The organism is Thalassotalea sp. PP2-459 (genome assembly GCF_001913705.1).
GTDB lineage: Bacteria > Pseudomonadota > Gammaproteobacteria > Enterobacterales > Alteromonadaceae > Thalassotalea_C > Thalassotalea_C hakodatensis.
Genome location: NZ_MKQD01000015.1, coordinates 57,672 through 103,940 on the forward strand (window position 1 = coordinate 57,672; position 46,269 = coordinate 103,940).

General features: G+C 39.1%; 40 protein-coding genes (1 of these 40 cut by a window edge). 15 read left to right on the forward strand and 25 right to left on the reverse strand.

Going from position 1 to position 46,269, the window contains the following annotated elements:
• Positions 1 to 1,938 carry the 3' portion of a M13 family metallopeptidase gene (locus tag BI291_RS02125; RefSeq protein WP_074496008.1) on the forward strand. 150 nt of this gene lie to the left of the window's left edge, so only the last 1,938 of its 2,088 coding nucleotides appear in the window; its start codon lies beyond the left edge, outside the window; its stop codon occupies positions 1,936 to 1,938.
• A gap of 91 nt (positions 1,939 to 2,029) precedes the next feature.
• On the opposite strand, the gene metH is transcribed toward BI291_RS02125, so the two are convergent.
• The 4 genes from metH to BI291_RS02145 form a co-directional block, all read right to left on the reverse strand.
• Positions 2,030 to 5,722 carry a methionine synthase gene (metH, locus tag BI291_RS02130; protein ID WP_074496011.1) on the reverse strand — a complete coding sequence of 1,231 codons (3,693 nt, stop codon included), beginning with the start codon at positions 5,720 to 5,722 and terminating at the stop codon, positions 2,030 to 2,032.
• A gap of 14 nt (positions 5,723 to 5,736) precedes the next feature.
• Complete coding sequence (gene metA, locus BI291_RS02135; RefSeq protein WP_074496013.1) at positions 5,737 to 6,684, reverse strand: homoserine O-succinyltransferase; 948 nt, start codon at positions 6,682 to 6,684, stop codon at positions 5,737 to 5,739.
• 280 nt (positions 6,685 to 6,964) lie between these two features.
• On the reverse strand, positions 6,965 to 7,993 hold the full coding sequence (gene recA / locus BI291_RS02140) for a recombinase RecA (protein WP_074496015.1): 1,029 nt from the start codon (positions 7,991 to 7,993) through the stop codon (positions 6,965 to 6,967).
• A 223-nt stretch (positions 7,994 to 8,216) separates the two neighbouring features.
• Positions 8,217 to 8,927, reverse strand: coding sequence for a PEP-CTERM sorting domain-containing protein (locus BI291_RS02145; RefSeq protein WP_074496017.1), 711 nt, complete (start codon positions 8,925 to 8,927; stop codon positions 8,217 to 8,219).
• Positions 8,928 to 9,161: 234 nt separating this feature from the next.
• On the opposite strand from BI291_RS02145, the gene mutS reads away from it, so the two are divergent.
• A complete protein-coding gene (gene mutS, locus BI291_RS02150) occupies positions 9,162 to 11,726 on the forward strand; it encodes a DNA mismatch repair protein MutS (protein ID WP_074496019.1) in 2,565 nt (854 codons plus the stop codon).
• Positions 11,727 to 11,916: 190 nt separating this feature from the next.
• Here mutS and rpoS read toward each other — a convergent pair whose 3' ends face one another.
• The 10 genes from rpoS to BI291_RS02200 form a co-directional block, all read right to left on the reverse strand.
• The gene (gene rpoS, locus BI291_RS02155; RefSeq protein WP_175573061.1) at positions 11,917 to 12,849 is read right to left on the reverse strand and encodes an RNA polymerase sigma factor RpoS; all 933 of its coding nucleotides are present in this window, start codon (positions 12,847 to 12,849) and stop codon (positions 11,917 to 11,919) included.
• A gap of 77 nt (positions 12,850 to 12,926) precedes the next feature.
• On the reverse strand, positions 12,927 to 13,748 hold the full coding sequence (locus BI291_RS02160) for a peptidoglycan DD-metalloendopeptidase family protein (protein WP_254849505.1): 822 nt from the start codon (positions 13,746 to 13,748) through the stop codon (positions 12,927 to 12,929).
• Positions 13,749 to 13,778: 30 nt separating this feature from the next.
• A complete protein-coding gene (locus tag BI291_RS02165) occupies positions 13,779 to 14,357 on the reverse strand; it encodes a YqaA family protein (RefSeq protein WP_074496024.1) in 579 nt (192 codons plus the stop codon).
• On the reverse strand, positions 14,354 to 15,016 hold the full coding sequence (locus tag BI291_RS02170; protein ID WP_074496026.1) for a protein-L-isoaspartate(D-aspartate) O-methyltransferase: 663 nt from the start codon (positions 15,014 to 15,016) through the stop codon (positions 14,354 to 14,356). The genes BI291_RS02165 and BI291_RS02170 overlap by 4 nt, the downstream gene beginning before the upstream one ends.
• Before the next feature lie 4 nt (positions 15,017 to 15,020).
• Positions 15,021 to 15,779, reverse strand: a complete 759-nt coding sequence (surE, locus tag BI291_RS02175; RefSeq protein WP_074496028.1) for a 5'/3'-nucleotidase SurE — start codon at positions 15,777 to 15,779, stop codon at positions 15,021 to 15,023.
• A gap of 11 nt (positions 15,780 to 15,790) precedes the next feature.
• Positions 15,791 to 16,834 (reverse strand): tRNA pseudouridine(13) synthase TruD, encoded by a 1,044-nt coding sequence (gene truD / locus BI291_RS02180; protein WP_254849506.1) that lies wholly within the window; start codon positions 16,832 to 16,834, stop codon positions 15,791 to 15,793.
• Positions 16,824 to 17,303: a 2-C-methyl-D-erythritol 2,4-cyclodiphosphate synthase gene (gene ispF / locus BI291_RS02185; protein ID WP_074496030.1), complete on the reverse strand. Its 480-nt coding sequence runs from the start codon at positions 17,301 to 17,303 to the stop codon at positions 16,824 to 16,826. Before ispF ends, truD begins: the two co-directional genes overlap by 11 nt.
• Positions 17,294 to 18,013 (reverse strand): 2-C-methyl-D-erythritol 4-phosphate cytidylyltransferase, encoded by a 720-nt coding sequence (ispD, locus tag BI291_RS02190; RefSeq protein WP_074496032.1) that lies wholly within the window; start codon positions 18,011 to 18,013, stop codon positions 17,294 to 17,296. The genes ispF and ispD overlap by 10 nt, the downstream gene beginning before the upstream one ends.
• 8 nt (positions 18,014 to 18,021) lie before the next feature.
• Complete coding sequence (ftsB, locus tag BI291_RS02195; protein ID WP_074496035.1) at positions 18,022 to 18,309, reverse strand: cell division protein FtsB; 288 nt, start codon at positions 18,307 to 18,309, stop codon at positions 18,022 to 18,024.
• Between the two features lie 75 nt (positions 18,310 to 18,384).
• Positions 18,385 to 19,002, reverse strand: coding sequence for a hypothetical protein (locus tag BI291_RS02200; protein ID WP_074496037.1), 618 nt, complete (start codon positions 19,000 to 19,002; stop codon positions 18,385 to 18,387).
• Between the two features lie 184 nt (positions 19,003 to 19,186).
• On the opposite strand from BI291_RS02200, the gene BI291_RS02205 reads away from it, so the two are divergent.
• Positions 19,187 to 20,074: a mechanosensitive ion channel family protein gene (locus BI291_RS02205; RefSeq protein ID WP_074496039.1), complete on the forward strand. Its 888-nt coding sequence runs from the start codon at positions 19,187 to 19,189 to the stop codon at positions 20,072 to 20,074.
• Between the two features lie 147 nt (positions 20,075 to 20,221).
• Here BI291_RS02205 and eno read toward each other — a convergent pair whose 3' ends face one another.
• Both eno and BI291_RS02215 read right to left on the reverse strand, forming a co-directional pair.
• Positions 20,222 to 21,520 (reverse strand): phosphopyruvate hydratase, encoded by a 1,299-nt coding sequence (gene eno, locus BI291_RS02210; RefSeq protein WP_074496041.1) that lies wholly within the window; start codon positions 21,518 to 21,520, stop codon positions 20,222 to 20,224.
• Between the two features lie 132 nt (positions 21,521 to 21,652).
• Complete coding sequence (locus BI291_RS02215; protein ID WP_074496043.1) at positions 21,653 to 23,296, reverse strand: CTP synthase; 1,644 nt, start codon at positions 23,294 to 23,296, stop codon at positions 21,653 to 21,655.
• A 253-nt stretch (positions 23,297 to 23,549) separates the two neighbouring features.
• Here BI291_RS02215 and BI291_RS02220 point away from each other — a divergent pair, with 253 nt between their 5' ends.
• Positions 23,550 to 24,134: a DUF4202 domain-containing protein gene (locus BI291_RS02220; protein ID WP_074496045.1), complete on the forward strand. Its 585-nt coding sequence runs from the start codon at positions 23,550 to 23,552 to the stop codon at positions 24,132 to 24,134.
• Between the two features lie 111 nt (positions 24,135 to 24,245).
• Here the strand turns inward: BI291_RS02220 and BI291_RS02225 are convergent, their stop codons facing one another.
• From BI291_RS02225 to BI291_RS02235, 3 genes are all read right to left on the reverse strand, one after another.
• The gene (locus BI291_RS02225; protein WP_254849507.1) at positions 24,246 to 24,614 is read right to left on the reverse strand and encodes a YbaN family protein; all 369 of its coding nucleotides are present in this window, start codon (positions 24,612 to 24,614) and stop codon (positions 24,246 to 24,248) included.
• Between the two features lie 132 nt (positions 24,615 to 24,746).
• Complete coding sequence (locus BI291_RS02230; RefSeq protein ID WP_074496049.1) at positions 24,747 to 25,835, reverse strand: metallophosphoesterase; 1,089 nt, start codon at positions 25,833 to 25,835, stop codon at positions 24,747 to 24,749.
• A 122-nt stretch (positions 25,836 to 25,957) separates the two neighbouring features.
• Positions 25,958 to 29,023, reverse strand: coding sequence for a TonB-dependent siderophore receptor (locus BI291_RS02235; RefSeq protein ID WP_083601839.1), 3,066 nt, complete (start codon positions 29,021 to 29,023; stop codon positions 25,958 to 25,960).
• 378 nt (positions 29,024 to 29,401) lie between these two features.
• Here BI291_RS02235 and BI291_RS02240 point away from each other — a divergent pair, with 378 nt between their 5' ends.
• Positions 29,402 to 31,534, forward strand: coding sequence for a winged helix-turn-helix domain-containing protein (locus tag BI291_RS02240; RefSeq protein WP_074496051.1), 2,133 nt, complete (start codon positions 29,402 to 29,404; stop codon positions 31,532 to 31,534).
• Here BI291_RS02240 and BI291_RS02245 read toward each other — a convergent pair.
• Both BI291_RS02245 and BI291_RS02250 read right to left on the reverse strand, forming a co-directional pair.
• On the reverse strand, positions 31,531 to 32,535 hold the full coding sequence (locus tag BI291_RS02245) for an ABC transporter permease (RefSeq protein ID WP_074496054.1): 1,005 nt from the start codon (positions 32,533 to 32,535) through the stop codon (positions 31,531 to 31,533). The two genes, BI291_RS02240 and BI291_RS02245, sit on opposite strands and share 4 nt — an antisense overlap.
• A 1-nt stretch (position 32,536) precedes the next feature.
• Entirely contained in the window at positions 32,537 to 33,418 is an 882-nt protein-coding gene (locus BI291_RS02250; protein ID WP_074496056.1) for an ABC transporter ATP-binding protein, read from the reverse strand.
• Positions 33,419 to 33,572: 154 nt separating this feature from the next.
• On the opposite strand from BI291_RS02250, the gene BI291_RS02255 reads away from it, so the two are divergent.
• Entirely contained in the window at positions 33,573 to 33,761 is a 189-nt protein-coding gene (locus tag BI291_RS02255) for a hypothetical protein (protein WP_074496059.1), read from the forward strand.
• Between the two features lie 2 nt (positions 33,762 to 33,763).
• Complete coding sequence (locus BI291_RS02260) at positions 33,764 to 33,985, forward strand: hypothetical protein (RefSeq protein ID WP_074496060.1); 222 nt, start codon at positions 33,764 to 33,766, stop codon at positions 33,983 to 33,985.
• Positions 33,986 to 33,992: 7 nt separating this feature from the next.
• On the opposite strand, the gene BI291_RS02265 is transcribed toward BI291_RS02260, so the two are convergent.
• Positions 33,993 to 36,122 carry a GNAT family N-acetyltransferase gene (locus tag BI291_RS02265; RefSeq protein ID WP_074496062.1) on the reverse strand — a complete coding sequence of 710 codons (2,130 nt, stop codon included), beginning with the start codon at positions 36,120 to 36,122 and terminating at the stop codon, positions 33,993 to 33,995.
• A 178-nt stretch (positions 36,123 to 36,300) separates the two neighbouring features.
• Between BI291_RS02265 and napE the strand changes: the two genes are divergently transcribed.
• From napE to BI291_RS02300, 8 genes are all read left to right on the forward strand, one after another.
• Positions 36,301 to 36,462, forward strand: a complete 162-nt coding sequence (napE, locus tag BI291_RS02270; protein ID WP_074496065.1) for a periplasmic nitrate reductase, NapE protein — start codon at positions 36,301 to 36,303, stop codon at positions 36,460 to 36,462.
• A 179-nt stretch (positions 36,463 to 36,641) separates the two neighbouring features.
• Positions 36,642 to 36,932, forward strand: coding sequence for a chaperone NapD (locus BI291_RS02275; protein WP_074496067.1), 291 nt, complete (start codon positions 36,642 to 36,644; stop codon positions 36,930 to 36,932).
• 9 nt (positions 36,933 to 36,941) lie between these two features.
• Positions 36,942 to 39,440, forward strand: a complete 2,499-nt coding sequence (napA, locus tag BI291_RS02280) for a nitrate reductase catalytic subunit NapA (protein WP_074496069.1) — start codon at positions 36,942 to 36,944, stop codon at positions 39,438 to 39,440.
• Between the two features lie 9 nt (positions 39,441 to 39,449).
• Entirely contained in the window at positions 39,450 to 39,920 is a 471-nt protein-coding gene (locus BI291_RS02285; protein WP_074496071.1) for a nitrate reductase cytochrome c-type subunit, read from the forward strand.
• 6 nt (positions 39,921 to 39,926) lie between these two features.
• A complete protein-coding gene (locus BI291_RS02290) occupies positions 39,927 to 40,517 on the forward strand; it encodes a cytochrome c3 family protein (protein WP_217693804.1) in 591 nt (196 codons plus the stop codon).
• A 207-nt stretch (positions 40,518 to 40,724) separates the two neighbouring features.
• Positions 40,725 to 40,895 carry a PA3496 family putative envelope integrity protein gene (locus BI291_RS18380; protein WP_175573062.1) on the forward strand — a complete coding sequence of 57 codons (171 nt, stop codon included), beginning with the start codon at positions 40,725 to 40,727 and terminating at the stop codon, positions 40,893 to 40,895.
• 159 nt (positions 40,896 to 41,054) lie between these two features.
• Positions 41,055 to 41,708 (forward strand): pyridoxamine 5'-phosphate oxidase, encoded by a 654-nt coding sequence (gene pdxH / locus BI291_RS02295; protein ID WP_074496075.1) that lies wholly within the window; start codon positions 41,055 to 41,057, stop codon positions 41,706 to 41,708.
• 66 nt (positions 41,709 to 41,774) lie between these two features.
• The gene (locus BI291_RS02300) at positions 41,775 to 42,524 is read left to right on the forward strand and encodes a hypothetical protein (RefSeq protein ID WP_074496077.1); all 750 of its coding nucleotides are present in this window, start codon (positions 41,775 to 41,777) and stop codon (positions 42,522 to 42,524) included.
• A 46-nt stretch (positions 42,525 to 42,570) separates the two neighbouring features.
• Here the strand turns inward: BI291_RS02300 and BI291_RS02305 are convergent, their stop codons facing one another.
• Genes BI291_RS02305 through BI291_RS02315 form a run of 3 tightly spaced genes read right to left on the reverse strand, consistent with a single transcriptional unit; the run spans position 42,571 to position 45,770 of the window.
• On the reverse strand, positions 42,571 to 43,704 hold the full coding sequence (locus BI291_RS02305; protein WP_074496079.1) for a sodium ion-translocating decarboxylase subunit beta: 1,134 nt from the start codon (positions 43,702 to 43,704) through the stop codon (positions 42,571 to 42,573).
• A gap of 8 nt (positions 43,705 to 43,712) precedes the next feature.
• On the reverse strand, positions 43,713 to 45,485 hold the full coding sequence (gene oadA, locus BI291_RS02310) for a sodium-extruding oxaloacetate decarboxylase subunit alpha (protein WP_074496081.1): 1,773 nt from the start codon (positions 45,483 to 45,485) through the stop codon (positions 43,713 to 43,715).
• Positions 45,486 to 45,497: 12 nt separating this feature from the next.
• Positions 45,498 to 45,770, reverse strand: coding sequence for an OadG family protein (locus BI291_RS02315; protein WP_074496083.1), 273 nt, complete (start codon positions 45,768 to 45,770; stop codon positions 45,498 to 45,500).
• Between the last annotated feature and the right edge of the window lie 499 nt (positions 45,771 to 46,269).

Consider the following 46,269-nt stretch of genomic DNA (forward strand, 5'->3'; position numbering starts at 1 on the left):
GGTGTAGATTTAACGGCTCGTAACCTTACCGTTAAACCAGGCGACGACTTCTTCATGTACGCTAGTGGCAACTGGTACGATAATTACGAAATGCCAGCAGATAAAACCCGCTATGGTGCATTTAACGCGTTAGCAGAGCGCAGCGAAAAACAAGTTAAAGAAATAATTGATGATGTAACTTCACGCGATAACTTAAATGCTGAAGAACAAAAGGTAGCTGATTTTTATCACAGCTACATGGATGTTGAAACCATCAACAAACTTGGACTATCCCCTATTCAATCGACTCTTGATGACATTGCAGCCGTTGATTCTGTTGATGATTTAACAAAAATGTTTGGTCAAGCATGGTTAACCGGTACGACAAGTCCATTAAGTGGTGGTATGTGGTTTAACCGTTTAGACCCTGACAAGTATGAAATGTCTATCGGTGCAAGCGGATTAGGTATGCCAGATCGCTCATATTATTTAGTAGACAGCGAACGATTTGAAAAAACGCGCGCTGCTTATGTCGCTCACATTGCTGAAATGCTTGCGTTCGCTGGCGTTGAAAACGGTGAAGAAAAAGCAAAAGCCATTTTAGCATTAGAAACGAAAATTGCCGAAGGCCACTGGCCGAGAGAAAAACGACGTAACCGCGACTTAACGTTAAACCAGATTGAACGTGCTAATTTATCAAAAGAATACCCTGGTTTTAACTGGGATCTATACTTTGCTCAAACAGAATATAAAGTTCCCCAATTAAATATTTCACAGCCTGAGCCTGTTAAGGCGATGATCAGCTTAATTAATGATGAAGAGCTAAGTGTGTGGAAAGACTATATGACTTACCATACCATCTCTAATAACTCATCATTACTAGCTGAAGATATTTACGCGGCTAACTTCAAGTTTTACGGTACTGAATTACGCGGCCAACAAGAACCTCGTCCTCGTTGGAAACGTGCTGTAGCTCAAATGTCTGGTACACAATCTCTTGGTTTTGCCATTGGTAAAGTGTACGTAGATAAATACTTTCCTGAGTCATCTAAACAGCAAATGTCTGAGTTAGTTGAAAATTTACGAAAAGCCATGGGCGAGCGTATTGATGGATTAGATTGGATGGGCAAAGAAACAAAAGTAAACGCTCATGAAAAACTAACCGCTTTCAATCCAAAAATTGGTTACCCTGATGTTTGGCAGTCATTTGACGGTCTTGAAATCTCAAGTAAAGATTTACTTGGCAATATTAAAAACATTCGCCAATTCTTCCGTGCTGACAGTGCGGCCAAAGAATTAGAAAAAACTGATCGTAATCGTTGGGGTATGACACCACAACAAGTTAACGCCTATTACAACAGTTCATTTAATGAAATTGTATTCCCAGCAGCAATATTACAACCACCATTTTTCGATCCAAACGCAGATCCTGCGGTAAACTACGGCGGAATCGGTGCAGTAATTGGTCACGAAATGGGCCATGGATTTGATGATCAAGGGTCAAAATCAGATGCTAACGGTATTCAACGTAATTGGTGGACAGACGAAGATCGTGCCGCATTCGATGCAAAAGCTGATCAACTTGCAGCACAATATAACAAGTACGAACCTATTCCAGAAAACTTTGTAAATGGCCGAAACAGCCTAGGTGAAAACATTGGTGATGTTGGCGGTATCGCGATGGCATACCATGCTTATAAACTAAGCTTAAACGGTAAAGAGGCGCCTATCATTGATGGCTTAACCGGTGATCAACGTTTCTTCCTCGCATGGGCACAAGTATGGAAAGAGAAACGCACTGAGAAAAGTATGTTGAGCCAACTTCGTGCAGGTACACACGCACCAGGACGTTTCCGTGCCCTTGCACCAAGAAATCACGACGCTTGGTATAAGGCATTTGATGTTAAAGAAGGTGATGAACTTTATTTAGCCCCAGAAGATCGTGTACGTATTTGGTAACACACAAAGAGTAAGCAAACAAAAACCGGCTTCAAATTTGCCGGTTTTTTTTATTCTAAAAATATAGAAATTATATCAAACGGTATAACCTTTAATCGGGTTCGTAATCTAAGTTCGCAGACAACCAACGCTCAGCTTGTTCAAGGGTCAACTCCTTACGCGCAGCGTAGTCTAATACTTGGTCTTTTGCCACCTTAGCAACAGCGAAGTATTTACTGTCAGGGTGAGCAAAGTACCAACCACTAACGGCAGCGCCAGGCCACATTGCATAACTTGAAGTAAGTTCCATACCGATATTTTCTTCAACATTAAGTAAACTCCATAACATGCCCTTTTCCGTATGATCAGGACAAGCAGGATAACCAGGTGCAGGGCGTATACCTTGATATTTTTCACGAATTAAGTCTTCATTCGCTAACGACTCATCCGCTGCATAGCCCCAATATTCTGTACGAATTTTTTCATGAAGATATTCAGCTGAAGCCTCAGCTAAACGATCGGCAACCGCTTTTATTAAAATGCTATTATAATCGTCATGCTCAGCATCAAATGCTTTAGTAAGCGCTTCAATACCAAAACCCGCTGAAACAGCAAATGCTCCCATATAATCAGCAACGCCACTGTCCTTATCCGCCACATAATCAGCTAAGCAACGATTAAATTGTCCTGAAGGCTTCTTACTTTGCTGCCTTAACTGATGTAAACGCATCAATGGGGTTTGTTTTGCTTCATCTTCAAAGACCCACAGATCGTCTTGCTCACGATAAGCGGGAAATAATCCAAAGACGGCTTTAGCTTGTAATTTGTTATTAGCAATCACATCATCAATCATCGCATTAGCATCATTGAATAATTTAGTTGCCTCTTCACCTACCACTTCATGCTTTAATATCAGTGGATACTTACCCGATAACTGCCAAGTCATGAAAAATGGTGTCCAATCGATATAGTTACGCACAATGTTTAAATCAAGAGAATCAAGCACTGTGACCCCTAGATGGTTTGGCTTTTTCGGTATGTAATTGTCAAAACTAATCGGTGCAGGATTACTTCGCGCTTGATCTAAGGTGATCAAACTTGAACGAGGTCCTTTTTTATAGTGGCGTTCACGTACTTTTTCATATTCTTTATCTTGTCTTGCGATAAAGTCTGTACGTAGCTCTGCCGATAATAAATTACTCACGACGGAAACTGATCGAGAAGCATTAGGAACGTAAACCACTGGCTCTTTATATTGATGTTCAATTTTTACCGCTGTGTGCGCTTTCGACGTGGTAGCGCCCCCTATAAGTAAAGGTAAATTGAAGCCTTGACGTTCCATTTCTTTTGCTACATGCACCATCTCATCTAACGATGGCGTGATCAAACCCGATAAGCCAATTACATCAACATTTTCTTCTTTTGCTACACGCAAAATGTCATCACATGAAACCATCACGCCTAAATCAATAATATCAAAATTATTACACTGTAACACTACACCGACAATATTTTTGCCTATATCGTGAACGTCACCTTTTACCGTCGCTAAAAGTACTTTACCATTTGAACGCGCTTCAGTTTTTTCGGCTTCAATATAAGGATTTAAATGAGCAACCGCCTGTTTCATTACTCGTGCAGATTTCACCACTTGCGGCAAAAACATTTCACCTGCGCCAAATAAATCACCGACAACATTCATGCCATCCATTAATGGCCCTTCAATTACATCTAACGGTCTCTTCGCTTCTATTCTCGCTTCTTCGGTATCAGTGATAATAAATTCATTTATCCCTTTTACTAATGCATGCTCTAACCGTTTAATTACCGGAAGTTCACGCCAAGAGAGATCAACTTTACTATCTTTTGTCCCCCCCTGACCTCGGAATTTTTCAGCAAGTTCAAGTAATCGTTCCGTTGCTCCATCATCACTATTTTGGATAACGTCTTCCACGGCGGTTTTTAGATCTGTAGGTAAATCTGAGTAAATCGCCAATTGCCCTGCATTTACAATCCCCATATCCATACCATTTTTTATCGCATGGTAGAGAAACACAGCATGTATTGCTTCACGAACAGGGTTATTACCTCTGAACGAGAATGAAACGTTTGACACACCACCTGAAATCATTGCATGAGGTAAATTTTGTTTAATGTCGCCTACAGCTTCAATAAAGTCGACCGCGTAATTATTATGTTCATCTATACCTGTAGCAACAGCAAAAATATTAGGATCAAAAATTATATCTTCTGCTGGAAAGCCTATTTCATCAACAAGAATATGGTATGCACGATGACAAATTTCATATTTACGCTCTCGAGTATCAGCCTGACCTGCTTCATCAAAAGCCATCACGATAACGGCTGCGCCATAACGTCTGAGTAACTTCGCTTGATGCCTAAATTGATCTTCACCTTCTTTTAATGAAATTGAATTAACTACCCCTTTGCCCTGTATGCACTTTAATCCTGCTTCCAAAATGTCCCATTTAGACGAATCGAGCATAATCGGCACTTTTGCAATATCAGGTTCACCAGCAATCAAATTTAAAAATTTAACCATTGCCGCTTGTGAATCCAACATGCCTTCATCCATGTTGATATCAATGATTTGTGCACCGTTTTCAACCTGTTGAAGTGCAACAGCAATAGCTTGTTCATAATTTTCCTCCGTTATTAATCGACGGAAAACCGCTGAACCTGTCACATTAGTTCGTTCACCCACATTAACGAACAATGAGTCTTTATCAATAGTCAGCGCTTCTAAACCTGATAATCGACAAGCAATATTCTTAGTACTGATAGCACGAGGTTCAATATTCGCAACTGTGGCAGCCATACCTTTAATATGTTCAGGTGTGGTTCCACAACAACCACCAATAATATTTAAAAAACCCGATTGCGCCCATTCTTCTACATGAGTATTCATGTCTTCAACGCTAAAATCATATTCACCGAAAGCATTAGGTAAACCAGCATTAGGATGTGCTGATACGGCAAAGTCACAGATTCGACTCATTTCTTGCACATATTGCCTGAGTTCAACCGGCCCTAATGCACAATTTAAACCAAAGGAAATTGGCTTTGCATGTCTTAATGAATTATAAAACGCTTCAGTTGTTTGCCCTGATAAAGTGCGGCCTGAAGCATCAGTAATCGTGCCCGAAATCATGACGGGGTACTTAATATCTAACTCTTCAAATACTGTTTCAACAGCGAATATAGCCGCTTTCGCATTTAGGGTATCAAAGATCGTTTCAATTAAGATAAGATCCGAACCTCCTTCAATAAGCGCATGAGTTGATTCTTTATATGCTTCAACTAATTGATCAAAAGTGACGTTTCGATACGCAGGGTCATTTACATCAGGAGAGATAGAACAAGTTCTATTCGTTGGGCCCAACACACCCGCAACAAAACGTGGTTTGTGCGGTTCTTTTGCGGTAAATTCATCGGCGACTTCACGGGCTAATGCCGCAGCCACTTTGTTAATGTCTGCACTATGAGATTCCATGTCATAATCAGCCATTGCGATAGTAGTGGCATTAAAAGTATTTGTTTCAATAATATCAGCGCCTGCAGCAAGATATTCGCTGTGAATAGCTTTAATGATATCTGGTTGCGATAACACCAGCATATCGTTATTACCTTTAACATCTAAGTGCCAATCAGCAAAATGCTCACCACGATAATCTTGTTCTTCCAATTTATAAGCTTGGATCATCGTCCCCATAGCGCCATCAAGAATTAAGATGCGGTTTTCTAATTGCTGTTTCATTAATGAAAAGGAGGTTGAATGTTGCATGTGATGACTCTTTATTAACGTTGATGACTAGGATGAATTGCCTGAATATTGTTAGCATCAAGCTGATAGGGTGTAATTTGATAAACGTAATAGTTTAGCCAGTTAGTAAATAAAAGACTGCCGTGGCTTTTCCAGTTACACATTGGCTTTTGTTTAACGTCATTTTCTGGGTAGTAGTTTTCGGGCATTATAGCATTTTCTGAGGTTGTTAGATCACGATGATATTCATCATCTAAGGTAGTCGCATCATATTCTGGGTGTCCCGTTAAATATACTTGCTGCTTATTTTTACTAACGGCCAGATATACTCCAGCTGTAGGCGACTCAGCCACTACGGTTAAATTTGGCACTGACAAATAATCAGCCTTATCAATATAACCATAACGGGAATGAGGCACATTAAAGTAATCTTCAAATCCACGAGTTAAATCTTCTTTTGCATCTAAAGGAGAATGAAGATAAACGCCTGATAATTTTTTAGGTCGTAAGTGACGGTTCAAGCCATAATGATGATACAAAGCGGCATGCGCAGCCCAACACGAAAACATTGTAGATGTAACATTTCTTTCAGCCCAATCAAATACTTCACAAATTTTATCCCAAAAGGTGACTTTTTCGTATTCTAATAAAGCAAGTGGTGCCCCCGTAACAATAAGACCATCATATTGTTTATGTTTAATATCATCGAATAAACGATAAAAATTATCTAGGTGCTCTTGTGGGGTATGTTTAGATTCTGCTGTATTAATACGGACAAACTCAATATTAATTTGTAATGGCGTATTTGACAGCATTCGACAAATTTGTACTTCCGTTTCAATTTTATTAGGCATCAAGTTTAAAATCGCCACTTCCATGGGACGAATTTCTTGATTAATAGCTCTATGTTCTGACATAACAAATATATTTTCATTATCAAGAACTTGTAAGGCAGGTAGTTGATCAGGAATTTTAATTGGCATTGCATACACCCAAGAGTCGATTCGTATTGTATTTCTCGAAGATAACCTTTACAGATTATTATAGTGTGTAATGTGCCTTGGATTGCTAGCTATGTCAACATCTAAACGTATAGACGTCTAAAACAGTTATGCATAGTTTAGATTGAAACTGTCTGATATAGGTATTTTTGATCACTAAAAAACCCAGTAGCAATGTTACTGGGTTTTTATTATATTCTAAAGTATAAGGATAAAAATAAGCAAGTCTGCCGTGTTTAAACTTACACGCTCTTGATGTAGCTTACTCGGCTACCGCTTCTTCTTGTTCTGAGCTTTCAGTTTTCTTATTTAAAAACATCTCACGTAAACGAGTATCTAGCTCTTTTGATACTTCAGGGTTTTGACGCATATACTCAACTGCTTTTGCTTTACCTTGACCAATACGATCGCCGTTGTAGCTATACCAAGCACCTGCTTTTTCAACCATCTTATTTTGAACCCCTAAATCAAGCAATTCACCTAAACTGTTGATACCTTCACCATACAAAATTTGAAACTCAACTTGCTTGAATGGCGGTGCTACTTTGTTTTTTACTACCTTAACGCGCGTTTCATTACCCACAATTTCATCGCCATTTTTTACCGCACCAATGCGACGAATGTCTAAACGTACTGAGGCGTAAAATTTAAGTGCATTACCACCTGTTGTTGTTTCTGGGTTACCAAACATAACACCAATTTTCATACGAATTTGGTTGATGAAGATCATCATGGTATTAGATTGTTTAAGGTTACCGGTTAATTTACGCATTGCTTGAGAAAGCATACGTGCTTGAAGACCCATGTGAGAGTCTCCCATGTCACCTTCAATCTCAGCTTTTGGTGTTAGCGCTGCAACCGAGTCAACTACAATCACGTCAACGGCGCCTGAGCGCGTTAACATGTCGCAAATCTCTAATGCTTGTTCACCTGTGTCAGGTTGTGAAACGAGTAATTCATTAATATTCACACCAAGTTTTTCTGCGTAAATAGGATCAAGTGCATGTTCCGCATCAACGAAAGCACATACTTTTCCATTACGCTGCGCTTCGGCAATCACTTCTAGTGTTAAGGTTGTTTTACCACTTGATTCTGGGCCGTATATTTCAACAACTCGTCCCATTGGTAAGCCGCCTGCACCCAGTGCAATATCTAACCCTAAAGAACCTGTAGAAATGGTTTCAACATCCATGCTACGATTCTCACCTAATTTCATGATTGAACCTTTACCAAATTGACGTTCAATTTGACTTAACGCAGCAGAGAGTGCTTTTTCTTTGTTATCGTCCATTTCTTGCTCCAATGTTTCGGATAAATCTTTGTAATGCGCAAAGTATACTGTATGACCGTACAGTATCAAGTGTTTTTTTATTATAACGTAGTTTTTTTGCTGAATTAAACAGTAGTATCTTGTTTATATTGAAAATTTTATTCGCTTTAAGGTTTAGCTAACAAACAAAAAAAAACGCTACTCAAAGCGAGTAGCGTTTTTCATTTATGTATTTTCTGTTAGATTATGCTTTTCTTCTTGAAAAAGATAACCCCATCATTGCTAAACCTAAAATAGCAATTGTAGAAGGTTCTGGTACAGTAACTGAGCCAACATCAAGTGCTGAATACATGATGGTGCCACCTGCAGTTAAAAACTCACCAAAGCCATTACCAAAAAAAGTAACCGTAGTAAATTGAGACGAATCATCAATAGCACCAACGAAGAATGCATCACCAGCATTACCGCCTGCAGCCGTTGCAGGGTTATCGTTAACATTTGTAGCACTTGCTACTTTAATTGCTGTACCGCCATCAAAGCTGATAAATAACTCAGAAGTAAAACAGCATGTTGCCCAATCGCCTACTTCAAAGCCTAATGCATTCACTGCGCTGTCAAACGTAAAGGTTAAACCAGAACCTGCACCATTATCATTGTTATCTCGCGGGTCAATACCAATCATTTCACCTGTAGAGTTATCAACATTTGCACCATAAACACTTTCATATGATCCATCAGTGGTTGAAATCGTAAAATCACCCAAATCCCAAGAGTTTCCGCCACTTAATCCACTTAAATTAACTGAACTTACCGCGCTGCCTGCATTCGTCACAGTTGTTGTGAATTGATTTTGACCATTTGTGATCGTGTCATAATAATCTAGTATTGTCGCTTGAGATGCACCAGCTACTAGGCATAAAGAAAGAGAAAGAGTTTTGATTGCTTTATTAATCATTTTTTATTCCATTAAGTTAATTAAAAACATTTTGTTATTACAAACAAAAAGCAAATTAAATGCCAGCATGTATATAACCCATAAAAACAATAACTTAAGAATTTTAAATAACAAAAACATTACATAAGTGTAAAATATTTAGACACTTTTCCAAAGTTACTCTATTTAAGGTTGAATACACCCCTTAGTTAAAATTACAATCTACAATATAAGAACATATTGATAAGTTAATTAATGACCACAAACCCAAGCCTTGATTCACACACACCCATGATGCGTCAGTATCTGACAATAAAAGCTGAATTTCCGAACATTTTGGTTTTTTATCGTATGGGGGATTTTTACGAATTATTTTTTGATGATGCGAAAAAAGCCGCAGATTTACTTGATATATCCTTAACAGCTCGTGGTAAAGCTGGCGGCAATGCAATTCCAATGGCCGGTGTGCCCTACCATGCCGTAGAAAATTATTTAGCTAAACTCGTTAAACTTGGTGAATCTGTCGCTATATGTGAACAAGTAGGTGATCCCGCAACCAGTAAAGGCCCTGTAGAAAGAAAAGTTGTTCGCATTGTGACACCTGGAACTATTAGCGATGAAGCTTTATTGTCTGATCGCCAAGACAATTTACTCGTTTGTATTTTTCAACATAAAGAACACTTTGGCCTAGCATACTTAGATATGACCAGCGGGCGTTTTGTCATCTGTGAACCCCAATCTAACGAGCAACTGCAAGCTGAATTACAACGATTATCGCCTGCAGAGCTGTTATATCCGGAGTCTTTCGAGCATGAAGCTTTGATCCGAAGCTTTAAAGGAATAAGAAGACGCCCTGACTGGGAATTTGACCATCAAACATCCGTGGCATTATTGAACAAGCAATTTAACACTAAAGAATTAAAAGGCTTCGGAGTAGAAGCGTTTCCATTAGGCATAGCAGCCGCAGGTTGTTTGTTACAGTATGTGAAAGACACTCAGCGAACTGCTTTGCCGCATATACGTGCTATCAAAGCAGAATCGGCACAACAAGGTGTTATTTTAGATGCAGCCACACGCCGAAATTTAGAATTAACCCAGAATTTACAAGGTGGACAAGAAAATACTTTATCTTCAGTATTAGATGGCACAACCACCCCAATGGGTTCTAGATTACTAAAGCGTTGGTTGCATTTTCCGTTGCGCGATTTGCCTACGTTACAAGCGAGGCAGCATGCTACTTCAACGTTAATTGAGCATGAATCATATGTAGACATTCAAGATTTATTAAAAAAAATGGGCGATGTTGAGCGAATTGTTGCCCGAATTGCATTAAGAACAGCTAGACCTCGTGACTTTGCAAGGCTCAAAAATGCATTACATATATTGCCAATGCTACAACCATTTACAGCTAATACCAAAAGTGAACTACTCACAACAGTTGCTAAAAATACTCAACCAATAAGTCACCTCAGCGATTTATTAACCACGGCTATCGTTGAGAACCCGCCTGTGTTAATAAGAGATGGTGGGGTAATCGCGCCTGGCTACAATCAAGAGCTAGATACCTTAAGGGATCTTAGCCAAGGGGCGAGTGAGTTTTTAGCTCAGCTAGAGCAAAGAGAGAAAGAGAAAACTGGCATTCAATCATTAAAAGTTGGTTACAATAAAGTACATGGCTTTTATATTGAAATTAGCCGCGCAAGCTCGAATGAAGTTCCGCCGGAATATATTCGTAGACAAACACTAAAAAATAACGAACGCTTTATCACCGAAGAATTGAAATCTCATGAAGAAAAAGTATTAAGTGCGCAAAGTAAGTTTTTAGCCTTAGAAAAGAAATTATATGAAGCGCTATTTGATCTCATACTGCCAAACATCGATTCTTTACAGTCTCTTGCTGACTCCTTAGCGACTCTAGATGTAATCGCTAACTTTGCTGAACGAGCAGAAACGTTACAATACTCACAACCAATATTACATGATGGCTCAGGCATACATATTGATAATGGCCGTCATCCCGTAGTCGAGAAAATGACAGCAGATCCTTTCATTGCAAACCCAGTAGCACTGTCAGACAGCCGTAAAATGCTGATAATTACCGGCCCTAACATGGGCGGTAAATCAACTTATATGCGCCAAACTGCATTAATCGTTTTACTTGCTCATGTGGGTTGTTTTGTACCGGCAGATGCCGCTAAAATCGGCTTAGTTGATCGTATTTTTACCCGAATTGGTGCTTCTGATGATTTAGCAAGTGGTCGTTCTACCTTTATGGTTGAAATGACGGAAACGGCCAATATTCTGCATAATGCAAGCCAAAATAGTTTGGTATTACTCGATGAAATTGGCAGAGGTACTAGTACTTACGATGGTCTTTCACTCGCCTGGGCGTGTGCAGAAATGCTTGCTTTACGCACTAAAGCTTATACATTATTTGCCAGTCATTATTTTGAACTAACCTTACTCGCCGAACAAATTCCAACCTTAGCCAATGTACATTTAGACGCTAAAGAGCACGATGACAACATTATTTTTATGCATGCCGTTCAAGAAGGTGCAGCAAGCAAAAGTTTTGGTTTACAAGTTGCTCAACTTGCTGGTGTGCCACATAGCGTGATCCAACGTGCAAAGCAAAAACTTAAAGAGTTAGAGACACAACAGCCAAGTGTTAACATTGACTTAAAAGCCCCTTACGAACAGTTACCACTCGTTGATATTGAGCACCCTGTTGTGAATACCTTAGAAAACACAGATATAGATAACTTAACACCAAAGCAGGCTTTAGATTTATTGTATGATTTAAAGCAAAAATTAGATTAAAAGGGTCAGGTACATTAAAAATGTAAGCCAAGCATGAGTATATTTTTAATACATCGTCTTTTTAAAAGTAATCACCTAGGACCTGTTGATCTTTCGAGATTAAATTTTGTTCGAACCCAAAGGGCAACGTTTATTAACAAACAAAAAAACCAGCCAATTGGCTGGTTTATCTAATTTGGCTTAATCCTTATTACGCTTGAAACAAAGCTTCAATTGATAAGTCTTGACCGCTTAAAATATCGCGTAAACGTTTTAAAGCTTCAACTTGAATTTGACGTACTCGTTCGCGAGTTAATCCAATTTCAACACCAACATCTTCTAAGGTTGCAGCTTCGTAGCCTAATAATCCAAAACGACGTGCGAGTACTTCTCGTTGTTTTGAATTTAACTCATTCAGCCAATGCACAATATTATTTTTAATATCATCTGTTTGTAAGTTGTTTTCCGGACCATTTGATTTTTCATCGGGTATAACATCTAACAATACTTTGTCTGACTCAGCGCCAAATGGGGTATCTACTGAGGCAATACGCTCATTCAAACGGAGCATTTTCGATACATCGGCAACCGGTACATCTAAAGCATGAGCAATATCTTCTGCGGTTGGTTCGTGATCGAGCTTTTGCACCAACTCACGGGCAGTTCTTAAATAGATATTAAGTTCTTTGACTACATGAATAGGTAAGCGAATGGTACGCGTTTGATTCATGATCGCTCGTTCAATTGTTTGACGTATCCACCACGTTGCATAGGTTGAAAATCTAAAGCCGCGTTCAGGATCAAACTTTTCAACAGCACGAATTAAACCTAAATTCCCTTCTTCAATGAGATCTAATAGTGGTAATCCACGATTGTTATAACGACGTGCAATTTTTACGACAAGACGCAGATTACTTTCAATCATACGTTTTCTTGAGGGCTCGTCACCTTTTAGGGCTAAACGAGAAAAATAAACTTCTTCCTCAGCAGTTAACAAGGGTGAAAAGCCAATTTCACCAAGATACAACTGTGTGGCATCTAAATTTGAAGGTACATCATCCTGTACTTTGTCTAATACTTCCTGTTCTGCTGCATTAACAGCGTTTTCGACAGTTTCACTTTTTAATTCTTTTTTTTTGCTCATGCTATAATCTCCCATCATTCGCAAAGCTGAATTACTTATAAAATACTCACGTCATCTCCAAATTATTATTTTAGTTTTTATCTTCTCGGCAAATACTTTAATGGATTTACTGGCTTACCACGGAAGCGAACTTCAAAATGAAGCATGACTCTTTCCGCGCCACTATCACCCATTTTCGCAATAACTTGACCTGCTTTAACAGTTTGCTGCTCCTTGACCAATATTTGATTGTTGTGAGCATAAGCGCTTAAGTAGTCATCATTATGTTTGACGATAACCAACTGGCCATATCCTCGCAACACATCACCGGCATATACTACCTTGCCATCAGCTGCTGCCTTCACAGAATCATTACGATTACCTGCGATGTCAATTCCTTTATTACCTTGTTTTCTCGTAGAAAACTTATTAATGAGCTTTCCACTTGCAGGCCATTTCCACGTTCTTATTTTTTGCGAAAATGTTCCTTGATTGTCAGATGGCTTTATGTATGTTTTTTGCCCTCTTACATTTTTACCATACGCCTGCTTTTTATTTGATGCAACAGGTTTTTTTACAACTTTCTGCTGTTGTTTCTGTGTCGTTTTACTTGAAGGTTTATTTTTACTCGCCTTCACGGATTTTTTAGCTAAAAATATTTTTTGTCCAGGAAATATTTTAAACGGAGGAGCAATATCATTGTATGAAGCGAGTGTTCTAACATCTAAACCAGCACGCCAAGAAATAGAATATAACGTTTCTCCTTTCTTAACGATATATTCAGTGCCTGATAGGCTATTCCGCACTTGTTTACTTAACGGTACTTTAGCTTTCGCTTCTATTACGGGTGCCGGTGTTTGTCTTGATGAACAAGCAAATAAGGTCATTAACAGTAAGCAAACAACAATTCGATTAAGCACAAATCCCTCTTTAAAGTGAACTAAACGTTATTAACGAAGCGCGAAATAGGCGATAGCAATTAAGGCTACCAACAGCCAGCCAAGAATATCAACCCATTTCCTGAGTTTTTGTTCTACTTGCTCACCGCCAGCATATATAAGGCCTGCAACTAAAAAGAAACGCAAACCTCTGCCAATCGCTGAAACGAATAAAAACGGCAAAAATGCCATTTGTAAAAAACCAGCACTCACGGTAAAAACTTTGTACGGAACAGGAGAAAAACCGGCAATGAATACTACCCATACCCCCCACTCTTTAAACCAAAATACCGCTTGATCAAACGTTTCTTGCTTACCCCACTCAATGATTAAAGGTTGAATCCACGGCTCAAACATAAAATAGCCAAGCGCATAACCCGCAACGCCGCCCATCACAGACGCCACAGTTGTTAAAGAAGCATAAAACCAAGCTTTACGCCTTTTTGCAACAACCATTGGCGCTAATAGCACATCTGGCGGTATAGGAAAAAATACAGATTCTGCAAACGTTAGTACGGCGAGAATGACTGGCGCAAATTTGTGCTTAGCCCATTTTATTGTCCAATCATAGAGCGCGGTAAATATTTTCATTGTACCGCTCCTGGTACTAATGGAACGAAACGAACGGCTTCCACATGTTGTTCATTAAATTCATTACCTTGTCGCTTTATAATTTTTAGTATTTGTGTTTGTTCACCCACAGGTATAACTAAACGTCCGCCATCTGCTAGTTGCTCTAATAATGCTTGCGGTACTTCTGTTGGCGCAGCTGTAACAATGATAGCTTGAAAGGGTGCTTTGCTTTTCCAACCCTTCCAACCATCTCCATGCTTCATGGAAATGTTGTGAAAATCGATGGACTGTAATTTTCTTTTCGCTTGAAATTGCAAAGACTTAATACGCTCAACAGAATAAACATGTGGCGTTAATTGCGCTAAAATTGATGTTTGGTAACCTGATCCTGTGCCTATTTCTAAGATACTGTCAGGAGTGCCGTCAGCTAGAAGTAGTTCTGACATTTTTGCGACAATATATGGTTGAGAAATAGTTTGCCCTTGGCCTATCGGCAGCGCGGTATTGTCATATGCTTTATGTGCTAATATTTCTGGTATAAATATATGTCTAGGGCTACGAGCAATTGCTTGTAGCACTTGTGGATTTTTTATCCCCTCGGATTGTAACTTCTGCGCCAGCAACTCACCACTACGCGTGGATTTTCCACCCACTCGATGTCTTACTCTGACATTCATTTTATTATTCTCTTAATTGAAATTCATTAATCCATTCAGTCATAATTGACATACTTTTATAAGCTGTCATATCAACTGTTAACGGTGTTACCGATGCAAATCCTTTACTGACCGCATTAAAATCTGTACCTTCTCCGGCATCAAGTTCTGCACCTAATGCTCCGTACCAATAAATGTCGCGTTGCCAAGGGTCTTTACTCACTTTCATAGTTTCAGCTTTGTGACGATGACCTAAACGTGTGACTTTAATACCTTTAACTTCTGTTAACGGGACATCTGGTACATTTAAATTAATAATTTGATCAGCAGGTAGTGGATGTTGTCTCAACCGCTGTATAAACTTTGCGGCAACAACAGCGGCTGTCTCAAAATGTTTTTCGTCTTTGCCTGCTAGTGATACTGCTACAGCTGGCATACCCATATGCCGCCCTTCGGTGGCTGCTGCAACCGTACCAGAATAAAGCGTATCATCACCTAAGTTAGCCCCATGATTAATGCCGGCTACAACTAAATCAGGTGCAGGGTCCATCAGTTGACTGATCCCTAAATGCACTGAATCGGTAGGTGTACCGTTAACAGAATAAAAACCATTATCCAGTTTTTGCGCTCTTAACGGATTAATTAAGGTAAGTGAGTTACTCGCACCACTACAGTTGCGATCAGGAGCAACAACAGTGACTTCTGCAATCTTTTTTAACTCTTGATATAACGCCTTAATGCCTTGAGCATTAACACCGTCATCATTGCTTAATAATATTCTCATTATTTACTACTCTATCTAACGGTTAAATCTTGGTAACACAAAAGTTCACGTAATACTGAAGTAGCAAAGCATCCTGCATCAAGCGAAAAAGTAAGTACTGCGTGTTTTTTCTCAGTGTCCACTTGAATATGGCAATCACGTGGCATTAACCTGATTCGTCGACGCTCTTGTTTTAAGCCATGCTTTATTAAGCCATGGCATAAATCTTCATGTAACGCCGCTATTTTTTGTTCCTGTGCTGCTATTGTTGCGACACTAAATAATTCACCCTTTCCCCACATTGCCGCAGTTAGGTCAACATCACCTTGAGCTAAACGTTGCTTAAGATCGGGGGTAACTTCATCAACCTTAAACACTGATTGTGTGCCCGACAACATTAACGCATCACCAACTTGTAGGTGATCGAACTGCTCATGTTCTATACGCGATGAAACAAGGTGATTAAAAATAAATGAACGTGCAGCTGATAAATATATCCCCCGCATTTTTTTATTTTTCACTTTCTTTCCAGAGAACAGTTCACGCGCTTTATTGACGTTTTCACCGTCAATGCCAAAGCGTTGCTCACCAAAATAATTTGGCACACCAAAATGATTTATCGCCTGCCAACGCTGCTGCAACTTAACAATATCGCTGATATTTCTCAACGTTATTTCAAAACGATTACCACTCAGTGCCCCTATACGTAGCTTTTTATTATGACGCTGAAACGATAATATCTCTACGCCATTAATCACCAATTCATCAAGGTTGTCTATTGCTTTACCAGGTAGGTGTACACCAAACCATTGCTCAGTCACTGCAAACCGATCTTTTAATCCAGCATAAGTGACTAAGCTTTCTTTAACGTTAAAGAAACTCGCAAGTTGTTTGGCAACAAACGTGGTATTGAGCCCTGTTTTTCTAAGATGAATAAGTAAATGCTCGCCTTCACCTGAGGGTAAAAAAGGTAATATTTCGAAAACTTTAAAGTCTTCACGCTGTGTACGTAAATCACCTGTTATTTCTGGTTTGCCAAAAAGGTATCGCCATTGGCTCATCAAATTATTGCTCATTAGACACCAATAACACGACAGCATGAACAGCAATACCATGTTCTTCTCCAACAAAACCAAGTTTCTCGGTCGTGGTTGCCTTGACATTAACTTGATTGATAGCACAGTTCATATCAATGGATAGAATTTCGCGCATATCGGTTAAGTGAGGCGCCATTTTCGGTGCTTGCGCTACAATTGTGATATCTGCATTACCTAATTTAAAGCCATGCTCATTCATTAAGCCTACTACGTGACGTAATAAAATTCTGCTATCAATGTTTTCATATTGATTGTCAGTGTCTGGAAAGTGGTTACCAATATCAGCTAAGCACAACGCACCTAATATCGCATCACAAAGGGCATGTATAGCAACATCTCCATCAGAATGAGCAAGAAAGCCCTGATGATAAGGAATTTTCACCCCAGCCATCACAATAGGCCCTTTACCACCAAATTTGTGTACATCAAAGCCATGTCCTATTCGCATGAGTAGTCCTGTTGTTTTAATAAAATAAATTCTGCCATTGCTAGGTCATCCGGTTGAGTAATTTTAATATTATCCGCTCTTCCTTGTACTAATAAACTCGATTCGCCGGCCAGTTCAATCGCTGATGCTTCGTCTGTGACGGTTTCACCGTCGATGAGCGCTTGTTCAATGGCATTTTTTAATAACTTTGCAGGATACATTTGCGGCGTTAATGCATGCCATAAATGTTCGCGTGCTACCGTTTTTTTAACGAAAGCTGTTTTGTCTTCAACATAGCTTCTTTTCATCGTGTCTCTAACAGGTATTGCTAATAGTCCACCCGTTTGTTGTAAAAGACATTGTTCAATCAGCAGATCAATGTCTTGATGTGTGACACAAGGTCTAGCAGCGTCATGTACAATAACCCAGTCAACGGTTTGATCTTCAATGGCACATAGCCCATTCAGTACAGAATCAACTCGCTCTTTGCCACCATTTGCAACTCTTACTTTTGGGTGTTCTGCTAATCGTGTTGAAGCAAAGTATTGATCGGACTTACTCACCGAGATAACAATTGATATGATACTAGGATGGCTAGCAAGCTTGTCTACGGTATGTTGTAAAATGGTCTTATTAGCTATCGATAAATACTGCTTAGGACAATTAGTTTGCATGCGCTTACCAACACCAGCTGCAGGAATCACAGCAACAATTTTAGGAATTTTAGGCATTCTAACTGCTAGCCTTTATTGGGTTTGTTAGTAATAATGCGAAAAAACGTTTCATCTTGCTTTATCATGCCTAGTTCGTTTCGTGCACGTTCTTCTATGGCTTCAACACCCGATTTTAAATCATCGGTATCAGCATAAAGCAGTTTATTACGCTTTCTTAATTTATCATTATCAGCTTGTTGTCTGGCAATTTCATCTTCTAGAGCAAGGTAATCAGGCACACTGTTTTTACCGAGCCAAAGTCGATATTGCAGCATAATTAAAAATATAAGCAAAATGCCTGAGATAAAACGCATCAATTGAAAACAACCTTTAAAAAGATAGCATTATTATAAATGCGATTAACCTGCTGTAAACATGCAAGCACGAATTCAAGGCTTAATTGTTAGGGTTTGCTTGAAATTACGCCAATTTATTGCACATGACAGTAACAATTCTCTTAATGTTGGCATTGTTGGTATTGTCTTTTGATCATTTAACCAAGTATGCCCTGTACAGGCAGCTGTCATCACTTTTTTATTGGGTTTTAATAATTTTATCGGTTGAGACTGTGGTCCATCAAGTGTAAACCAACCAAAGGTATTGGTTCGAAACCTTTGGTTTTCCATATCGATACGATCAATTGAATCAAGCATTATACGAGACTCATCAGCCACAGGAACCACTAAACCATGCGTTAAGGGCGCAGATAAATACCATTGATTAACTTCATCAGTCTCTTGCCCTGCAAGAGGGGGGTGGATAGATTGCTTTGCAGACCAACTGGCATTTTGAATATCTAACGTAAGCGGTGTTTTCGTTTGTAGCATACTCGATGCAGTACGCTTTACATAATAAGAAAGGCTTTTTAAGCGTCCTTGAATCGCGCTTGCTGAGTCTAACTGCATTCTAGATAGCGATGTAATTTCTCGCTCATATAAAGCACAGCAAAGCTCAGCAAAGTCTGCTGACTGTGATTCATCTTGCCATAAAGATACTTGCTCAGTCATAAGCTAAAATTATTACTCTACACCCTATTTTGTTCACACTTTAAGCATACTTGATTGTTAGTGAAAGATAAATTGCTACTTTAGCGAATGTCTGTATCTGTTTTTAATCGCTTCACTTTAAAATCTCGTTTACACTAGCTTTAAAATTACTTTGCTTTATCTTTTGAAATACAAGGGAATAATCATGCTTTTTCAAGAACCCAGTAATAATTCAGCAGCAACGGGGAATGGGTTAGATCCAAGCCAATTACTGCAAAACGAAATTGACTTAATAACCCAAGCTTACCAAGTAACCGTTGAGTTTTTTACCACTTACACCTTTCAATTAATTGGCGCTGTTATCATTTTTATTATTGGCTATATATTAGCGGGGAAAATTGCTAATGCTGTATTAAAGTTATGTCAAAAACACCAATTAGACATCACGCTTAGTCAATTTTTATCAAACACAGCAAAGATGCTGATTGTCATTATGATTGCCATCGTGGCTTTAGCAAAACTTGGCATTAGTGTTACGCCATTCATTGCTGCTATCGGTGCCATTTCATTGGGTGCAGGTTTAGCACTTCAAGGCTTACTGTCAAACTATGCGGCTGGGTTTAATATTATTTTAATTCGACCATTTGTTGTCGGCGACACAATTACGGTGCAAGGGGTAACAGGTGTGGTTAAAGAAGTATTACTTGCTTATACCATTATTGCCGATAAAGACAACGTAAAGATTACCATTCCTAATAAGCATATCGTTGGCGAGATATTACACAATTCTAAAGATGATTCTTTATTGGATCTTACTGTTGGGATTGCCTATAAAGAGGATCCAATATCCACTATCACTTTATTAGAAAATGTCATCGAAAATTTAGATATTTCAGGTGGTACTAAAGCGACTCAAATAGGTATTGAAGCATTTGGCGATAGCTCAATTGATATTGCTTTACGTATTTGGACACCAACAGAGTATTTATATGAAAACAAGTTCAAAGCGTATAAAGCCATTTATTTAGCGCTACGAGAAGCGAATATAGAAATTCCCTTTCCACAACGCGACGTTCATCTTATCCAAAAATAAAGTTGAACAGATGCTTTTTAATAGACCAAAAAAACCACGTTACTGAGTGATCAATAACGTGGTTTTTAATAAACCTTTAAACCTATGGCTTTTTCTATCATTCAGCCTAAGGGTACATAACCTGAGCTCAGGTTACATAGCAAAAGATTACTGACCTTTTACTTCAGATAAACCGTTAAATATTGCTTTATCACCTAAATACTCTTCAATTCGTAATAGTTGGTTGTACTTAGACACACGGTCGGAACGACATAACGAACCTGTTTTAATTTGACCGGCTGCAGTACCAACTGCTAAATCAGCAATGGTTGCATCTTCAGTTTCACCACTACGATGTGAAATAACAGCAGTAAAACCAGCGTCTTTTGCCATTTTAATAGCCGCTAAAGTTTCCGTTAACGAACCTATTTGGTTAAACTTGATCAAAATTGAATTACCAATGCCTTGCTCAATACCACGGGCTAATATTTTAGTATTGGTAACGAATAAGTCATCACCAACGATTTGTACTTTATCACCAAGTAATTTGGTTTGGTAAGCAAAGCCGTCCCAGTCTGATTCGTCTAAACCGTCTTCAATAGATACAATAGGATATTGTTCACACAGTGTTGCTAAGAAATCAGAGAATTCATTAGCAGAAAATTGTTTGCCTTCACCTTTAAGATCATAAATGCCTTTATCAGCGTCATAAAATTCTGATGCTGCACAGTCCATCGCTAGCGTAACATCTTTACCTAGTTCATAGCCTGCCGCTTCAGTTGCTTCTTTTATAACAGCTAATGCATCAGCATTAGACTCTAAATTAGGTGCAAAACCGCCTTCATCACCAACGGCTGTGCTCATGCCCTTAGCAGATAACACTTTTTTTAATGCATGAAAGATTTCAGCGCCAACTCGAAGTGCTTCTGTAAAGCTTTTAGCAGCAACTGGCTGTATCATAAACTCTTGAATATCAACGTTATTATCTGCATGCTCACCACCATTTAAAATATTCATCATAGGTAAAGGTAATGAATATTGACCAGATGTACCGTTTAAGTCTGCAATATGTTCAAACAATTGTACTTTCTTTTCCATTGCTGCTGCTTTTGCATTAGCAAGCGATACGGCTAAAATAGCATTCGCACCAAATTTTTCTTTATTTTCAGTACCGTCTAAATCAATCATCGTTTGATCTATTTCAGCTTGCGCCAATGCACTTTTACCAATCAGTGCAGGAGCAATACTCTCATTGACTGCTGCAACCGCTTTCAATACTCCTTTACCCAAGTAACGTGATTTGTCACCATCACGCAATTCAAGTGCTTCACGTGAACCAGTAGACGCTCCAGAAGGCGCTGCAGCGCGTCCCCAAGCACCTGATGCTAAAAATACATCTGCTTCTACGGTAGGGTTACCGCGTGAATCCATTATTTCACGTGCAATCACTTTACTGATATTTGACATTGTTTTTCCTCTGACTCATTGTTCATGACAGCCTATGAACAAGCTAATTATAAATAATGTACTTACATCGACAAAAGTAAACGTAAGTGTTAAAAAAACAAAACCGCAGCAAGAGCCACGGTTTTAAAAAGATTATGCTTTATTTGATTTGTTTTTACGGTACTCGTAAGCAGCCGCAATAAAGCTCTCAAATAGCGGATGTCCATCTCGAGGCGTTGAATTAAACTCCGGATGAAATTGTCCTGCAATAAACCAAGGGTGATCTGGAATTTCTATCACCTCAACCAAACTCTTATCGGTAGATAACCCAGAAAAAACTAAACCAGCCTTGCCGATTTTATCTCTGTAGTTATTATTTACCTCATAACGGTGACGGTGTCTTTCATAAATTGTTTCACTGCCATATACGTCGCATACCTTGGTACCTTTCAGTAAGTGGCACAATTGTGACCCTAGACGCATCGTACCGCCTAAATCTGAGTTTTCATCACGGTATTCCATTTGGCCTTCTTCGTCTAGCCACTCATTGATTAAACCCACAACAGGATATGGCGTAGCTTGATTAAACTCAGTACTGTGCGCATCTTCCATGCCCACTACATTTCGAGCAAATTCAATTAAGGCCACTTGCATACCTAAACAAATACCTAAGTAAGGTACTTTATTTTCACGGGCGTATTGTGCAGCAAGTATTTTCCCTTCAACGCCACGTTCACCAAACCCGCCAGGTACTAAAATTGCGTGTAAATCATCTAACTGTTGAGTACCTTTTGATTCAATATTCTGAGAATCGATATATTGAATTTTAACATTCAGTTGATTCTTTAAACCTGCATGTTTTAAAGCTTCATTCACTGATTTATAGGCATCAGGTAACTCGATATATTTACCTACCATGCCAACTCTAATTTCGCTGATAGAATTCGCTTCTTGATACAGTACTTTTTCCCACTCAGATAAATCAGCTTCCGGCGCGTCTATACCAAAACGTTTCGTTACTAATTCATCAGCTCCTTGTTCTTTTAAGATAGCTGGAATTTTATAAATTGAGTCTACATCACGCATCGCAATAACCGCACGCTCTGCTACATTACAAAATAATGCGATTTTTTCACGTTCATTTGCCGGTATTGCATTTTCACTACGACAGACCAATAAATCTGGGAAAATACCAATAGAGCGAAGCTCTTTTACAGAGTGTTGCGTAGGTTTAGTTTTAATTTCACCTGAGGCAGCTAAGTAAGGAACAAGGGTTAAATGCATGAACATTGCACGTTCACGCCCTAGTTCAGTGCCAAGCTGACGAATTGCTTCTAAAAATGGTTGTGACTCAATATCACCAACCGTACCGCCAATTTCAACCATCGCAATGTCAGCACCTTCAGCGCCTTCGATCACTCTACGTTTAATATCATTGGTAATGTGTGGAACTACCTGAATAGTTGCACCTAAATACTCACCTCTACGCTCGCGCGCAAGTACATCTTGATAGATGCGCCCTTGAGTAAAGTTATTCCGTTTTGTCATTTTGGTACGAATAAAGCGCTCGTAATGACCTAAATCTAAGTCAGTTTCAGCACCATCTTCTGTAACAAAGACTTCACCATGTTGAATGGGGCTCATTGTCCCTGGGTCAACATTAATATATGGATCTAACTTTAACATCGTAACTTTCAAGCCACGTGCCTCAAGAATTGCCGCAAGAGATGCTGCCGCAATACCTTTACCAAGAGACGATACAACGCCACCGGTTACGAAAATATATCTAGTTGTCATGCGTTACCCAGAATCAGGAAAATTAGAAAAATTTGCGTTTTTGTGTGTTGAATCAGCAAGAAAGTGCTACGAAATATTGCGCTAATGCCGCCTCAACAAGACGGGAGAGCATTATACGCATTTCGCTGATTAACAACAACACAAACTTATCATCAATCTATATAAAATAGTCGATAATTTTAGAAACGAAAACTTGCAGTGATGCTCGAAAACGATATCATCCATATATTCTTCCCGTTTGCAGAGCGTCTATATGAATTCCGATCGTTGTCAGCACGTTTTCACCGCTATTGATAAAATCAACCGCCAAGATCCAAATAAGCTCACCATCAATCAAGAAAGTATTGCTAAAGAGTTAGTTTACGGTCACCAAATGACTGCTTGTTTGAATAAGTACTGGCCAAATGCCAATGAATGTTTACAAATAGCGGTACGTGCGCAACATGTAAAACGTTGGCATATAGCACGCTCCGAATATCCTACAGGTAAACAAGGCTATCTTACTTGGCGAAAAGAGTTAGGGAAAATGCACGCTGATATAGCCAAAAAGATTATGCTAGAACATGGTTATAATGAGCAAGAAGCTGAACACACCGCTAAAATTATTAGAAAAGAAAAGTTAAAACGAGATCAAGACAGCCAAACACTCGAAGATGTTGCATGCTTGGTGTTTTTACAACATTACTTTGCACCGTTTGCTGAAAAACATAGCGATGAAAAAGTAATTTCTATCTTGCAAAAAACATGGAGAAAAATGTCCGACAAGAGCCATGAAATAGCCTTGAAATTGACGTTGCCTGAGCACTTAGCAGCATTAGTAAACAAAGCACTTAGCTAAACTGTTACTCAGTATTGGTAGTACGCCTCTCTATAAATAGGCTGAAAGCCAAAACATACCGAAGCATAAACTAGGAATGATCAAATAATACCAATTTAATTAAATTGGTATTTACTTTAATGGATGATTACCCTCTGCTATCGGCAACTTACATATGAAAATGAATGGTCCTGCAATTAATGCTACCACTAGAATTTTCAACCAAATATTGTCCATTACATACACAGACCAACTGGCTGCAAATACAATTGAAACCAAAGCAACGACCTTACCTCTTTTAGGGATACTTTTAGATTGTTGCCAGTGGTAAATTAATGGACCAAATACTTTATTAGCCAGTAACATGTTATAAAGGCGAGGCGACGATTTTGCAAAACACGCCGCGGCCACCAACAAAAATGGCGTGGTAGGTAAAAGAGGTAACACTGCGCCAAGGGCTGCGAGTGAAACAAACAATATGCCAATAACTTTTAACAACAACAAAGCATCCTAGTGTTCAATTTTGCTCTTACAGTATAGCAAAAATATTATTGACGTTTCATCTTCACATAGTATTTGATTTTTCTTCTAGTGAGGCTGCATAAGGTAGCCCTTCTGAACAGGGCTATCACTTTAGTCGCGGTTTTTTAACGGTAATTGCTTACCATCTAATGTGCCACGCCACTTTTTATCGCCATCTACAATTAACACTTCGCCATATTGACCACGCTTGATGCTTGAATCAATTGCAATAACTCTACCTTGATGTTTTGTCAGCACTTCTTTCTGTGAAGTGTGACCAACAACTAGGTGTTCCACATCAAAATGCTTAAGCAATAAATCAATTTCAGCAGATGTTGCACCATTATCTTTTAATAAACCTCGATACCAAATAGGCCCTTTAGATTTATGCATGAACTGACCTAAGTCATCTCTAGGCCCAGTAATTTCTCGTTCTACTAAATTTTCTTTAAAGCTTTTATTGATCATTGCTAGAGTAAGCTTTTGTTCAACTAATTCAGGATGAAAGCCACCATGAGCAAACAACATATTGTTTATTTTTACTAATACAGGCTTACTTCTTAACCAGTCGCCAAGCACAGAACCTTTATCGAACAATAACTCAAATGGTGTTTCAAGTATTCTGGCAACGTCAATGTATTTAGGGTGTAAATAACGCAAGTTTCCATTAAGTACCATTACTTCATGGTTACCTAATAATAAATGCACATAACCACCTGCAGCTTTTGCTTGTTGTTCAAGCTGATAAACAAACCATAATATTTCAGTCACTTTGGCACCACGATCAAAAATATCGCCGGTGATCACAAAATGTCCTTTACCTAATGCCCAATTGCCATCACGATCAATAACACCATTACTTTGGAGTAAACGCTTCATGATCGCATATTGACCATGAAAATCACTTGTTGCTACAACACGTTGTTTGGTGTTGAAAATAAGTGTTGTTTTTTCAATAAAGTCAATATTCGACAACGTTACAGGGTAACCACAGTGATCAATTTGCATGCGTGCAATAAATGATAATCCTTGGTAGCGTTTTGCTTGACTGTTAATAACACACTCAACAGAAAGCTCACCCTTTTGTTTTTTGATATAAGGCCCATCAGAAACAACCATCGATTGCTCATCACCTTTTGCATAACTTAAAGCACTCGCTCCAAGTAACCCAATCAGTAGCCATTTACCGATATTAGACATATTCATACCTATAAATCTTAAATAAAAAACACATCCCTGTGCTGCATTTAGCAATAACGTCCATATCGCTTGATTTCACGTCCTTGTGAAAATGATTCGTCCAGAGAGAATTTATAAGCTGATTAAAACTTCACTTCTGCGCCAGCATAAATGAATCGTCCTTTTCCGCCGCCGTAAGAGCTGTCATAGTTGCCTTTACCACCTAAGATAAATGGTCCATTGTTATCAAATACGTTGTTAACACCACCGAATAGGCGTAATTCTGCACCACTGCTTAAATCAGTGCTGTAAGAAACAGACACGTCATTACGTACATATGATGGTAAGAATAACTGGTAAGGTTTTTCTGGGTTATCAACACATACAGTTGAATCTTCAGCACATGCCGCATAATACTCAGAGATCACGCCACCATTACCTTCTGCATCAAGTGGTTCGTAGTAGTCATCATAACGCGACTTACTTGAAACAACATCGCTCTTATACTTCATGCTCCAACGTACACGCCAGCTATCTTTGTACCAAGTTACAGAAGCACTTGCCGCATCTTGGAAGACGTCAGCAGATAATGAACCTGTGTAATCTGTTGTGTATTGACCGTCAGGAGATGTTTTTGTTTCTTGATAACTTATTACATGAGTCCAGTCGGCTTTGATTTTAACATTACCATATTCATTTAAATCAAAACGATATTCTGCTGCCACATCATAACCACTGGTACTGATTTCATCTTGGTTATAAAGACGTTGCATAACACCAATGATTTGGCCATCAGTTGGATCACGTTGTACGTCATTACAGAAAGGGTTATCACTACCGAACGCTAGTGATGAGTTATAACAAAATTCAATAATGTCTTCATTGCCAAAAGAAGTGATCGCATCTTCAATTGAAATGTCATAGTAATCAATCGCCATTCTAAAACCATCTAAGAATGCCGGCGCCATGGTAATACCAAGTGTGACGGTTTCCGCCGTTTCTTCAAACAAGTCGGCATTACCCACATTAGGTGAATAACCGCTATTCTCATCTTCAAATTCACCTTCAGCAGCAATTTCAGCAGCAATACCTGGAATTTGTCGACAATTTGCATGGCCTTCATCTGTTGATGTCGCAGTGACTCCATCACAAATATCGTCAAACGAATCGTAATCACCACGCGGTGGTGACATGGCTTCAGTAATGGTTGGTGCACGTTGCGCACGAGCCCAGTTTGCACGAACCGCATAACCCTCGATAGGCTCCCATACTAAACCAGCTTTGTAACTTTGTACTAAATCAATGTTGTCTAAGTCGTATTCAGCCAAACGAACTGATACTTCAGCTGATAAATTCTTCGCACCTTCAACATCTTTTAATAGTGGGAATGCCGCTTCAGCAAATACTTCTGCCACACTTAAATCACCTTTAAAGTCAGGCACGTAATTAAACGTTACACCACCATCAGGTACATTTGTGCTTACTTCTTGTGAATCCTTACGGTATTCAAAACCAAATACCGAAGACACCATACCAGCTGGCATTTCAAACAAGTCGCCCGCCATATAACCAAGCATATTGAATTGCTCAATATCAGTGTTGATGGTTGGATTTGCACGAATATAATCTGCCGCTTCATCAGTAATAGCGCCTTCACCAAACATGTTTAGCGGCACACAGCCTTCACCGCGAGCAGTCGCGTCAACACATTGATAACCGCCATTACCGTCACTTTCTACATCTAAGGCATTACGCACATTAGCAACATAAAGTTCATTAAAACGACGTTGACGTTGTTCGAACTTACCGAAACCTACGGATAAATCCCAATCCCATTCGCCATCGAACATAGTACCTTGTAAACCGGCCCACGAACGAATCGTTCGACGGGTATTATCAGTAATTATGTTACCTACTTCGGCAAAGTTTCTATCCCATTTTACGCCACTTGAACTTGCTTGATCGCGGATTTCTTCTGGCATAAATGGGTTATTTTTAGGGATACGACCGATACAGTCTTCACCAAACTCACCTGTTGACGAATCACGGGTTACAATTAAATCACACTCATCTTCACTTTCAGGTGCTTTATCATTGATTGAACGGTTATAGCTATATTGTAACTGACCGTAGAACATCGTATCGTCAGTTAGATCATAATCAACTTTTACAGCCGCAGACGCTTTTTCATCTGGTACACGTAACATAACAAATTGGTTAGTATTGATGCCATAACGCTCTTCATGCCAGTCATCACGTAAGCCGTTTTGATCATACCAAAAGCCAGCATCTGGACGCGTACTACTTTCTTCATCAAAAACACCGCCAGGGATAGAATCACTTAAACTACGCCAATCAGCTTTAGTAATATCACGCATACATTGATCGCCAGATTCTGTTAGCATCACATTACACATAAGATCATCATCATAATCCCAAGAATCTTGCTGTTGCGCACGGCTGCGATCTTCAAAATCTAAACCGAATTCGCGGTCATAACTTGTTGCAAGGAAAATGCTACCGCGGCCATCAGCGATATCAGTACCAAAATCCATGTCTAAACCGTATTCGCGCGCGCCGCCATCCGTTGATTCACCGCCACGTGCTTTAAATGAGAAACCTTCAGCATCTTTTTTGGTAATAATGTTTACCACACCTGCGATAGCGTCTGAACCATACGCAGCTGATGCACCACCGGTGATAACTTCTACGCGATCTACCATGCCTGAAGGAATAGTGCTTAAGCTGACATAGTTACCGCTATAACTGTTAGACACAACACGACGACCATCAATTAACGTTAAGGTACGATTCGTACCTAATTCACGTAAATCAATCGTTGAAAGACCGGTATTTTGCACACTTGATTGAGAGTTACTGTTACTTGTACCTTCTGATAACTGAGGAAGTTCATCAATTAAGATATCTGACAATGAACCGATACCAGTATCTTCAATGGCTTCTCTGTCCATTGTTGCTAATGGTGTAGCTACACTAAAACTATCGCGTCTTAAACGAGAACCAGTAACGGTAATTTTTTCAGGCTTTTCTTCTTTTACCTGTTTTTCTGATGAACTTTGAGCAGAAGCAGACTGTGCCTCTACTTCGGCAAGCAACTGGTTTTCATCTGCTGAAGCAGTACCAGAGATAGCAACAACAGAGCTAAACATAGCTGACTGTATCGCGACCGATATGCGTGTTTTTTTCATGACATTTCCCTTATTTTTTATGTGACTTTCTTTGTATACTGCCAACATCCTTGCACCACTTAGTAGATAAAAAATGTGACAGCAATGATAAGCAACGACTTTTATTATTTTTGCTTTAGCTACTTATTTACGTAAGTGTAGGTAATGGCACAATCGGCTGAGCGTCTTTTCTATCTCTATTTAACATCTATTTTTATTTTCCCCTTTAAAATCAAATCTTAACAAACAACATCAACATCAATACTTTTTTATATAAATGTAAAATAGTTACACTTTTAAGACGAGTTTATATTGTATGTGTTGTGAGTAATCGCTATTATTATTTTGCAACGTTTTTGTACTCCACCCCAAATAAATAACAAGGCTTTAGCTCGATTTATGATTTCAGATTCGGTATTCACTATTGGTCAATGTCAAGTGATTCCCATCGAATACGCTATTTGTTTTTCCGGACAAGAAAAACAATCACTCCAACCCAAATTTATAGAACTGCTGTGTTATTTAGCAAAAGAATACCCACGCGTTATTCCCAGAGAAGAGTTAATTGAAAATGTTTGGAATGGTAATCAATACGTTGGCGAAAAAGCGCTAACCAATGCAATTTGGCATTTGCGACAAAACCTGCAAGGTGCAGATGGCGATAGTGAAGTCATTGAAACAATTAGAAAAGTAGGTTACCGATTATTAATTGAGCCTGTTTTTTTACACGAACCTGAGCGCTCTCAACCGTTAATCACTGAAGAACAAGTCGTTCCTGCAAACCAAGCACCAAAAGGCATTATTGCCTTAGCTGTAGCATTAATCGGTTTACTTGCCATTGTGGTAATGCAGCTAACACAACCTAAGCAATATAACGACCTCATAGTTAGTGAAATTACCAAAGAGCCAGGTACAGAGCTGTTTGCGTCCCCATCACCTGATGGCAGAAAAATCGTGTTTAAGTGGAGTGGAGAACAAGCAGATCGTAATTTATATTTGCAAGATCGTAATAACAATGATCGTCCACCTGAACAACTTACTTTTGGTAATAATCACCTTAGTCATTCTGTCTGGAGTAACGATGGTCAATATTTATATTTCGCCAAGCGCGCTGCCGATCGCAGCCAATGCCACGTTATTCAGTTAAAAATAAAAACGCGAGAAGAAAATCCAATTGTAGATTGTCCACTAAAAGGAGGCTACTACTATATTGATATTTCGCCTGATGATAAAACCCTTGCGTTTCACGGCTTCCATGAACCTGCCGATGAAAATGGCATTTATTTTATTGACTTAACCGACCAACAAAGCCAGCCGATTCGTTTTTCATGCAGTATTGACTGCGGTTATAAAGATAGAGACTTTAAATTTTCCCCGGATGGAAAGCATATTGCAGTTACGCGACGTGTCAGCCGTTTTAATGAAAATATTTATTTGGTCAATCTTGCTAGCAAAGAAGCCACGGCGATAACCACCAATGAAGAAGATATTGTAGGCTTAACTTGGCACCCGTCAGGTAAAAAACTGGTATACGCTGCGCAACGTGCTGATAAAAGATCTGGTCATATTGTTGATATCAAGAATAAAGAAACCGCACAAATTGATATAGATGGTTTTAGTTACCCGGCGTTTGCAACACAAAGTGGTGAGTTGTTTTTTCAACAGCGAAGCGAGAAGTACCATTTAGCAACATTAGCATTAGACAGTGATATCGTATCTACGCCCTTTCCGTTGATACAATCAGAGTTTAGCCACCACCACCCGCATTATTCTCATAAACAAAATAAAATTGCTTATGTCTCCAATGAGTCTGGCTATTATGAGCTTTGGTTAACCGACACATCAGGTAAAAACCGAACGCAATTAACCTTTTTAGAACGGTCAATACGTTACCCTCGATGGTCACACGACGGCTCTAAAATAGCCTTTCTTGCTCCAATTGAAGGTAATGAATCTGATAAAATTTATATTTATCATATGGACACGCAAAAACTGTCTATCGTGCCGAGCCAACATAAAGTACATAACCGCCCTACGTGGTCATGGCAAGACGATGCCATTATTTCCGCAGTTTATGAGAGCGAATATGTGGACTTACATCAAATAGATGTAAAAACAGGAGACAGCAAGCGCTTAACGTTTGATGGTGGTCGTTTTGGTGTTATGACCTCTCCATCGACGTTAGTGTATACCGCAACCAAAAAAGGACTTTGGCAAAAAGAATTAGATAATAATTTATTTAATGACAGTCCCTTAGAGAAAATATCGGGTAAAGATTTTAGAGTCACGTACGCGTGGGAGTATACCGAACAAGGTATTTACTATCGTAAAAATTATCGACGTTACCACCTTATTAGCTTTTACAGTTTTGCCACACAAACCAGTACACCTTTAGTTAAATTACCGAAAGATTCTTTAGGTTCAACGACCAATTTATCAACACTGGCGAGTATAGATACCTTATTGTTTACCCAAGCTGACTCCCCCCAGTCAGATATTAAAAAGTTAACGCACCCATTTTTACAAAATTAACGCTCTGTATTCCAGTTAAAGAAGTAAGCACCTAGCGATAAGAATACTGTAGTCATCACTGCCATTATCGCTAAGTGGTAACTAATGTCTGCTAAACTTGCACCTTCTGTAATAATTTTTCGTGCGCCTGACACTAAATGGGTTAAAGGTAAAAAGTCAGCAAAAACTTGTAAACCTTTAGGCGCACCTTCAAGACTAAACCATACGCCAGAAAGCATCATCATTGGCCAAGAAACTAGATTCAACAACCCACCCGTAAGCTCTTCACTTTTACTTCTTGATGCCATTAATAACCCTAAGGTGATCAAACTCGTTGAACCGAGTAAACCAACAATAAATAAGTCAACGTAACTGCCTAACATATAAAAATTAAAAAACACATTACAACCAAGATAAATAACACTCGAAGTAAGCATCACAATAATGATACGTGATGCTAATTGCGCACTAACAAACTCTAATGCCGTTAGTGGTGTAGCCTTCAACCGCTTTAATACTGCATTTTTTCTATACCTTACAATGACATATCCCACACCAAACAAGCATGAAAACATCATATTCATTCCCAATATACCCGGTAACACCCAATCAACGTAGCGTATTTTTTCACCCGTAGTCGTTAATGCTTCAAAGCCTGATTGTTCGGCTAAAAATATTCTTTCAACTAAATAACCATTAGGAGAATCTTGATTGATCCAATACCGTTGATTGGTAAAATCAACCACCATGTCAAGGCTATGATGAGCAAGCTTAGTTTGGGCAAGAGCTACATCTTGGTAATCAACAAAATCTATATACTTCGTTTGCAGAAAGTTTGATTCAACCTTTGTTAAATCTATCACACCGACTTTATAAGCAGCTTTACCATCACCAGAGAAAACAAATGACAACACCACTAACAAAATTACAGGAAACAGAATACTCCAACCTAACGATGACTTATCCCTCACAAACTCTAAATTACGTGCCTTAACGACAGCTAAAAACCGACTAATGTTCATATTATTCTCTCAAAGAATGACCGGTTAATTTTAGAAACAGATCATCAAGATTCGGCGACTTTACATGTAGCCCCGTTAGTGAAATATTTTGCTTTATCAAATACGCTAATGTTTGTTCAACGGTTGACGTGGAAATTACCACTTTATTACCTTCGATCAACCAATTATTTTCTGCCACTAAATGTTCATCTATATCTTCTATAGGCAGATTGATAAAAACATCCTTAAAGTGCCTTGAAAGTAACTGGTCAGGCGTGCCCTGTTCAATAACTTTGCCTTTATCCATTATTGCTACATCGTCACAAAGTTGCTCTGCTTCGTCCATATAATGAGTCGTTAAAATAACTGTTTTATTATTGGCTTTAATTTTACCTATCAATTGCCAAAAATTTCGTCTTGCTTGTGGATCTAACCCCGTTGTTGGTTCATCTAAAAAAACAATATCGGGGTCATTAATTAGTGCCAATGCTAATAACAAACGTTGCTTTTGACCGCCAGATAATAGGCGATTATCTCGCGATAAAAAATCACCTAAATCACATAATTCAATTAAACGTTCATGGCTTATTGTTTGTTGATAAAATGAAGAGAACAGATTAAGTGTTTCTTTTACCGTTAGGAAATCTTGCAAAGCGGTATGTTGAAATTGAATGCCTATTTGCTGAGCAATGGCAGTAGTCGCAGGTTTTCCGTAGTACTTCACTTGACCAGAGGACGGCTTAATGATCCCTTCCATAATTTCGATTGTTGTTGTTTTTCCTGCGCCATTTGGACCTAACAAACCGAAACATTGACCTTGGTTGATGGAAAAGTCTACGCCATCTACCGCATTTAACTCACCATATACTTTTGTTAACCCTTTTACTTCAATGACCGGTGTCATTAAATCCCTCCATAATATTACTTACACATCAGATAGTAACGCTTAATTCGGCGCTTCACAACATCAACAAACACTTAATACGATTAATTATCATTTGCATTTATTTCAATAAATGACTACTGTTATATTTCGGTTGTCAAAGCAAGGAAAAACCATGACAAGAAATAATGCTAACCCACCAACAATAGAGCTTGCGCAAGTTGCCATTCCACAACATTTATTAGCAACATTGATCACATCAGGCGTGGTACATGGCAACGAGTGCCAAAGTTTAAATACTGTCGCAAAAAAAGTTATTTGGAAAAGTTTATTAACGAGCTGTTTAGCTACAAAGGAGTCCTAACAATGAACATTTTCGATCTAAAAAAGCAATACGCTACAACCCCTGAGCAATGGTTAACTATTCTACTTAACACGTATTGTTGTGCCCCTAGTCAAGGGTTGGCAAAAACTATTGTTCACTATATTGAGAAAGTGATCATGTCAGCAGATTCTTCATCAGAAACAGCAAACCTATGTGATTATCACACAATGCATCGGTTTTGGTGTTGGCAATGTCAACGCTAGTTCTACCCTACCAACAAATTAAATTATGCAATAAAATCTGTAACTGTTGTTGAATTTGCTTTTTACCCGAAAATGAAAACACTGTGCTAATATTAGCATCACTCTGTTGCTGTAAAAGTTTAACAACCATAAAATCTAAGGCGATTTCAGCGTTAGAAAACAATGTACCTTTTATAATATCTTCTGCTGCTACCTTATCATTAGTCAAATAATGCAACGTCCAAAGTTGCAAGCTAAAAGCACTTTGTAAAAATTGCATTTTTTTATCGGTAAATGCGTTAACAACAAGATTATCAGTTGATGTTAAAGGGGGTAACCATCGTGACTTTCCAGTGCGCATTAACTGTCGAATTAATGATGCTGGTAGCTTTTGAAATACACTAGGTAAATAAAAGGCTATTTTTCGATAAAACTGTTCAGCCAAAGCAAGTTCAATTTGTTTAGCCTCGTCATTTAGGGCTTTTAACATTAACGCAGCATGCTCACCACTCGCTTGTACTTTTGACAGACCAAGATTAACAATAGTAAACCCATTTTTTTGCCAAAACGACACAATCGCTTGATTTGCTGAAAAACTGGTTGATACAAAATCAACAGATAATTGTTTTGCTTCTGTGGCTACAAAACTAAGAAGTTTACTTCCAACGCCTAATTGTTGCATACCCTCGGTAACAGCAATTCTATTTATGCGCCAATATCGATACTTAAAGGCGTTTTCAACCGATAGATGTCTGAGTAAATATTGCGGAATAAATTGGTTAGTCAATTGCTTTTCATGGTTGATCACCGAAGCAACGTCGTCATTGCTGGCATTGCCTTCTTCAACGATCAACGCTACTGCGTTCACTGAACAGTTTTCTTTTTGATAGCCTATAACAATTCGTACCGCTTCATTGTCGAGCAGTAATTTTAAATCAGACGGCGTGGTTTTATAATGCGCGCTCATGAGCACGGCAAATATTTGTGTCAGTAAGGCATTATCTCTAGTTAATTCATTTTTATTCACAAATCGAAACCGTTGTGCCGATGCGTTATGCTTTATTGGTAAAGGCTCGTGGTGGCAATCAAACAAAAAGGTAGCATAAATGAGCGTTTCTAATGGATCATTTTCACGCCAACGGATCGGCTGCTGAATATGTATTGCGCGATACTGGGGGGATATGTTAGCTAATAAACGCTGAAACTTAATGGCAAATCCTCTACCTGCTCCTTCATAACCATGTTGTGTTGATGAAAACACAATGCGTTTAAAGTGTTCAGCAACCGTTGATAATAAATGTACCGGAATTGCCGCTGCTTCATCAACAAGCAATAATTGACATGTCGGTTTAGTTTCGAGTAACACATCTATTGGAATAAATCTTACAACATGTTGTTGAAATATAAACTTATCTTTCGTCAATGTACCTTGTGGACAATGTAATGAAAGTTGCTGAAAAAACACGGTAATTGCATTTATGGTTGGTGCACAAATAATAATGGTGGTTGGTGGTTGAGTTGTTTGCAATAAAAGGTGAGCACTTGCCAACGCTAGCGCGGTTGATTTTCCACGACCTCTATCAGCGGTGAGTACTAACGGACGATTTCTATGACCTGATGCAACACGTAAAATACTGTCGACGGCGTGTTGTTGCTCCAAGGTAACACACCCGTGTTTAAGTGCTGTAGATTGCTTTTCAAGCGCGCTTTTTTTTACTGTGTTCACTTTTGGTAACATTGTAGGAGTTAACTGAACAACGTCAGGATCTAGAGTGAAATGATCGATAATACGTTGCATAAAAAGACTCGTTTTACACGTGCTTGGTTTTAGCCATAGCAGCACCCCTCCCGCTTTTATAGTTCCTGATAACGCAGCAAACGCATCGGGATGAAAATCAGGTTCAGCAAAAACCACCACGTCATTTTCACGGCCTAATTGATGTCGATAATTTTTAATGTTCCCGGTTAAATACGATTGGGACTCTCCCCACAAAAAAACTTCACCGTCGTGCTCATCATAATAATTATAAAATATTTCAGCTATTTGGTTTTGCCATGATAAATCACCTTCTGCAATAATGAGTCGTCGTTCATATGCAGCTAAAATATCAGGCTGCCATGATGATAACCATTGAAATACCTCGTCAGTAGAATGCACAACTATTACTCAAAACTCTGTAAACAAGTAGCTGGCTATCATACCAAGCAAGCTTCAAATTCTAAACTATACGGAAAAAAATATTCTCGTTACGGATAAATAATAAACATTGATACAGATCAATATGTTTTATCTGATAACAAACATAATAGGCATAAATTCAGATAAGGATAAAAGCATGGAACAAAATATATCCTCAGAGAAACAGCGTAAATACGAAAAGAATACCTTCCTTTTTCTTGCGGTATTTTTAGCGCCAATCTTATCAGTCATTATCGTTGGTGGGTTCGGTTTTATCGTCTGGATATCACAGATGTTGTTTGGCCCACCTACTTCTTAAGAACGTCTAATACCAATTCGCATAAAGATTAAGTCAGTTCAGAGCGATGTTAGAGGTGGGAGAATAAGCGAAACGTGTGCAGGTATAGTTGTTCTACATCAAACACGTTTTGCGCAATTATCGCGCCTCTAACACGCTCCCAAAGGGCGAGTTTAAACGTTTACCGCATGAGATTTCTTATGAAAGCAACAAACAGCAAACAAACAAATGATGGTAGTACAGAATCAACCGAATACCATGTCGCCAGTTTTGTGGCACATATTACTCCACAACAAACAAATGCGTTCAGCCAAGAAATTGAAGCGCAACATGGCGCACAAGTCCACGCAGTTAGTAACGATGGCAAAGTTGTTTTTACTATTGAAGCTCAACACCAAAAGCACATTGCGTTTGTTGTTGAACAGTTCAGAAATTTTATCGGGCTTTACAGTTTATCGCCCGTTTATCATCAATTTTTAACCGAAGAATAAGGTGACAAAATGAATATTAATCGCCGAGAATTTATTAAAGCTAATGCTGTAGCCGCTGCTGCTGCCGTTGCAGGTGTATCGGTGCCAGCATCGGCGTCAAACTTGATCACCAGCAGTGATTTAACCAAATTAAAATGGGATAAAGCCCCTTGTCGGTTTTGTGGTACAGGATGTAGTGTCAACGTTGGGGTCATGGACGGTAAAGTGGTTGCGACTCATGGTGATATTAAATCACCAGTTAACCGCGGTTTAAACTGCATTAAAGGATATTTTTTATCGAAAATTATGTATGGCAAAGATCGCTTAACAACCCCCTTGCTGCGTATGAAAGATGGCAAGTTCGATAAAAATGGTGATTTTGCGCCTATTACTTGGGAGCAAGCGTTTGACATCATGGCAGAAAAAGCAAAGCAAACGCTTAAAAAAGTAGGTCCTACAGGTATTGGTATGTTTGGTTCTGGCCAGTGGACCGTATTCGAAGGTTATGCCGCCTCTAAATTATTTAAAGCCGGGTTTAGAAGTAACAATATTGACCCAAATGCGAGACATTGCATGGCCTCAGCCGTTGGCGGCTTTATGCGAACATTCGGTATTGATGAACCAATGGGCTGTTATGATGATATTGAAGCAACCGACGCAATGGTGCTTTGGGGCTCTAATATGGCAGAAATGCATCCTATTTTATGGACAAGAATCACAGACCGCCGTTTAAGTGCCCCCCATGTGAAGGTAGCCGTGCTTTCTACCTTCCAGCACCGAAGTTCTGATCTTGCTGATAACAGTATGATCTTCACCCCACAAACTGATTTAGCCATTTTAAATTTTATTGCTAATTACATCATTACTACTGACCGTGTTAATAAAGACTTTGTCAATAAACATACTAATTTTCGTATGGGTAACACTGATATTGGCTATGGCTTACGCGAGGATCATCCTTTACAAAAACGTGCGAAGAATAGCGGTTCAAATGCTGGTGGTTCGAAAGCAATTAACTTCAAAGAATATGCTGAATTTGTGAGTACTTATACCGCAGAGTATACTTCTCAACTGTCTGGTGTCCCTATAGCAAACTTAGAGGCATTAGCAGAATTGTATGCCGATCCTAACACTAAAGTCTGTTCTTTTTGGACCATGGGGTTCAATCAGCATACCCGCGGTGTATGGGCAAACAACCTTGTGTATAACATTCACTTATTAACCGGAAAAATATCAACCCCTGGCAATAGTCCGTTCTCATTAACAGGTCAACCTTCAGCATGTGGAACAGCGAGAGAAGTAGGTACGTTTTCACATCGTTTACCCGCGGATATGGTTGTTAGCAACGATAAGCATAGAGCGTTTGCTGAAGAAAAATGGAAGCTTCCTAAAGGCACAATACCAGCAAAACCCGGCTACCACGCTGTAGTGCAAAATCGCATGCTTAAAGATGGCAAACTCAATTTCTATTGGGTGCAGTGTAACAATAATATGCAAGCCGCAGCGAATATGAATGAGGAAGGTTATCCTGGTTATCGTCATCCAGATAATTTCATTGTGGTGTCTGATCCATACCCTACCGTAACCGCACAAGCAGGTGATTTAATTTTGCCTACAGCTATGTGGGTAGAAAAAGAAGGTGTGTATGGTAATGCAGAACGAAGAACACAAGCATGGTATCAAATGGTTGAAGCGCCACAGGGGGCTAAATCAGATCTTTGGCAATTAGTCGAATTTTCGAAACGTTTCGCTATTGAAGAAGTGTGGCCACAAGAATTACTGGATAAAAACCCTTCATACAAAGGTAAATCGATGTATGAAGTGCTCTTTGAAAATGGTCAAGTAAACAAATTTTCAATCAACCAAGTACCAACAGACAGACTGAATGATGAAGCTCGCCACTTTGGTTTTTATATCCAAAAAGGCTTATTCGAAGAATATGCCAGTTTTGGTCGAGGAAAGGCTCATGATTTAGCGTATTACGATCGATACCATGAAGAACGTGGGCTTCGTTGGCCCGTCGTTGATGGTAAAGAAACTCGCTGGCGTTTCAAAGAAGGTTCAGACCCTTATGTAACCCCTGGCAGTGACTTTGAGTTTTATGGCAAGCCTGACGGTAAAGCGGTAATTTTTGCCCTACCTTATGAGCCGCCAGCAGAAGTGCCAGACGCACATTACGATTTGTGGTTATCAACGGGCCGTGTATTAGAGCATTGGCATTCAGGCTCAATGACACAGCGTGTACCTGAGCTTTATAAAGCAATGCCTGACGCGCTCGTTTATATGCACCCAGATGACGCTAAAATGCGAAAAATGCGACGTGGTGATTTAGTAAAAATACAATCACGCCGCGGTGAAGTTCAAACCCGTGTAGAAACCAGAGGGCGCAATAAGCCGCCTAAAGGCTTGGTTTACATGCCGTGGTTTGATGCCAGCAGATTAGTCAATAAAGTGACCTTAGATGCAACAGATCCACTTTCGAAGCAGACAGACTTTAAAAAGTGTGCTGTCAGAATCGTCAAAGCTTAGGAGGATGTTATGAACAAAACAATGCAATATACCTATTCCACACTTTTGTCACTTTTGTTAATCACAACTACTGTTGCAGCTTTTGATGATGTTGCCACGTTAAGAAAAGGGAAAGCGTTAGATCAGCAATCCCCCTCTTCACCCATTGCCAATGTCATGAATAATGATATAAAGCAAGCCAGAAATTATCCTATGCAGCCGCCAGTGATCCCACATAAAACGCGTAATTATGAGGTGAACTTAAATACCAACAAGTGCATGTCGTGCCATAGTAGGAAGCGCACAGAAGAATCTCAAGCCCCCATGGTAAGTGTTACTCATTATATGGACAGAGACGGCAATTTTCTCGCAGAGATATCGCCAAGACGCTATTTTTGCAATCAATGCCATGCCACGCAAACTGATGCAAAAACCTTGGTTGATAATACTTTCATTGATATGCATAGCTTAATGAAAACGAAACAAAAAAGTGAAAATTAGGAGTGTATGATGAAAAAAATCATTAGCATTGGTTGGCAAACGCTCAAAAAGCCCAGTGCATACTTTAGTTTAGGCTTTCTCGTTATTGGTGGTTTTATCATGGGCATTATCTTCTGGGGTGGTTTTAATACCGCATTAGAAGCAACGAATACGGAACAATTTTGTATTTCTTGCCACGAAATGGAAAATAATGTTTATGAAGAAATGAAAACAACTATTCATTTCTCGAATCGTTCAGGGGTACGTGCAACCTGCCCAGATTGCCATGTTCCACATAAATGGACAGATAAAATAGCCAGAAAGATGCAAGCATCGAAAGAAGTGTGGGGAAAAATATTCGGCACAATAAACACCCGAGAAAAATTTCTCGCACATCGCCGACGTTTGGCGCAAAATGAATGGACACGCCTAAAAGCGAATGATTCTCTAGAGTGCCGAAATTGCCATAACTTTGATTACATGGACTTTACCGCGCAAAGTGGCAGAGCAGCTCAACAACATTCAACCTCACTTGCTAGCGGTGATAAAACCTGTATTGACTGTCATAAAGGTATTGCTCATCAGTTGCCCGATATGAAAGGCGTAGAAGGCTGGTAAAGTTAACAACCACTTTTTAATACTTGGCACTACTGTAATTTTTCAGTGGTGCTTTCAGCTCCCTTTCATCAACTATTATTAATCGTCAATTAAAACATTTTTTACGCTGAAAGTTTGACCGATAAAGTTTCCTTGCCTATGTTCACATTATTAGGATGAAAACTACGAAAGTGATATTCGTTATTCGCATGAACTAGGTATAAAAACATGACTTATGACAAACACGACGATGCGCACAATCAACAACTTAACAATGATGAGCCCGATGTGCATTCTTTACCTACAGCAGAAAACAACGCCAAAGTAAGACGGAAAATTGATGATTTGTTGGAGCAGAAACGTTTAAAAGACTTACTTGACGATTGGGATTCATCATAATTTTTATATCCTGCTTGTTTATCAGCAATAATTATTCTGTATTAACCGTTTAGTTAATAGCATTAATTACATTATGTTTTGCTGTTTCCTCATTCTTTTTCTATAAAACACATATCGTTATTGATAAAATGGTCAAATTCAAATACTGGAGTTGACTGCATGACCTTTTTAGAGAAGTTACGCTGCCTATTTACATTTGGCCAAGGCGTTGCTTTACCCTTACCTGATATAAAACCCAATCAATCCCCTTTTGATTTATTTCAACAATGGTTTGAAGATGCCAATAAATCAGGCATTTTATTGCCAGAAGCGATGTCAGTCAGTACCGTCAGTGATAGCGGTCAACCCAGTTCGCGCATGGTGTTATTAAAATCATTCAACGAGCAAGGTTTCGTTTTTTATACCAACTACGGCAGTAGAAAGCACCAAGAATTGCAACACAATGATAAAGTCGCATTGTTATTTCACTGGAATGTACTTCAGCGACAAGTGCGTATAGAGGGCTCTGTTGAAAAAATCACACCAGAAGAGTCTACACGCTATTTCCATAGTCGTGACCGAGGTAGCCAAATTGGCGCTTGGGCATCAAAACAAAGCCAAAAACTCAGTCATGACAATGCGCTCAAGGAACAATTTGAAGCGTATCAACAAAAATTTTCAGGTCAAGAAGTGCCATTACCAGAATTTTGGGGCGGTTTACGCGTTAAGCCACACTACATGGAGTTTTGGCAAGGGAGAACGAGTCGACTACATGACAGAGTATGTTTTGAAAAGAGTAATAAAAGCTGGCAACAATATAAAATACAGCCTTAATAACGATAGATTGCGATACTTTTTATAATTATGTTAGGGTGAATAAAAGCAGCAAGGATTTAATACGTGAAGAAACTTTTAATTATCTTATTGTTAACGTTTTCAATGACGGGTAATGCAGAGTGTATTTTCGTTGAACTTGAACCATTTCCACCCGTTATAAACGATGATGGTTCAGGGATATTACCTGATATGTTAGCAGCCATTGAAGCCAAAACAGATTTATCTTTCCAGGTCACAATTGCAACCTATGCCCGAGCCAAAAAAGACTTGCATGACGGTAAAGTGAAGTTAATCGGATTAACCCCAAAAGGCAATGAATCGAAAAGCTTTTATCAAAGCGCAATAGAATTAGACTGGTTTTTTCAAGCGACAGTGGATATTTACGCACAAACCCCACAATACCTTAACGAAGAAAACTTAACCACCAACAGCATTGGTACTTTAACGGGGAATGCTGATTTTATGGCAATGGTGACAAACATTTCTAGAGAAAAGTTTATCGAAGTCAGCAGCCTTGAGCAGTTAGCTAGGTTAATCGTTAAAAATCGCATAAAAGCTGCGATTTTTGAACGCGCATCAATGATGAGTACCATCAACCGCTTAAAATTTTCCAACATACATTACAACAAACTAATTACAATTCCTGCAGGTCTTGCCGTTAATAACACTCGCGCAGGTCAAACATTAAAAAAACAGCTTGATAAAGCCTTATTATCTCTTAACACTGAAGCCTACTTAACGCCATTAAATAATTTTAATCAATTAGCAAATTCTGGCATAGTCACGACCATTTCGGACAAAAAAAAGCGTTAATCGTGATAAACATCGATTAACGCTTTTTCTATTAACTTGTAACTGTTTACTGACCAACCAATGCTAATAAAATACCAGCAGCAACCGCAGAGCCTAACACCCCAGCCACATTTGGCCCCATAGCGTGCATCAATAAAAAATTATGTGGATTAGCTTCTAAGCCTACTTTATTAGCTACTCGTGCTGCCATCGGTACCGCAGACACACCAGCCGCTCCGATTAATGGGTTTACTTGCTCGCTACTTAATTTATTCATCAGTTTCGCCATTAATACCCCAGAAGCTGTACCGATTGAAAAGGCAACAGCACCTAAACCGAGGATACCTAATGTTTCAACGTTCAAAAACTGATCAGCACTTAATTTAGAACCCACACCTAAGCCTAAGAATATCGTCACAATATTAATAAGCTCATTTTGCGCAGTTGAACTTAAACGATCAACCACACCACATTCTCGCATTAAGTTACCTAAACAAAACATACCAACTAATGGCGTAGCCGCAGGTAAAAAGAAAATTGTCATCAACAAGACACCCAACGGAAAGATAACTTTCTCAATTTTGGTTACATGGCGTAACTGTGCCATTTCAATCTTACGCTCTTTTTCCGTGGTTAAAGCTCTCATGATTGGTGGTTGAATAATTGGTACTAACGCCATATATGAATATGCTGCGACGGCAATTGCACCAAGTAATTCTGGTGCTAACTTAGACGCTAAAAAAATGGCCGTTGGGCCATCTGCACCACCAATAATCGCAATGGCAGAAGCATCTTGTAACGTAAATTCGAAGCCAGGGATCGCATTCAATGCGATAGCACCAAACAATGTAGCAAAAATACCAAATTGTGCTGCAGCCCCTAAGAACAAGGTTTTAGGGTTAGCGATTAGCGCGCCGAAATCGGTCATTGCACCGACACCCATAAATATTAATAGCGGGAATATACCCGTATCAATACCTGCGTAATACACATAATGTAATAAACCACCTACCTCAGAAAATCCTGCAACAGGTATGTTAGTCAGTATGGCGCCAAACCCCATAGGCACAAGTAGCAGTGGTTCAAAGTTTTTTGCGATAGCGAGAAATAAAAGCCCACAACCAACAAGCATCATAATAACTTGGCCTAACTCAAAATTTGCTAAGCCTGTTGATAACCATAAAGTATTTAACTGCTCCATGTTATCACCTACGCTAAAGTCAGTAAGGTTTCGCCAACAGTAACGGCATCCCCTTCTCTAACATGAATAGAAGCAACTTGACCTGCCGATACCGCTCGCACTTCAGTTTCCATTTTCATCGCTTCCATGATGATAACCACATCGCCTGCGGCAACCTCTTCACCTTCATCAACAAGTACTTTAAAAATATTACCAGCCAATGGGGCATTTAAGGTTTCACCAGCGCTGACAGATGCAGATTGTTTTATTTCAGCATCTGCAGTGGTAACTGAAGATACGCTACCACTTGGCCCAACGACAACATCAAACACTTGTCCATCCACACTGACCGAGTAGTTTTCAGTAGTTGCTGATGTTTTCTTCGTCGTTGAAGCTTCAGAAGTTGTCGCCTCTTTAGTCGGTGCTGGCTCAAAAGCATCTGGATTATTTCGATTTTCTAAAAATTTTAAACCTATTTGCGGAAATAATGCATAAGTTAACACGTCATCAATCACTTCATCCGCTAAGGTAATGCTTTTCTCTTTCGCAAGATTCTCAAGTTCGTTGGTGAGTTTATCAACTTCAGGTGTTAATAAATCAGCCGGGCGACACGTAATTGCCTCTTTGCCATCAAGCACACGATCTTGTAACTGCGTATTAACCGGAGAAGCCGTTGCGCCATATTCACCTTTAAGAACGCCAGCAGTCTCTTTAGTGATCGACTTATAACGCTCTCCCGTTAGTACGTTTAAAACCGCTTGCGTGCCGACAATTTGCGATGTTGGCGTGACTAACGGAATATTACCTAAATCTTCACGTACCCGTGGAATTTCTTTTAATACGTCATCAAACTTATCAGCAGCACCTTGTTCTTTTAACTGGTTTTCCATATTGGTTAACATGCCACCAGGCACTTGTGCTAGTAAAATACGCGCATCTACGCCTTTTAGACTACCTTCAAAGTTTGCATATTTTTCTCGAACATCCCTGAAATATGCAGCCACTTCAGCAAGTTTTTCCATATCTAAACCAGAATCACGCGCTGTCCCCTCAACAATAGAAACAATTGTTTCTGTTGGCGAATGACCATACGTTTGGCTCATAGATGAAATAGACGTGTCAATCACATCAATATCAGCGTCAATGGCTTTCATGTGAGTAGCAACACTTAAGCCGGTTGTGGCATGACAATGTAAAGCAATAGGTAATGAGACAGTTTCTTTAAGACGACTAATCAATTCTGCACCGTCATATGGTTTCAGCAAACCTGACATATCCTTTATACATAAAGAATGTGCTCCCATGTCTTCTAGCTTTTTAGCCATGGTTAGCCAGCCCTCAAGAGTATGTACAGGACTTTCTGTATAACTAAGCGTACCTTGCGCATGAGCACCAACATTCACTGCAGCTTTAATCGCAGTTTGAAGATTTCGAACATCATTCATGGCATCGAATATGCGAAAAACGTCTACACCATTGACATGGGCTCGTTCAACAAACTTCTCAACTACATCGTCGGCATAATGACGATAGCCTAAAATATTCTGGCCTCTAAATAACATTTGTTGTTTAGTTTTCGGCATTGCTTTTTTTAATTCACGAATGCGATGCCAAGGATCTTCTCCTAAATAACGAATACATGAATCAAACGTAGCACCACCCCATGACTCTATTGACCAGAAACCAATATCATCTAATTTTGATGCGATCGGCAACATATCTTCTAAACGTAATCGAGTGGCAAGTAAAGACTGGTGGCCATCTCGTAATACAACTTCGGTAATACCTAGTGCTTTTGACATGTGTATTCGCTCCTATGCTTTATCGCCATGTTTTTGTTTATATTGAGTAACAGCCGAACCTATCGCCGCAACGACTTGGGGTGTTACACCATTAGAGGCAATATTTGTTTTCTTTGCTTTAGGTTTTGATTTAGATTGAATAATAGGATCGGGATATTTGTTCGCAAGTTTTACTAGCACTAAGTTAATAAAAATAACCAGTAGCCCTAAAAATGCAAAAACAAAAACCATACCTGCTAACATTAATGTGCCAGCTTCAATAAAAGTTTCTAATAAACTGTCCATTTTTTATCCTAATCTAAAAAAGGTTAGAATTAGAATAATCACTCCAATTGGTAAAAAGCAAATATATTTTCGAGAACTCAGAAAAAAATTTTGAAGTCAACCCATAAAAGTCACATTTAAGCCGTGATATTCAATTATTTTCAATAATTATTCACATTTTTGTTATAAGAATTAATATTGTATACAATTACTAATTCCTATTTTTAAGGCTTAAGAACAAAAAAGACAGCATTGTATACAAAGTACAATGTGAGAACATTGAATACACAATGAATGATTAAAGGGTCAGGTACATTTTAAAAGCCTGAAACATGATAGTAAAAATTAAAAAGTAGCGGACGCGGCAGGAGTCGAACCTGCGACCGAAAGGGATCATGTTTCGTAGCCAGTTTTTATCCACAGTAGCGCTATCCAGCTGAGCTACTTCTCTTTTATACATCGTTCTTAAACGAGAAAACCAACCCGAAGGTTGGCTTTAAAGGTGGCGGACGCGGCAGGA

Coding starts and splice junctions, on each gene's coding strand:
- BI291_RS02205 (WP_074496039.1), top strand. CDS start 19,187: ATGCTTTTTCAAGAACCCAGTAATAATTCAGCAGCAACGGGGAATGGG.
- mutS (WP_074496019.1), top strand. CDS start 9,162: ATGACCACAAACCCAAGCCTTGATTCACACACACCCATGATGCGTCAG.
- BI291_RS02250 (WP_074496056.1), bottom strand. CDS start 33,418: ATGACACCGGTCATTGAAGTAAAAGGGTTAACAAAAGTATATGGTGAG.
- metH (WP_074496011.1), bottom strand. CDS start 5,722: ATGCAACATTCAACCTCCTTTTCATTAATGAAACAGCAATTAGAAAAC.
- BI291_RS02315 (WP_074496083.1), bottom strand. CDS start 45,770: ATGGACAGTTTATTAGAAACTTTTATTGAAGCTGGCACATTAATGTTA.
- oadA (WP_074496081.1), bottom strand. CDS start 45,485: ATGTCAAAAGCACTAGGTATTACCGAAGTTGTATTACGAGATGGCCAC.
- BI291_RS02170 (WP_074496026.1), bottom strand. CDS start 15,016: ATGAATGTCAGAGTAAGACATCGAGTGGGTGGAAAATCCACGCGTAGT.
- BI291_RS02255 (WP_074496059.1), top strand. CDS start 33,573: ATGACAAGAAATAATGCTAACCCACCAACAATAGAGCTTGCGCAAGTT.
- ispD (WP_074496032.1), bottom strand. CDS start 18,013: ATGCCTAAAATTCCTAAAATTGTTGCTGTGATTCCTGCAGCTGGTGTT.
- BI291_RS02235 (WP_083601839.1), bottom strand. CDS start 29,023: ATGAAAAAAACACGCATATCGGTCGCGATACAGTCAGCTATGTTTAGC.
- recA (WP_074496015.1), bottom strand. CDS start 7,993: ATGGACGATAACAAAGAAAAAGCACTCTCTGCTGCGTTAAGTCAAATT.
- rpoS (WP_175573061.1), bottom strand. CDS start 12,849: ATGAGCAAAAAAAAAGAATTAAAAAGTGAAACTGTCGAAAACGCTGTT.
- BI291_RS02145 (WP_074496017.1), bottom strand. CDS start 8,927: ATGATTAATAAAGCAATCAAAACTCTTTCTCTTTCTTTATGCCTAGTA.
- BI291_RS02305 (WP_074496079.1), bottom strand. CDS start 43,704: ATGGAGCAGTTAAATACTTTATGGTTATCAACAGGCTTAGCAAATTTT.
- BI291_RS02220 (WP_074496045.1), top strand. CDS start 23,550: ATGAATTCCGATCGTTGTCAGCACGTTTTCACCGCTATTGATAAAATC.
- napA (WP_074496069.1), top strand. CDS start 36,942: ATGAATATTAATCGCCGAGAATTTATTAAAGCTAATGCTGTAGCCGCT.
- BI291_RS02230 (WP_074496049.1), bottom strand. CDS start 25,835: ATGTCTAATATCGGTAAATGGCTACTGATTGGGTTACTTGGAGCGAGT.
- BI291_RS02290 (WP_217693804.1), top strand. CDS start 39,927: ATGATGAAAAAAATCATTAGCATTGGTTGGCAAACGCTCAAAAAGCCC.
- pdxH (WP_074496075.1), top strand. CDS start 41,055: ATGACCTTTTTAGAGAAGTTACGCTGCCTATTTACATTTGGCCAAGGC.
- BI291_RS02165 (WP_074496024.1), bottom strand. CDS start 14,357: ATGAAAATATTTACCGCGCTCTATGATTGGACAATAAAATGGGCTAAG.
- eno (WP_074496041.1), bottom strand. CDS start 21,520: ATGTCAAATATCAGTAAAGTGATTGCACGTGAAATAATGGATTCACGC.
- BI291_RS02260 (WP_074496060.1), top strand. CDS start 33,764: ATGAACATTTTCGATCTAAAAAAGCAATACGCTACAACCCCTGAGCAA.
- BI291_RS02200 (WP_074496037.1), bottom strand. CDS start 19,002: ATGACTGAGCAAGTATCTTTATGGCAAGATGAATCACAGTCAGCAGAC.
- BI291_RS02285 (WP_074496071.1), top strand. CDS start 39,450: ATGAACAAAACAATGCAATATACCTATTCCACACTTTTGTCACTTTTG.
- truD (WP_254849506.1), bottom strand. CDS start 16,834: ATGAGCAATAATTTGATGAGCCAATGGCGATACCTTTTTGGCAAACCA.
- ftsB (WP_074496035.1), bottom strand. CDS start 18,309: ATGCGTTTTATCTCAGGCATTTTGCTTATATTTTTAATTATGCTGCAA.
- ispF (WP_074496030.1), bottom strand. CDS start 17,303: ATGCGAATAGGACATGGCTTTGATGTACACAAATTTGGTGGTAAAGGG.
- BI291_RS02275 (WP_074496067.1), top strand. CDS start 36,642: ATGAAAGCAACAAACAGCAAACAAACAAATGATGGTAGTACAGAATCA.
- metA (WP_074496013.1), bottom strand. CDS start 6,684: ATGCCAATTAAAATTCCTGATCAACTACCTGCCTTACAAGTTCTTGAT.
- BI291_RS02215 (WP_074496043.1), bottom strand. CDS start 23,296: ATGACAACTAGATATATTTTCGTAACCGGTGGCGTTGTATCGTCTCTT.
- BI291_RS02245 (WP_074496054.1), bottom strand. CDS start 32,535: ATGAACATTAGTCGGTTTTTAGCTGTCGTTAAGGCACGTAATTTAGAG.
- surE (WP_074496028.1), bottom strand. CDS start 15,779: ATGAGAATATTATTAAGCAATGATGACGGTGTTAATGCTCAAGGCATT.
- BI291_RS02240 (WP_074496051.1), top strand. CDS start 29,402: ATGATTTCAGATTCGGTATTCACTATTGGTCAATGTCAAGTGATTCCC.
- BI291_RS18380 (WP_175573062.1), top strand. CDS start 40,725: ATGACTTATGACAAACACGACGATGCGCACAATCAACAACTTAACAAT.
- napE (WP_074496065.1), top strand. CDS start 36,301: ATGGAACAAAATATATCCTCAGAGAAACAGCGTAAATACGAAAAGAAT.